The organism is Lichenibacterium minor (genome assembly GCF_004137685.1).
GTDB classification, from domain to species: Bacteria; Pseudomonadota; Alphaproteobacteria; order Rhizobiales; family Beijerinckiaceae; genus Lichenihabitans; species Lichenihabitans minor.
Genome location: NZ_QYBB01000008.1, coordinates 111,222 through 166,170, shown reverse-complemented (window position 1 = coordinate 166,170; position 54,949 = coordinate 111,222). Strand labels below are relative to the sequence as shown.

At 72.7% G+C, this 54,949-nt stretch carries 56 protein-coding genes (2 of these 56 only partly in view); 36 read left to right on the top strand and 20 right to left on the bottom strand.

Annotated features, from left to right (window positions below):
• The 4 genes from D3273_RS09770 to flhA all read right to left on the bottom strand — a co-directional run.
• On the bottom strand, positions 1-13 hold the 5' portion of the coding sequence (locus D3273_RS09770; protein WP_129225909.1) for a RusA family crossover junction endodeoxyribonuclease. The gene continues 431 nt to the left of window position 1, outside the view; 13 of the gene's 444 nt are visible here — the first part of the coding sequence; the start codon lies at positions 11-13; its stop codon lies beyond the left edge, outside the window.
• Positions 14-316: 303 nt separating this feature from the next.
• A complete protein-coding gene (locus D3273_RS09765) occupies positions 317-718 on the bottom strand; it encodes a hypothetical protein (protein WP_129225907.1) in 402 nt (133 codons plus the stop codon).
• Between the two features lie 10 nt (positions 719-728).
• The gene (locus D3273_RS09760) at positions 729-1,496 is read right to left on the bottom strand and encodes a flagellar biosynthetic protein FliR (RefSeq protein ID WP_129225905.1); all 768 of its coding nucleotides are present in this window, start codon (positions 1,494-1,496) and stop codon (positions 729-731) included.
• Positions 1,497-1,527: 31 nt separating this feature from the next.
• Positions 1,528-3,648: a flagellar biosynthesis protein FlhA gene (flhA, locus tag D3273_RS09755; protein ID WP_129225903.1), complete on the bottom strand. Its 2,121-nt coding sequence runs from the start codon at positions 3,646-3,648 to the stop codon at positions 1,528-1,530.
• 432 nt (positions 3,649-4,080) lie between these two features.
• On the opposite strand from flhA, the gene D3273_RS09750 reads away from it, so the two are divergent.
• From D3273_RS09750 to D3273_RS09740, 3 genes are all read left to right on the top strand, one after another.
• Complete coding sequence (locus D3273_RS09750; protein WP_165359445.1) at positions 4,081-4,533, top strand: YidB family protein; 453 nt, start codon at positions 4,081-4,083, stop codon at positions 4,531-4,533.
• A gap of 29 nt (positions 4,534-4,562) precedes the next feature.
• Positions 4,563-5,189, top strand: coding sequence for a PDZ domain-containing protein (locus D3273_RS09745; RefSeq protein ID WP_129225899.1), 627 nt, complete (start codon positions 4,563-4,565; stop codon positions 5,187-5,189).
• A 73-nt stretch (positions 5,190-5,262) separates the two neighbouring features.
• Positions 5,263-5,562, top strand: coding sequence for a hypothetical protein (locus D3273_RS09740; protein WP_129225897.1), 300 nt, complete (start codon positions 5,263-5,265; stop codon positions 5,560-5,562).
• A 120-nt stretch (positions 5,563-5,682) separates the two neighbouring features.
• On the opposite strand, the gene D3273_RS09735 is transcribed toward D3273_RS09740, so the two are convergent.
• The gene (locus D3273_RS09735) at positions 5,683-6,777 is read right to left on the bottom strand and encodes a catalase family protein (RefSeq protein WP_129225895.1); all 1,095 of its coding nucleotides are present in this window, start codon (positions 6,775-6,777) and stop codon (positions 5,683-5,685) included.
• A 119-nt stretch (positions 6,778-6,896) separates the two neighbouring features.
• On the bottom strand, positions 6,897-7,670 hold the full coding sequence (locus tag D3273_RS09730) for an HpcH/HpaI aldolase family protein (RefSeq protein WP_129225893.1): 774 nt from the start codon (positions 7,668-7,670) through the stop codon (positions 6,897-6,899).
• Positions 7,671-7,777: 107 nt separating this feature from the next.
• On the opposite strand from D3273_RS09730, the gene aroQ reads away from it, so the two are divergent.
• On the top strand, positions 7,778-8,251 hold the full coding sequence (gene aroQ, locus D3273_RS09725) for a type II 3-dehydroquinate dehydratase (protein ID WP_129225891.1): 474 nt from the start codon (positions 7,778-7,780) through the stop codon (positions 8,249-8,251).
• 34 nt (positions 8,252-8,285) lie between these two features.
• On the opposite strand, the gene D3273_RS09720 is transcribed toward aroQ, so the two are convergent.
• On the bottom strand, positions 8,286-8,744 hold the full coding sequence (locus tag D3273_RS09720; RefSeq protein WP_129225889.1) for a winged helix-turn-helix transcriptional regulator: 459 nt from the start codon (positions 8,742-8,744) through the stop codon (positions 8,286-8,288).
• 153 nt (positions 8,745-8,897) lie between these two features.
• On the opposite strand from D3273_RS09720, the gene D3273_RS09715 reads away from it, so the two are divergent.
• Positions 8,898-9,956, top strand: a complete 1,059-nt coding sequence (locus D3273_RS09715) for an SDR family oxidoreductase (RefSeq protein ID WP_129225887.1) — start codon at positions 8,898-8,900, stop codon at positions 9,954-9,956.
• A 120-nt stretch (positions 9,957-10,076) separates the two neighbouring features.
• Entirely contained in the window at positions 10,077-10,310 is a 234-nt protein-coding gene (locus tag D3273_RS09710) for a DUF6894 family protein (RefSeq protein ID WP_129225885.1), read from the top strand.
• Between the two features lie 105 nt (positions 10,311-10,415).
• On the opposite strand, the gene D3273_RS09705 is transcribed toward D3273_RS09710, so the two are convergent.
• Complete coding sequence (locus tag D3273_RS09705; protein ID WP_129225883.1) at positions 10,416-10,865, bottom strand: cupin domain-containing protein; 450 nt, start codon at positions 10,863-10,865, stop codon at positions 10,416-10,418.
• A 157-nt stretch (positions 10,866-11,022) separates the two neighbouring features.
• On the opposite strand from D3273_RS09705, the gene D3273_RS09700 reads away from it, so the two are divergent.
• From D3273_RS09700 to D3273_RS09665, 8 genes are all read left to right on the top strand, one after another.
• Positions 11,023-11,484 (top strand): hypothetical protein, encoded by a 462-nt coding sequence (locus tag D3273_RS09700; RefSeq protein ID WP_129225881.1) that lies wholly within the window; start codon positions 11,023-11,025, stop codon positions 11,482-11,484.
• Positions 11,472-11,756: a hypothetical protein gene (locus tag D3273_RS09695; protein ID WP_245501088.1), complete on the top strand. Its 285-nt coding sequence runs from the start codon at positions 11,472-11,474 to the stop codon at positions 11,754-11,756. The genes D3273_RS09700 and D3273_RS09695 overlap by 13 nt, the downstream gene beginning before the upstream one ends.
• Positions 11,753-12,037: a monovalent cation/H(+) antiporter subunit G gene (locus D3273_RS09690; RefSeq protein WP_129225879.1), complete on the top strand. Its 285-nt coding sequence runs from the start codon at positions 11,753-11,755 to the stop codon at positions 12,035-12,037. The genes D3273_RS09695 and D3273_RS09690 overlap by 4 nt, the downstream gene beginning before the upstream one ends.
• Positions 12,038-12,050: 13 nt before the next feature.
• On the top strand, positions 12,051-12,320 hold the full coding sequence (locus tag D3273_RS09685; RefSeq protein ID WP_129225877.1) for a hydrogenase subunit MbhD domain-containing protein: 270 nt from the start codon (positions 12,051-12,053) through the stop codon (positions 12,318-12,320).
• Positions 12,317-13,108, top strand: coding sequence for an MnhB domain-containing protein (locus D3273_RS09680; protein ID WP_129225875.1), 792 nt, complete (start codon positions 12,317-12,319; stop codon positions 13,106-13,108). The genes D3273_RS09685 and D3273_RS09680 overlap by 4 nt, the downstream gene beginning before the upstream one ends.
• A 25-nt stretch (positions 13,109-13,133) precedes the next feature.
• Positions 13,134-13,481, top strand: a complete 348-nt coding sequence (locus D3273_RS09675) for a sodium:proton antiporter (protein ID WP_129225873.1) — start codon at positions 13,134-13,136, stop codon at positions 13,479-13,481.
• 76 nt (positions 13,482-13,557) lie between these two features.
• A complete protein-coding gene (locus D3273_RS09670) occupies positions 13,558-15,321 on the top strand; it encodes a complex I subunit 5 family protein (protein ID WP_129225871.1) in 1,764 nt (587 codons plus the stop codon).
• 138 nt (positions 15,322-15,459) lie between these two features.
• Positions 15,460-16,311 carry a manganese catalase family protein gene (locus D3273_RS09665; protein WP_129225869.1) on the top strand — a complete coding sequence of 284 codons (852 nt, stop codon included), beginning with the start codon at positions 15,460-15,462 and terminating at the stop codon, positions 16,309-16,311.
• Positions 16,312-16,370: 59 nt separating this feature from the next.
• Here the strand turns inward: D3273_RS09665 and pdeM are convergent, their stop codons facing one another.
• The 3 genes from pdeM to D3273_RS09650 are packed head-to-tail and all read right to left on the bottom strand — an operon-like array spanning position 16,371 to position 20,559.
• On the bottom strand, positions 16,371-17,054 hold the full coding sequence (gene pdeM, locus D3273_RS09660) for a ligase-associated DNA damage response endonuclease PdeM (protein WP_245501087.1): 684 nt from the start codon (positions 17,052-17,054) through the stop codon (positions 16,371-16,373).
• Positions 17,047-19,647, bottom strand: coding sequence for a ligase-associated DNA damage response DEXH box helicase (locus tag D3273_RS09655; protein ID WP_129225865.1), 2,601 nt, complete (start codon positions 19,645-19,647; stop codon positions 17,047-17,049). The genes pdeM and D3273_RS09655 overlap by 8 nt, the downstream gene beginning before the upstream one ends.
• Before the next feature lie 9 nt (positions 19,648-19,656).
• The gene (locus D3273_RS09650; protein WP_129225864.1) at positions 19,657-20,559 is read right to left on the bottom strand and encodes a class I SAM-dependent DNA methyltransferase; all 903 of its coding nucleotides are present in this window, start codon (positions 20,557-20,559) and stop codon (positions 19,657-19,659) included.
• A gap of 93 nt (positions 20,560-20,652) precedes the next feature.
• On the opposite strand from D3273_RS09650, the gene D3273_RS09645 reads away from it, so the two are divergent.
• The 5 genes from D3273_RS09645 (at position 20,653) to D3273_RS09625 (ending at position 24,529) form a co-directional block, all read left to right on the top strand.
• Entirely contained in the window at positions 20,653-21,012 is a 360-nt protein-coding gene (locus D3273_RS09645) for a hypothetical protein (protein ID WP_129225862.1), read from the top strand.
• 241 nt (positions 21,013-21,253) lie between these two features.
• Positions 21,254-21,496, top strand: a complete 243-nt coding sequence (locus tag D3273_RS09640; RefSeq protein WP_129225860.1) for a hypothetical protein — start codon at positions 21,254-21,256, stop codon at positions 21,494-21,496.
• A gap of 63 nt (positions 21,497-21,559) precedes the next feature.
• Positions 21,560-21,817, top strand: a complete 258-nt coding sequence (locus tag D3273_RS09635) for a hypothetical protein (protein WP_129225858.1) — start codon at positions 21,560-21,562, stop codon at positions 21,815-21,817.
• 37 nt (positions 21,818-21,854) lie between these two features.
• Entirely contained in the window at positions 21,855-22,883 is a 1,029-nt protein-coding gene (locus tag D3273_RS09630) for a ligase-associated DNA damage response exonuclease (protein WP_129225856.1), read from the top strand.
• On the top strand, positions 22,880-24,529 hold the full coding sequence (locus D3273_RS09625; protein ID WP_129225854.1) for a cisplatin damage response ATP-dependent DNA ligase: 1,650 nt from the start codon (positions 22,880-22,882) through the stop codon (positions 24,527-24,529). Before D3273_RS09630 ends, D3273_RS09625 begins: the two co-directional genes overlap by 4 nt.
• A gap of 40 nt (positions 24,530-24,569) precedes the next feature.
• On the opposite strand, the gene ppdK is transcribed toward D3273_RS09625, so the two are convergent.
• Both ppdK and D3273_RS09615 read right to left on the bottom strand, forming a co-directional pair.
• Complete coding sequence (gene ppdK / locus D3273_RS09620; RefSeq protein ID WP_129225852.1) at positions 24,570-27,263, bottom strand: pyruvate, phosphate dikinase; 2,694 nt, start codon at positions 27,261-27,263, stop codon at positions 24,570-24,572.
• A gap of 152 nt (positions 27,264-27,415) precedes the next feature.
• Positions 27,416-27,994 carry an HdeD family acid-resistance protein gene (locus D3273_RS09615; RefSeq protein ID WP_165359444.1) on the bottom strand — a complete coding sequence of 193 codons (579 nt, stop codon included), beginning with the start codon at positions 27,992-27,994 and terminating at the stop codon, positions 27,416-27,418.
• Between the two features lie 202 nt (positions 27,995-28,196).
• Between D3273_RS09615 and dxs the strand changes: the two genes are divergently transcribed.
• From dxs to D3273_RS09600, 3 genes are all read left to right on the top strand, one after another.
• Positions 28,197-30,146, top strand: coding sequence for a 1-deoxy-D-xylulose-5-phosphate synthase (gene dxs, locus D3273_RS09610; protein ID WP_129225848.1), 1,950 nt, complete (start codon positions 28,197-28,199; stop codon positions 30,144-30,146).
• A gap of 76 nt (positions 30,147-30,222) precedes the next feature.
• A complete protein-coding gene (locus tag D3273_RS09605; RefSeq protein ID WP_129225846.1) occupies positions 30,223-30,975 on the top strand; it encodes a TlyA family RNA methyltransferase in 753 nt (250 codons plus the stop codon).
• Positions 30,965-32,242 carry a class I SAM-dependent RNA methyltransferase gene (locus D3273_RS09600; protein ID WP_129225844.1) on the top strand — a complete coding sequence of 426 codons (1,278 nt, stop codon included), beginning with the start codon at positions 30,965-30,967 and terminating at the stop codon, positions 32,240-32,242. Before D3273_RS09605 ends, D3273_RS09600 begins: the two co-directional genes overlap by 11 nt.
• Positions 32,243-32,254: 12 nt before the next feature.
• Here the strand turns inward: D3273_RS09600 and D3273_RS09595 are convergent, their stop codons facing one another.
• Positions 32,255-32,773 carry an RNA pyrophosphohydrolase gene (locus D3273_RS09595; protein ID WP_129225842.1) on the bottom strand — a complete coding sequence of 173 codons (519 nt, stop codon included), beginning with the start codon at positions 32,771-32,773 and terminating at the stop codon, positions 32,255-32,257.
• Positions 32,774-32,862: 89 nt separating this feature from the next.
• Between D3273_RS09595 and D3273_RS09590 the strand changes: the two genes are divergently transcribed.
• Positions 32,863-34,464, top strand: a complete 1,602-nt coding sequence (locus tag D3273_RS09590) for an AMP-binding protein (protein WP_129225840.1) — start codon at positions 32,863-32,865, stop codon at positions 34,462-34,464.
• Positions 34,465-34,480: 16 nt separating this feature from the next.
• On the opposite strand, the gene D3273_RS09585 is transcribed toward D3273_RS09590, so the two are convergent.
• Positions 34,481-36,487 carry a COG3904 family protein gene (locus D3273_RS09585; protein ID WP_129225838.1) on the bottom strand — a complete coding sequence of 669 codons (2,007 nt, stop codon included), beginning with the start codon at positions 36,485-36,487 and terminating at the stop codon, positions 34,481-34,483.
• A 194-nt stretch (positions 36,488-36,681) separates the two neighbouring features.
• Between D3273_RS09585 and D3273_RS09580 the strand changes: the two genes are divergently transcribed.
• Entirely contained in the window at positions 36,682-37,524 is an 843-nt protein-coding gene (locus D3273_RS09580; RefSeq protein ID WP_129225836.1) for a formate/nitrite transporter family protein, read from the top strand.
• 105 nt (positions 37,525-37,629) lie between these two features.
• Here the strand turns inward: D3273_RS09580 and D3273_RS09575 are convergent, their stop codons facing one another.
• Both D3273_RS09575 and D3273_RS09570 read right to left on the bottom strand, forming a co-directional pair.
• Positions 37,630-38,640 (bottom strand): DUF2891 domain-containing protein, encoded by a 1,011-nt coding sequence (locus D3273_RS09575; RefSeq protein WP_129225834.1) that lies wholly within the window; start codon positions 38,638-38,640, stop codon positions 37,630-37,632.
• 79 nt (positions 38,641-38,719) lie between these two features.
• Positions 38,720-39,010 (bottom strand): DUF1127 domain-containing protein, encoded by a 291-nt coding sequence (locus tag D3273_RS09570; protein ID WP_165359443.1) that lies wholly within the window; start codon positions 39,008-39,010, stop codon positions 38,720-38,722.
• A 107-nt stretch (positions 39,011-39,117) separates the two neighbouring features.
• Between D3273_RS09570 and D3273_RS09565 the strand changes: the two genes are divergently transcribed.
• From D3273_RS09565 to D3273_RS09550, 4 genes are all read left to right on the top strand, one after another.
• Positions 39,118-39,996 carry a LysR family transcriptional regulator gene (locus tag D3273_RS09565; protein ID WP_165359442.1) on the top strand — a complete coding sequence of 293 codons (879 nt, stop codon included), beginning with the start codon at positions 39,118-39,120 and terminating at the stop codon, positions 39,994-39,996.
• A gap of 199 nt (positions 39,997-40,195) precedes the next feature.
• Positions 40,196-40,768 carry a hypothetical protein gene (locus D3273_RS09560; protein WP_129225828.1) on the top strand — a complete coding sequence of 191 codons (573 nt, stop codon included), beginning with the start codon at positions 40,196-40,198 and terminating at the stop codon, positions 40,766-40,768.
• A 38-nt stretch (positions 40,769-40,806) separates the two neighbouring features.
• Positions 40,807-42,294 (top strand): hypothetical protein, encoded by a 1,488-nt coding sequence (locus D3273_RS09555; protein ID WP_129225826.1) that lies wholly within the window; start codon positions 40,807-40,809, stop codon positions 42,292-42,294.
• 29 nt (positions 42,295-42,323) lie between these two features.
• The gene (locus tag D3273_RS09550; RefSeq protein WP_129225824.1) at positions 42,324-42,752 is read left to right on the top strand and encodes a hypothetical protein; all 429 of its coding nucleotides are present in this window, start codon (positions 42,324-42,326) and stop codon (positions 42,750-42,752) included.
• Positions 42,753-42,941: 189 nt separating this feature from the next.
• On the opposite strand, the gene glcE is transcribed toward D3273_RS09550, so the two are convergent.
• Complete coding sequence (gene glcE, locus D3273_RS09545) at positions 42,942-44,123, bottom strand: glycolate oxidase subunit GlcE (protein WP_129225972.1); 1,182 nt, start codon at positions 44,121-44,123, stop codon at positions 42,942-42,944.
• Positions 44,124-44,262: 139 nt separating this feature from the next.
• Positions 44,263-45,732 (bottom strand): FAD-binding oxidoreductase, encoded by a 1,470-nt coding sequence (locus D3273_RS09540; RefSeq protein ID WP_129225822.1) that lies wholly within the window; start codon positions 45,730-45,732, stop codon positions 44,263-44,265.
• Positions 45,733-45,945: 213 nt separating this feature from the next.
• Here D3273_RS09540 and D3273_RS09535 point away from each other — a divergent pair, with 213 nt between their 5' ends.
• The 7 genes from D3273_RS09535 (at position 45,946) to D3273_RS09505 (ending at position 53,562) form a co-directional block, all read left to right on the top strand.
• Positions 45,946-46,638 carry a glutathione S-transferase family protein gene (locus D3273_RS09535; RefSeq protein WP_129225820.1) on the top strand — a complete coding sequence of 231 codons (693 nt, stop codon included), beginning with the start codon at positions 45,946-45,948 and terminating at the stop codon, positions 46,636-46,638.
• Between the two features lie 36 nt (positions 46,639-46,674).
• Positions 46,675-47,838, top strand: coding sequence for a tRNA epoxyqueuosine(34) reductase QueG (queG, locus tag D3273_RS09530; protein ID WP_129225818.1), 1,164 nt, complete (start codon positions 46,675-46,677; stop codon positions 47,836-47,838).
• The gene (locus D3273_RS09525) at positions 47,835-48,701 is read left to right on the top strand and encodes an SDR family oxidoreductase (protein WP_129225816.1); all 867 of its coding nucleotides are present in this window, start codon (positions 47,835-47,837) and stop codon (positions 48,699-48,701) included. The genes queG and D3273_RS09525 overlap by 4 nt, the downstream gene beginning before the upstream one ends.
• Before the next feature lie 106 nt (positions 48,702-48,807).
• Positions 48,808-49,716: a Tim44 domain-containing protein gene (locus D3273_RS09520; RefSeq protein WP_129225814.1), complete on the top strand. Its 909-nt coding sequence runs from the start codon at positions 48,808-48,810 to the stop codon at positions 49,714-49,716.
• A gap of 82 nt (positions 49,717-49,798) precedes the next feature.
• Complete coding sequence (locus D3273_RS09515) at positions 49,799-50,215, top strand: Hsp20/alpha crystallin family protein (RefSeq protein ID WP_129225812.1); 417 nt, start codon at positions 49,799-49,801, stop codon at positions 50,213-50,215.
• Between the two features lie 7 nt (positions 50,216-50,222).
• Positions 50,223-52,688, top strand: coding sequence for an endopeptidase La (lon, locus tag D3273_RS09510; protein WP_129225810.1), 2,466 nt, complete (start codon positions 50,223-50,225; stop codon positions 52,686-52,688).
• 346 nt (positions 52,689-53,034) lie between these two features.
• Positions 53,035-53,562, top strand: coding sequence for a hypothetical protein (locus D3273_RS09505; RefSeq protein WP_129225808.1), 528 nt, complete (start codon positions 53,035-53,037; stop codon positions 53,560-53,562).
• Positions 53,563-53,868: 306 nt separating this feature from the next.
• On the opposite strand, the gene D3273_RS09500 is transcribed toward D3273_RS09505, so the two are convergent.
• Positions 53,869-54,417: a TetR/AcrR family transcriptional regulator gene (locus tag D3273_RS09500; protein ID WP_129225806.1), complete on the bottom strand. Its 549-nt coding sequence runs from the start codon at positions 54,415-54,417 to the stop codon at positions 53,869-53,871.
• 83 nt (positions 54,418-54,500) lie between these two features.
• Between D3273_RS09500 and D3273_RS09495 the strand changes: the two genes are divergently transcribed.
• Positions 54,501-54,949, top strand: the 5' end (the start) of a protein-coding gene (locus D3273_RS09495; RefSeq protein WP_129225804.1) for an efflux RND transporter periplasmic adaptor subunit. 646 nt of this gene lie beyond the right edge of the window; the window shows 449 of its 1,095 coding nt (coding positions 1-449); its start codon is at positions 54,501-54,503; its stop codon lies off the right edge, out of view.

The following is a 54,949-nucleotide window of genomic DNA, read 5'->3' as shown; positions in this document are numbered from 1 at the left end:
CGGGCTTCCTCATCACGCGAGCCGGCTTGACCTGAAACGTCGGTCGACCCTAACCGATCACCGGCTCATCTTCCAACCGAAAGCCCGGGCCCCGGTGGGGAGCGCCCGCCCCGACACCGACGGCGCGTCGCGCGCCGACACCTTTCCGGCCCCTCGAACGGCGCGAACGTGCAGGGCAGCGTACCCGGCCCGGCCCATGCCCGACGTTTCCCACCTCGGATTTTGTCAATGTATCGGATTTGTGCCTGAAGGCCCTTTGAGAACATCGAGGACGTTGCCCTCGGTTTCGGCCAAGAGGGCATTCATTCACAAACTCTCAGCCGTCCCCGCCCACGGCCGCCGCCCGCGCCGCGAAGCCCTCGATCAGCCGCTCCAGGTCCTTGCGCTCGCGGGCCGCGGCTTCCTCGCGCGCCAGCGCGTCCACGCCCTTGGCGACGAGCTTCTGGCGCGCCGTGGCGTCCCGCATCGCTTCGGCTTCGGCGTCGACGGTCTTCGCGGCGGCGATGCCGCGTGCGGCGAGGCGCAGGGCCTGGGCCGCCGCGGCGCCGGCGATCGGGCCCGTCAGCAGTTCGCCGTCGCAGAAGCGGGCGAGTTCCTCCTTCGCGGCCTCGACCTCGGCGGCGGAGCGTTCGGCTTCGGCGAGGCGCCAGTCGGCGGAGCGCTTGAGCTGGTCCTGCACCTTCAGGACCCGCTTCATGGCCTTCAAGCGTTCGGTCACGGGCGCGCCCTCATCCGGTCACCAGGAAGCGCCCGAAGGCGTCGATGAAGATCAGCAGCATCGGCCTGATGACGATCGACAGCAGGATCAGCCCGCCGATCAGCAGGAAGGGCGTCGACAGGAAGAAGCTCTGGATGCCGGGCACGAGCCGCCCCACCAGCCCCAGGGCGACGTTGACGACCAGCGAGAAGATCAGGAACGGGCTGCCGATCCGCAGCGCCAGCAGGAAGGCCTCGTTGGCCTTGGACACGAGCTGGTCGAGCGCGAAGCGCGGCGCGAAGCCGTCGGCGATCGGCAGGCTGCCGTAGGAGGCTTCGAGCGCCCGGAAGACTTCGAGGTGGAGGTCGGTCAGGAACATCAGCGCCGTGGCGGCCAGCGTCAGCAGCGTGGTCAGCGCCGGCAGCGTTTCGTCGGCCTCGACGGGGACGCCGAGGTTGGCGCTGAGCCCCACCGACATGGCCACCGCCACGCCGATGAACTCCAGCGCGACGAAGAACACCCGGCCGAACAGCCCGATGGCGGCGCCGACGAACAGCTCCGAGCCCATGACGCGCAGGAGGTGCACCGGCTGCCCGTCGGCCACGAGGGGACGGATGGCGTCGATCTGCAGCGGCGTCAGCGCCAGCGCGACCGCGACCGCGATGAACAGCCGGACCTGCACGGGGATGCGGGGCGACGAGAACCCCGGCATGAGGAGCAGGCAGGCGCCGATGCGGCTGAACACCACGAAGGCCGCCAGCACCGACGCCGAAGCGCCGTCGTTCACGGTGCGCCGCAAGCCCGCGCGCGTCGGGGATCCCGTGCGGCGCTCACGACACCGTGCCCAGCGGCTTGATCTCCAGGCCGCGGGCGATCTCGAGGTGCGACAGCACCGGCAGGGTGGCGAACATGCGCTCCACGATCATGCGGACGTAGGTCCTGACTTCAGGCGCCGCGATGAGGACGAAACTGTGGCCCCCGTCCATGCGCTCGCGGATGGCCGCGGAGGCTTCCTGGCCGAACTGCTCGACGAGCCGCGGGTCGAGTTCGAACTCCGTCACCTCGCCCTTGGCGTCGCGCTTGACGCTCTGGTGGAAGGCGAGGTCCCAGCGGTTGCCGAGCCGCAGCACCTTCAGCACGCCGTTGTCGGCGAGGTCGCCGCAGATCTGCTGGCTCATCCGCACCCGCACGTGCTCGGCCACCTGTTCGGACCGGCGGACGTGCGGCACGATCTCGGCGATGGCTTCGAGGATCAGGTGGAGGTTGCGGATCGACACGCGCTCGCCGAGCAGCAGCTTCAGCACGGCCTGCAGCCCCGAATAGGAGATCTGGCCCGGGCACATGTCGTCGATCAGCTTCTTGTATTCCGGCTCCAGCCGGTCGAGCAGCGCGCGCATGTCCTTGTAGGACAGCAGCTGGCTCAGGTTGTTGCGGATGACCTCGCTGAGGTGGGTGAGCAGGATCGACAGGGTGTCGACCGTTTGGAAGTTCTGGCGCTTGGCTTCGGCCGCGTAGGCGTCCGACACCCAGAGGGCCTTCATGCCGAAGGCGGGCTCGCGGGTGTCGATGCCGGGCAGGTCGGGCCTGCGGCCGTCGCCGGTGATGATCAGCGACTCGCCGAGCCGCAGCTCCTGGGACACCACCACGGTGCCGTGGATGCGGATCTGGTAGGATTTCGGCGGCACGTCCATGCTGTCCGACACTTTGATCTCGGGCACCACGAAGCCGTATTGCTTGGCGAACTTGCGCCGCATCTTGGTGACGCGGTGGGCGAGTTCGGTCCCGGACGGCAGCAGGCGGGCCGCGAGCTGCTTGCCCATGGCGATCTCGATCTCGGCCGTGCGCAGGAACTCCTTCACCGAATCCTTGGTTTCCGCCACCGCGGCGGCGTCGGCCTTCTGGGCGGCGTCGCGGTCTTCCGCCGCCTTGGCGGCGGCGAGGCGGCGCGGCAGCACGGTGCCGGCCGCCACCATCAGGCCGCCGAGGAACGCGAAGGGGAAGAAGGGCAGGCCCGGCACCACCGCCAGCAGGAACATCATCAGGGCGGCGACCAGCAGCGCGCGCGGGAAATGCACGAGCTGGTTCATCACCGCCTTCTCGGTCGAGCCGCGCGTGCCGCCCTTGGACACGAGCAGCGCCGCGCCGAGCGACACGATGAGGGACGGGATCTGCGACACGAGGCCGTCGCCGACCGACAGCTTGGCGAACACGTCGGCCGCTTGGCCGAACGGCATGCCGTGGCGGGTGACGCCGATGACGATGCCGCCGAACACGTTGACGGCCAGGATAATGAGGCCCGCCACCGCGTCGCCGCGCACGAACTTGGACGCGCCGTCCATCGAGCCGAAGAAGGCGCTCTCCTCCTCGAGCTCGCGGCGGCGGCGCTGCGCTTCCTTGTCGTCGATGAGGCCGGCCGACAGGTCGGCGTCGATCGCCATCTGCTTGCCCGGGATGGCGTCGAGCGTGAAGCGGGCGCCCACCTCGGCGATGCGGGTCGCGCCCTTGGTGATGACCACGAAGTTGATGGTGAGCAGGATCGCGAAGACGATGAGGCCGATGACGAAGTCGCCGCCCATCACCAGCCGCGAAAAGCCGCCGATGATGAAGCCCGCCGCGTTGGACCCTTCCGAGCCGTTCGACAGGATGAGGCGCGTCGTGGCGATGTTGAGCGACAAGCGCAGCAACGTGGCGACGAGCAGCACGGTGGGGAAGGCGGAGAAGTCGAGCGGTCGCTCGATCCACAGCGCCACCATCAGGATCAGCACCGACAGCGCGATCGAGAAGGCCAGCCCCATGTCGATCATGAAGGACGGGATCGGCAGGAAGAAGATCGACAGGATCGCCACGATGCCGATGGCGAAGCCCACGTCGCGGCCGCCGCGGCGCGGCGCCCGGGCCGCGGCGGCCTTCGCCTGCTGTGCCCTCGCCGGAGTGATGGTCGCGATGCTCATGGGATCCTGCCGCCGCGGCCGGCCCCGCGCGGGGCCGGTCCAGTCCGGCCGGAAGGGTGGCGCCGCGAGCTTGCGCCGGGGTGGGCACCCGCAGCGGCGACCGGCCCGCGGGCGGCGGCGGCGCCGCGGGTTGGTCAGTGAGCTGAAACTCACTGTTGAGCGCGGGCGGGCCCGGCCGGGAACCAAGCTCCCCCGTGCCGGTTATCGGGGCTCATGGATCCCCGCGAGAGGACCGTCCGGGCCTCCGCGGGGCGCCCGGAAGGAAGCAGTCTCGGCCCGTCCAGGCCAAGTGGTGCCCTGAACCTCGTGCGTCGTCGGTGCCGGTCGCGCGCCCGAGGTCCATCCTTTTCAAGATCGGCGTGCCGCCCGCCTTCCCCCGCTCGTCCCGGAGCGGCGCGGGGCGCGGTGCGGGCCTCACAGGCGGAGTTCACCATGGGCATTCTCGATTCGATCATCGGCGGCCTGCTCGGCGGCCAGAACAACCAGGCCACCGGCGGCGGTTCGCCCCTCGGCGGCATCATTTCCAGCGTGCTCGGCGGCGGCGGCGCGGGCGGCGGCCAGTACGAGAACCAGGCTCCCGGCGGCGCGGCAGGCGGCATCGCCAGTGCGCTCGGCGGCGCGGGCGGCATCGGCGGGCTGGTGTCGCAGTTCCAGCAGGCCGGCCTCGGCCACATCGCGGAATCCTGGATCGGCAACGGCGCCAACCAGTCCGTCTCGCCCGACCAGCTCCAGAGCGTCTTCGGCCAGGGCCAGACCCAGCAGATGGCGGCCCAGGCCGGCATGGACCACGGCGACTTCCTCCAGCAGCTCAGCCAGGAACTGCCCCAGGCCGTCGACGGCGCCACGCAGGGCGGGGGAGCCGGCGACGGCTCGATGAACGTTTGACCTCCCGATCCCCTGACGGACCTCACCCCATGATCGGAAAACGCACCGTTTCGGCCCTGGTCCTGGCGTCCTTCCTCGGCCTGCAGCCGGGGATCGCCCCGGCCTATGCCGAGAACGCGATGAACTACCGGTTCCTGTCCGCGAACGACGCCGACGCGCTGCCCAAGGCCGGCGGCACGCTCGGCCTGAACGTCGGGCCGGGCGAGCAGATCACCAGCGGCGGGATGACGTTCCGCCTGCTGCGCGTCAACAGCGTCAAGGCCGGAGCCGCGGGCGCCCAGGCGGGCTTCCGCAAGGGCGACCAGATCGTGTCGGTCGACGGGCGCGTGTTCCCCACCGTGCCGGCCTTCGCCGACTACGTCGGCTCGGTCGCGCCGGGCCGGCAGATCGCGGTCGACTTCCTCCCCGCCGGCGGCGGCCCGCAGGATGCCCAGCGCTTGACCGCCACGCTCGGCGGCCCGTCCGCTGGCGGTGCGGCCCCGGCGGTCGCGACCGCGCCCCCGGCCGCCCAGCCCGGCGACGCGGCGCCGGCGGAAGGCGGCACGCTGTCGACCGGCACCAAGGTGGCGATCGGCGCCGCCGCGGTGGCGCTGTTCGGCTGCTACAAGCTCGGCTGCTTCAACCGCTTCAAGCGGCAGCCCGCCGCGGTGCGCTGAGCGCCTTCCACGACGGTCACGCGCGGTTCATCCGCGCGGGCCCATCGTCCCGCCACAACGAAAGGACATCACCATGCATATGTCTTGGAAGGGCATCGTCGTCGGCGCCCTCGCCCTGGCCGGCGCGACCGTCGCCGTGGCCGACGCGCAGGCCATGCCGGTCCAGCCGCTGAGCCCGGCCGCTTCCGCGGCCCCGCTCGAGCACGTCTATTATTACGGCTACGGTTATCGCCGCCCGTTCGTCCGGCCCTTCGTCCGCCCCTTCGTGCGCCGGCGGTTCTACGGCTATCGCCGTCCGTTCGTGCGCCCCTTCGTCCGCCCGTTCCTGGGCTATCGGCGGCCCTACGGCGGCTACGGCTACCGCCGGTTCTGACCGCGGACTCGCACGACGCGGGATCCAGGGCGGGCGGCCTCCGGGCCGCCCGCCCTTTTTCATGGTCCCGCCGCCGGGAACCCGGGGCCGCCTCGAACCCGGGCCCCCGTTCGCAAGCGCTCAGTCCGGGATCTGGTCGAGCGACGTGGGCTCGGCGGCTTCGGCGCCGTTCTGGTTGCGGCGATGGGCGGCGAGCGCCGGGTAGGTTTTCAGCCGCGCCCGCATCAGCGAGCCCAGGGGGCGATGCGCCGCGAGGCTGTGGGCCGGGCGGAACGACATGCGCTCCGTCATGAAGGCGCGCCGCGCTTCGCCGAGCGCGTCCTGCCGCGGCAGCACCAGCCGCGCGACCGCCTGATACGGGCTCTCGTCCTCGGGCCAGCGCACGGACGCGTCTTCGACCGGCATGGACGCGAGGTCGGTGCAGAGCTGCACGCGGAGCTCGAACTCGGCCCCCGCCTCGCCGAAATACGCCACCGTGGCGTCCCGAAAGGCGTCGGGGCGGCCCGACGTGTCCATCGGGCCGTCGCCGAGCGCGTCCTGCCCGGGAGACACCGGCACGAGGCAGATCTTGGCGACGTAGTCGCCGTAGCGCAGCGCCGCCTGGCTGTAATAGGTGTCCGTCAGCGGATGGCGCGGCGTGTGGCCGAAGAAGTCGAGCAGCGGGCTGTGGTCGCCCTTCACCGCCAACACCACCTTGTCGAGCTGGCGCGCGGCGTTGGACACCACCCCCTTCAGCGTTTCGCGCCCTCCTGCCGTGGCCTCGATGCCCTTCATGGCCCGCAGGAAGGCCGCGGCGTCAGGGTTCGGGAACACCGGGCCGGTGGCCAGGACGAAGTCCTGCGTGTCCTCGGCGTGGCCGTCGATCTTGGGTCCCGCGGCGTCCAGCACCTTGAACGCCAGGCCGCGGTGCGTCGACACGCTGTCGGGCAGGTGCTCGCCCGGCCCCTGCGCCATGCGCACCGCCACCGGAAAGGTCCTGGGCTCCGCGAACAGCCCCTGGCGCAGCTCCGGCGCAAGGCCGTCGAGCACGCGCAGCTCGCCCTTCAGGAAGGCGCTGGCCTTGGCGTGCGACGCCCGCACGGTGTGGCCCTCGCGCGCCGCGACCTTCCGGCTCTCGTGGGTCATCGCGGCGATGATGCCGGCGATGGCCTCGTCCTCGCCCGCCGGGAGCACCTCGATGTCGTCGCTGTAGCGGATGTAGTCTCGAGCCGGCATGGCGGTGTGGTCCCCGTCTGGCCCCTCGTCCGGCCCCTTCGGGTCGCCGCGACGGCGGGGCGGTCGAGAGCCAACGCCGAGCCACCCGTGGGGGATGCGCGGCGCCGGGCCCGCCGACGTCATCCGGGTCCGACCGGGAAGGCGGCCCGCAGCGCGTCGGCGCCGCCCGACAGGAGGCCGCCGTCGGTGCCGACCGCGGTGAAGACCGTGCCGAGGCCCATGCAGCGCTGCGCGAAGGCGCGGTCGAGCGTGAGGATCCCGGCGGGCAGCCCCGCCGCGCGGATGCGCCCGATCGCGGCCTCGATGGCGCCGACCACCGCGGGATGCATCGGGTTTCCGGGGTGGCCCATGCTGGCGGCCAGGTCGGCGGGGCCGATGAACAGGCCGTCGACGCCGTCCACCGCCGCGATGGCGTCGATCCGGTCCAGGGCTTCCGCGGTCTCGACCTGGACGATGAGGCACAGCTCGTCCGAAGCCCGGCGGGCATAGTCGGGGATGCGGCCGAAGCGGGTCGCGCGAGTCCAGCCCGACACGCCGCGCACCCCCGCCGGGGCGTAGCGCATGGCTTCCACGGCGGCGCGGGCCTCGTCGGCGTCCTGAACGTAGGGGATCAGCAGCGTTTGGGCGCCGACGTCGAGGTAGCGCTTGATCTCGGCGGCGTCGTTGGTCGTCGGCCGCACCACGGCCGACACCGGATAGGGGGCGGCGGCCTGGAGCTGCCCCAGGACGGAGGCGGGGTCGCCGGGCGAATGCTCCGTGTCGAAGACGATCCAGTCGTATCCGGCGCCGGCCAGCACCTCGGCGACCGTGCCGCCGGGGATCGAGCACCAGAGCCCGATCTGCTGGCGTCCGGCGCGGATGGCGCGCTTGAAGCGGTTGACCGGCAGGTCCATGGCCGTCTCCTCCTGATCGTGACATTCGGTCGTGATCCCGGACGCTTCGGGCGCCCGGGATCCGTTAGGATGGGGATTCTGATGCCGGAATCGGGGAAAATCAAACGATGAGCCGTCTCGTCTACGTCCTCAACGGGCCGAACCTCAACCTGCTCGGCAAGCGCCAGCCCCACATCTACGGCTCCGAAACGCTGGCGGACGTCGAGTCCGGCTGCCGCGCGCTCGCCGCCGAGCTGGGCCTCGCGCTGCGCTTCCTGCAAAGCAACCACGAGGGGCAGGTCGTGGACTGGATCCACGAGGCCCGCGAGGCGGCCGGCGGCATCGCCATCAACCCCGCCGCCCACACCCACACGTCCGTGGCGATCCTCGACGCGCTGAACGCCTTCGACGGCCCCGTGATCGAGGTCCACATCTCCAACGTCCACAAGCGCGAGCCCTTTCGCCACCATTCCTACGTGTCGCTGCGCGCCGATGGCGTCATCGCGGGGTTCGGCACGCAGGGCTACGGCCTGGCGCTGCGCCGGCTCGCCACCCTCATCGACGCGAAGGCCGAGGCGGAGGCCGGCGGCCCGCGGTCCTGACCGCCGGCCGCCGCTTCGACGCCGTCGGGTGGCCTCAGGCCTTGCGCCGCCGCGAAGGCGCGCGCAGCCCCAGGGCGGACAGCTCGGCCTCGTGGTCCCGCGCCCAGGCGTAGAGCATCTCGATCGGCTCGATCATGGTGCGGCCGAGCGGGGTGAGGCTGTAATCGACCCGCGGCGGCACGACGTGGTGGACTTCGCGGGCGACGAGGCCGTCGCGCTCGAGCTCGCGCAGCGTTTGGGTCAGCATCTTTTTCGACAGGCCGGGAAGGGCGCGCTGCAGCGCGCCGGGGCGGCACGTTCCACCGTACAGCGCCTGCATGGCGTGGAGCACGTGGCTGGTCCACTTGGCCGAGAACAGCTCCAGCACCCGGCGCGGCGCGCAATCCTCCGTGAAGGCCTCGCCCTTCGCCGCGAGGGCTTCGCGCTTCGCGGCAGGAACCCGGCCCTTCGCCGCGGGGGCGTCGCCGTCCGGGTCGGTCACGCGCGTGTCCATGGGCACCTCCTGGTGGCTATGACCCCTTCTGGTGCCGTCTCGCCGCCCCGGCAAGCCTCCCCCATCTCGAAGCCTCACACCGGCGGTCGGATGTCCCGACCGCCGGCCGGCATCGACGCCGCGACGTCGGCCGGCAACGCAGGAGACAGCGCCATGGCCCGCACGGCCCTCATCGCCGGCAGCACCGGCATCGTCGGCAACAACCTCGCCCGCCACCTCGTCGACGAAGGGTGGACGGTGCACGGCCTCGCCCGCAACCCGGGCTCCATGCCGGGCGTCGCGCCCGTGTCGGCGGACCTCACCGACCCCGCCTCGCTGGCGGCGGCGCTGGCCGACCTCCGCCCGAGCCACCTCTTCATCGCCACCTGGATGCGCCGCCCGACCGAGGCGGAAAACTGCGCCGTCAACGGCGCGACCGTGCGCAACCTGCTCGGCGCGCTGGACCACGCCCCCCTGGAGCACGTGGCGCTGGTGACGGGCCTCAAGCACTACCTCGGCCCCTTCGAGGCCTACGGGCACGGCACCCTGCCGGCGACGCCCTTCCGCGAGGAACAGGGGCGGCTGCCCGTCGAGAACTTCTACTACGTCCAGGAGGACGCGGTGTTCGACGCGGCGCGGGCCCGCGGGTTCGGCTGGAGCGTGCACCGGCCCCACACGATGATCGGCTTCGCGCTCGGCAACGCCATGAACATGGGCGTGACGCTCGCCGCCTACGCCAGCCTGTGCCGCGCGTCGGGCCGGCCCTTCCTGTTCCCCGGCTCGCCCCAGCAGTGGCACGGCCTGACCGACATGACCGACGCGCGCCTGCTCGCCCGCCACCTCTCCTGGGCGTCGACGGGCGAAGCCGGGCGCGACCAGGCCTTCAACGTGGTCAACGGCGACGTCTTCCGCTGGAGCTGGATGTGGGAGCGCATCGCCGGCTGGTTCGGCCTCGACCCCGCGCCCTATCCCGGGCACCCGACGCCGCTGGAAGGGCAGATGGCGGATGCCGGCCCGGCCTGGGCGGCGCTGGCCAGGGAGCACGGGCTCGTCGAGCCCGACCTCGCCCGCCTCGCATCGCCCTGGCACACGGACGCCGACCTCGGCCGGCCCATCGAGGTCGTCACCGACATGGGGAAGAGCCGCAAGGCCGGCTTCCTGGACTACCAGGCGACCGACGACAGCTTCTTCGACCTGTTCGCGCGGCTGCGGCACGAGCGCGTCGTCCCGTGAGGGACGGTGCCCGCCCGAAACGCGACAGGGCGCTCCAAAGCGAGGGGCGGGCACCGGCATCGCCTTGAACGGGCTAAAGCCGCGCTTTAGATGGCGTCGTCCGCAGGAGGCGCGATCGCGATGCTTTTCTTTTTCGACACCGACGACGGCGAGCACAGGGTCGCCGACAGTTCGGGCACCGAACTGCCGAACGAGACCGAGGCCGTGGAAGAGGCGGTGTCGCTGCTGCGCGACCTGTCCCACGCCGGCGTGGCGCCGGGCGCGGCCCGCGCCTTCGCGGTGCGGGTCCGAGGGCCGGGCGGCGAGGACCTCTATGCCGCGACGCTGCAGCTCAGGATCGAACGGCTGGGCTGAGCGCTCGTCGACGAAGAACCGTCGCACCGAAAGACGGACAGCGGCGCTCCGGCGGCCCGGGAAGGCGCTCGGGCGCGGTCCCGCCCCGTCCGCGGCCTCCGGACCCTACCGGAAGCGGCCCGGCTGGTTCACCGTGGGGGTGACGTCGAGCCCCGTGACGATCATGGTGCAGGGCTCGTCGCCCACGGTGCCGGACCTGTGTCCCTTGCGGCCGTCCCGCTCCACGGTGCCCTGGTCCTCGCCCATCATCAGCTCGCCGGGCCCCATCTCGACGCGATGGCCGTCCATGGTTTCGACGAACCAGCGGCCGGTGAGGATCGCGATCCACTGCGGCTTCGGGTTCTCGTGCCAGTCGCCGACCCAGCCGACGGGCAGCACCGTGAAGGTGACCCCGGCCTTCGAAGGGTCCATCTTGTCGTTCCATTGGGGCGACACGTCGGGGTTCACGCCCTTCAGCTCGAAGGCGGTCAGCGAGAACTTCTCCTGGCGGCTCACGCCGTCGGCGTCCGTGTAGACGTGCCAATAGGGCATCGTGGGCTTGTCGGGCTGGCTCATGATGTCGTTTCCTCGAGCGACGGCGCGGGGCGGCGTCGCGCGGAGAAGGCGCTGGACCGGCGATTGTTCCTGGGCCGGCCTTGCCGGCTTGGCACGGCCTCGCCTCGCCGTGTAATCTCGCCGCGAACGCCCCGCAGGGGCCGGCAGGGGGCCAAGCTTGACGGCATTCTGGGTGTGGCTCGGCGGGGCTGCCGCGTATCTGGTCCTGGCCGGGCAGCTTTCCCCCGACGAGATCGCCGCGGCCGTGCTGCTCGGCGGCCTCGGAGCCGGATGGCACTTCGCCGTGATGCACGACGGCGCGAGGACCTTCCGGTTCGAACGGCCCGCGCTCCGGACGGTGGGCACGTCCTTCGCCGGCCTGCCCGGTGCCACGCTTCGCGTCGGGGCGCGGCTCGCCGCGGCGCTGGTGCGTCCCGTCGCCGGGCGCCGGGTCGAGCACGACTTCCACCGCGGCACGGCCGACGATCCGCGCGACCGGGGCCGCCGCGCCGTCGTGGTGCTGGCGACCTCGCTGGCGCCGGACAGCTACGCCCTGGACCTGCCGTTGGACGAGGAAACGATCGTGTTCCACGCCCTGACGGCGTCGGGCCCGAGCCGCGACCCGCGGTGGCCGTCGTGACCGGCCTGCCGCCCGGCGGCTCCTTCGCCTGGACGCTCGCCCTGCTGCTGCTGGTGCCGCCGCTCGTGGCGGCCCTGGCGATGAGCTGGCGCGGGCCGGTGGGGACGCGCTTCGTCGCCGTGCAGCTCGCCGGCTCCGTCGGCATCGTCGCCATGGCGGCGATGACCTTCGCCTTCGACCAGCCCTCGTCGGTCGACCTCGCCGTCACCTTCGGGGTGCTGAGCGTGACGGCGTCGTTGCTCTACGCCGTCTTCGCGGAGCGCTGGGTGTGAGCCTCCCCGTCGACCTCTGCCTCGCCGGCGCGGTGCTGTCCGCCTGGATCGGCTGTTTCGGGGCGCTGCGGCTCGGCTCGGCGCTGGACCGGCTGCACGCCGTCGCCTTCACCAACGCCGCCGCCGGCGTCCTAGTGGCGGTCGCGGCCTTTCTGGCCGACGGGATCTCGCCGCGATCGGTGAAGCTCGCCTGCCTGGTCGCCTTCGTGCTGGTGACGGGCTCCGCCGTCAGCCACGCCGCCGGCCGGGCGCTGGCGCTGCGCGACGGGCCGCAGGCGTGAGGGCCGCATCGTGATGGCGTTCCTGCTCGCCGCGATGCTCCTGCTCGCGGCCGCATCCGGCCTCGCCGTGGTGCTGACGCGCGATCCCCGCCGGCAGGTCTTCGCCCTGGCGGGGAACGGCCTCGTGCTCACCCTGCTGTTCCTGGTGCTGCAGGCGCCCGACGTCGCCCTGTCCGAACTGGCGGTCGGCACGGCGGCGACGCCGCTGCTGTTCCTGGCCGCCCTGGCCGCGGTGCGGATCAACAGGAAGCGCGACGCCGCCGACACGGGCGGCCCCGAATGAGCCCGAAGCTGCGCCCGGCCCTGCTCGCCCTGGCGGCGCTCGCCATCCTGCCGGGCTTCTGGCGCGTGGCTTGCGCGCTGCCGGGCTTCGGCAGCCCCGTGTCGCCCTACGGGCAGGCCGTCAACGCCCTGCTGCCGGAGATGCGCCGCGTGTCCAACATGGTCAGCGCCATCAACTTCGACGTGCGCGGCTTCGACACGATCGGCGAGGAGTTCATGCTGCTCGCCGCCGTGGCCGGCACGGTGCTGCTGCTGCGCGGCGGCCGCGGCGAGGACCGGGCCGATGCCGGCGGGCGGATCGGCGGCCGGGCGATCGTGCCGCGCGCCGACGCCGTGGTGCTGATCTGCCGGATCTGCGGCCCGTTCACCTTCATCTTCGGCGTCTACGTGGCGCTGCACGCCATGGCGACGCCCGGCGGCGGCTTCCAGGGCGGCGTCGTCATCGCGTCGAGCCTGCTGCTGATCTACCTCGGCGAGGGCTACGGGCGCTGGCGGCAGCTGGTGCGCGAGCCGGTGCTCGACGCCGTCGAAGGCGCGGGCGCGCTGCTGTTCGTCGCCGCGGGGCTGCTGCCCGTGTTCCTGGGCCTGCGCTTCCTCACCAACGTGCTGCCCTTCGGGACGGCCAAGGACATGCTGTCGGGCGGGCTGATGATCGTCGAGAACGCCGGCGTGACCCTCGCGGTGGCGGGCGGCTTCGGCACGGTGCTGCTGGAGTTCATGGAAGAAACGCGCGCCACCACGTCCGAGGTCGCCGACCCGGACGACGGCCGGACGGGGGACCGCGCATGAGCCTGCCGCCCATGAGCCCGTGCCCATGAGCGTGCTGCCCTGGGTGGTCGCCGCCTGGCTCTTCGGCGTCGGGGTCTACGGCATCGCGACCAGCCGCAACTACATCCACCTCATCGGCTGCCTTTCGGTGTGCCAGTCGGCCACCTACGTGCTGCTGCTCGGCATCGGCTACGATTGGGGCGCGGGCCCGCCGATCTTCTACGACCACCCGCCCGGCACGCCCGCCGTGGATCCGATCGTGCAGGCGCTGGTGCTCACCGACATCGTGGTCGGCGCCACGGTGTCGGCGCTCCTGCTCGCCATGGCGCTGCAGGTGCACAAGCGCGAGGGCACGCTCGACCCGCAGGAGATCAAACCCTTGAAGGGGCAGTGATGTCGGCGCCCGACCGCGCGCCTCCCCTCCGCCCGGGCACGGGCGGCCATCGCCGGGCCGATCGATCGGGGCATCCGTGACGCTCCTCGACGTCCTCGTCCCATTCCCGGTCGTCCTGCCCTTGGCGGTCGGCGCGATCGTGCTGGCGCTGGGCGAGCGCCTGCCGAAACACGCGCCCGAGGCGCTCGGCATCGCGGCGGCCCTGGCGGTAGCGGGCCTGTCCGCCGTGCTGTCGCGGGGGGCGCTCGACGCCGGCACGCCGGTCTACTGGTTCGGCGGCTGGGAGCCGCGGCCCGGCGTGACGCTCGGCATCGCCTTCGCGCCCGACCCCGCCAGCGCCGGCATCGCGGCCTTCATCGGCCTGCTCTTCGCCGCCGCGCTCGTCTTCGCCTGGGGCTTCTTCGACGAGGTGCGCTCCACCTTCAACGTGCTGATGCTGCTGTTCCTCGCCGCCATGCAGGGCTTCTGCCTGACGCGCGACCTGTTCAACCTGTTCGTGTGGTTCGAGGTCATGTCGGTGGCCGCCTACGCGCTGACCGGCTTCTCGCTGAAACGCGCCTCGCTGGCCGGCGCGCTGAACTTCACCGTGGTCAACAGCCTCGGCTCCATGCTGATGCTGGCCGGCATCGGCCTCGTCTACGCCCGCGCCGGCGCGCTCGACTTCGAGGCCGTGCGGGAGGCCGTGGGGCGCGCGGGGCACGATCCCGTGATCGTCGGCGGCTTCTGCCTCGTGTCGGTGGCGCTGCTCACCAAGGCCGCCATCCTCCCCTTCCAGTTCTGGCTGGCGGACGCCCACGCGGTGGCGCCGAGCCCGGTGTCGGTGATCTTTTCGGGCAGCATGGTGCCGATCGGCCTGTTTGGCTTCGCCAAGATCGCCGTGCAGGTGTTCCCCGGCTCGCCCGACGCGGGCTCGATCCTGCACGGCCTGCTGTTCGGGGTGGGCTGCGCCACCGCGGTCGTGGGGGGCCTGCTCGCCTGGTCGCAGCGGCACCTGAAGCGCCTGCTGGCCTTCTCGACCATCGGCCACATCGGCATCATGCTGACCGGCGTGGCGGCGCTGTCGCCGGTCGGGCTCGCGGGCGCCCTGGCCTACCTGGTCGGCCACGGGCTGGTGAAGGGGACGCTGTTCATGCTCGTCGGCGTGCTGCTGGCCGAGAAGGCCGGGGTCGACGAGCTGAACCTGCGCGGCCTCGGGCGGGACATCTGGCCCGCCGGCGTGCTGACGGGACTCGCGGCGCTGCTGCTCGGCGGCGCGCCGCTGGGCCTGCTCCACGGCGGCGCCGACCTCGTGAGCGCGGCGGCGCCGGACGGCCTCGCCGGCTGGGCGATGCACCTGTCGGTCCTGGTCGGGACGGCCTTGACGGGGGGCGCGGTGCTGCGCTTCGCCGGCCGCGTCTACCTCGGGCTCGGCCCGGACCCCGGCGACGAGGCCGAAGCGCCGACCGACGAGGAACAGGAGAAGGCCGACCGCCCGCTGTGGCTGATGCTCGCGCCCTGCATCCTCCTGCTCGGCATCGACGTCCTGGTGCCGGCGGATCTCGCCGAGCACATGGCGGCTCGGGTCCTGCCGCAGTTCGCCCACCTCGCCGCGGGATCGGTGGCGGTGCCGCCCCCGACGGGCTGGACCGCCGTCGAGCCGTGGCTGGCGCTCCTCGGCGCGGTCGCCGTGGCGGGCGTCGCGCTGTTCCGCGACCGCGTGCCCCGGATCCTCCCGGCCGCCGGGGGGATGTTCAAGCCCGTCGTCGCGGGGTTGAACCGGCTCCACACCGGCGTGATCAACGACTACGTGGTGTGGATGGCCCTCGGCGTGGCGATGTTCGCCGCCTGGGCGACCTTCTGAACCCGTCCCCGGCTGGCCGGGCCGGCGACGTCGACCGAGGCCCGTTTTGGGAACCTTTCTCTCGATCGCGCGGCTTCTTCAGCCCGAGCGGGAGCCGCCGCGATGCGGCGCTCGCGGTGTCCTTCCGAGGGAAACACGATGTACTATTTCGACAAGCGCCTTCAGTGGCCCGTCAAGGTCGAGAAGCCCGACCCGCTGTTCGCCCGCATGCTCCAGCAGGCCATCGGCGGCGTGGAGGGCGAGATCCGCGTCTGCATGCAGTATTTCTTCCAGGCCTGGGGCGCCCGCGGCCCCTCGACCAAATACCGTGACATGCTGCTCCACACTGCCACGGAGGAGATCGGCCACATCGAGATGCTGGCGACCGCGGTGGCGCTGAACCTCGACAAGGCCCCCGTGTCCGAGCAGGAAGCCGGCGCGGCCGACGGGCTCGTCGGCTCCATCATGGGCGGCGGCGACACCAAGGGCGTCATCAACGGCATGCTGCACCGGCACATCCTGTCGACCGGCCTCGCCGCCTATCCGGCGGACGCCGACGGCGTGCCCTTCAACATGTCGCACATCTACGCCAGCGGAAACCTCGCCGCCGACATGTACTGCAACGTCGCGGCGGAAGCGACTGGCCGCGTGCTGGCCTGCCGCCTGTACGACGCCACCAACGACACCGGCATGAAGGAGATGCTGGCCTTCAACGTGGCACGCGACACGATGCACCAGCAGCAGTGGCTGGCGGTGATCGAGGAACTCGGCGAGAAGGCCCACCTGCCGATGCCGAACAGCTTCGACCAGTCGAAGGAAACGCAGAAATACTCCTACGCCTTCTTCGGCTCCGCCGCGGACGGCACCCCGCCCATGGCGGGCCGGTGGACGGAAGGCCCGAGCCTCGACGGCAAGGGCGAGTTCTCCGTCATGCAGAACGTGCCGATGGGCCAGGAGCCGATCCTCGGCCCGGCCCGCAAGGACAGCTACGCCCAGAAGGAGCAGATGTAGGCTCCACCGCCGCCCGTTTCCCGCCGATGCGGGAAGCGGGCGCTCGGGCGCCGCGCGCGTCACGCGCCGGCGAGGCACCGGCTTTCGGGGATCGCGTAGACGCGGTCCCGCCCCAGGGCGTGGGCGATCCTGCGCCCGTCCTTCAGCAGCCCCGCGAAGGCGGGATGCCGGAAGTTGAGCCCGCCCGCATAGGCGCCGAAGGCCGGCATGATGCAGCGCGCCCCGTCCGACACGAAGCAGCGCCGCCGGACCGCGCTGCCCGCCCCCGCCACGATGGCGACGGGGTGGAGGTGCCCGGCGATCTCGCCCGGGCTCGCGCCCGGGGCCGGCTCGTGGCGCAGCGTCAGCGGCCCGAGGTGCCAATCTTCCGCCGTGTCGCCGGCGAGCCCCGCCGGGGGCGCGGGATCGTGGTTGCCGGCGAGCCACAGCCAGTCGCGGCCGGCCTGCAGGCCGTGCAGCGCGGCCCGGTCGGCTTCGCCCATGCGGGTCGCGCCCGCGCGGTCGTGGAACGAGTCGCCCAGCGCCACGACGAGCCGCGGCCGCGTCCGCATCACCACGGCGGCGAGCTTCGCCAGGGTCGCGGCCGTGTCGTAGGGCGGCAGCATCAGGCCCCGCCGCGCGAAGGACGACCCCTTCTCCAGGTGGAGGTCGGCGACCAGCAGCACGCGGTCCGCCTCGTGGAACAGCGCCCCGCAGAAATCCGCCAGGAGGTCGACCCCCGCGACCGTGACGTGGCTATGCATGCGTCCGATGTCGCCGGGTCTGGCCTCGACCGGCGCCTTCCGTTTGACCGCTGTCATCGTCCCCGTAAGCTTCCTCGAGCAGGACGTCCGCGGCGTCGGCCAGGACCGCATCCTCGGCCTCGCCGTAGACGGGCTCGCGGCCGATCTCCAGCATGATCGGCACCGCGAGCGGTGAAATCTTCCGGAGCGGCTTGTGCAGGATCCGGCCCCGGATCCGCGACAATAGCTCGCCCAGGCGCTTCAGATCGAGGAGCCCCGTCGCCGCATCGTCGCGCGCCGCCTTGAGCAGCAGGTGGTCGGGCTCGTGGCGGCGCAGCACGTCGTAGACGAGGTTGGTCGACACGGTCATCTGCCGCCCGGTCTTCTCGCGGCCCGGGTGGCGGCGCTCGATCAGCCCCGAGATGGTGGCGCAGATCCGGAAGGTGCGCTTCATCATCGAGGACTCGTCGAGCCAGGATTCGAGGTCGTCGCCGAGCATGTCCTCGTCGAACAGTTCTTCCAGCGTGACCAGCCCCTTGGCGATGCGCGCGCCGACGTCGCCGTGCGACCAGACCGCGATGGCGTAGTCGTTGGCCACGAAGCCCATCGGCCGGAGCTTCGCCCGCTCCATGCGGCGGCTGAGCAGCATGCCGAGGGTCTGGTGCGCCAGCCGCCCCTCGAACGCGTAGGCGATGAGGTAGTGCCGCCCGCCGCGCGGAAAGGTTTCCACCAGCATGGCGTCCTTGGGCGGCAGCGCCGACTTCAGCTTCTGCAGGTCCAGCCAGTCCTCGACCTGATCGGGCAGGTCGAAGCTGTGCGGGTCCGACGTCATGGCCCGCACCTGGTCGGCGAGGTAGGTGGTGAGGGGAAACTTCGAGCCCGCGTAGGAGGGGATCTTGGGTTCGGTGCCGGACACGCGGGCGCAGAGCGCCTCGTCGTCGACGATGGCCTGCAGGGCCAGGATCTCGCCGCCGAACAGGAAGGTGTCGCCTGGCAGCAGCGTTTCGAGGAACCCGTCCTCGACCTGCCCCAGCACCCGCCCGCCGCGGCCGATGGGGCCGGTCGCCATGGGGACCCCGGCCGCCGTCGTGCCGGCGGTGCGGCCGCGCACTAGGCGCACCTTCAGCATGGCGGCCGCCACGATGGTGCCGACGTTCATGCGGTACTGCTGCGCGACTTTGCCGTTGGAAACGCGCCACAGCCCTTCCTTCGTTTGCCGGATCTTGGCGAAGCGCTCGTAGGCCTGCAGCGCGTAGCCGCCGTGGGCGACGAACTGCACGGCGCGGTCGAAGTCCTCGCGCGGCAGGTCCGCGTAGGGGGCGGCGTCGGTCACCTCGCCGAAGAAGGCGTCGGCGTCGAAGGGCTCCGCGCAGGCCATGCCGAGCACGTGCTGGGCCAGGACGTCGAGGGCGCCGGAGCGCGGCGCCGCCGTGTCCTGCGCGCCCTGGGCCGCGGCCGTGATGGCGGCGCGGCATTCCAGCACCTCGAAACGGTTGGCCGGCACCAGGATGGCGCGCGACGCCTCGTCGAGCCGGTGGTTGGCGCGGCCGATGCGCTGGATCAGCCGGCTCGCCCCCTTCGGCGCCCCGACGTTGACCACGAGGTCGACGTCGCCCCAGTCGATGCCGAGGTCGAGCGTCGCGGTGGCGACGACGGCCTTCAGGCGCCCTTCCGCCATGGCGTCCTCGACCTTGCGGCGCTGGCCGACGTCGAGCGAGCCGTGGTGGAGCGCGATCGGCAGGTTGTCGGCGTTGATGCGCCACAGGTCCCAGAACAGCTGCTCGGCCTGGAACCGCGTGTTGACGAAGAGCAGGGCCAGCTTCACCCGGCGGATCTCGTCGTAGATCTCCTTCAAGGCGTGCCGGGCCGAGTGGCCGGCCCAGGGCAGGCGCTCCTTGGTGTCCAGCATGGTGATGTGGGCGGCGGCGCCTTCGGGCGCCGTCACCACCGCCGGCAGGGCGTCGTCCCGGCCGTGCAGGTAGGCGACCAGCTCCCGGGGTTCGCGCACGGTGGCCGAAAGCCCCACGGTCTGCACGCCCGGGGCGAGGCGCCGCAGCCGCGCCAGGTCGAGCGCGAGGAGGTCGCCGCGCTTGGAGGTCACGAGGGCGTGGAGCTCGTCGAGCACGATGCGCTTCAGCCCCGCGAACATGTCGCGCGCCTTGGGGTTGGCGAGCAGCAGGGCGATCTGCTCGGGCGTGGTGAGCAGGATGTCGGGCGGGTCGCGGCGCTGGCGCTGGCGCTTCGACGCCGACGTGTCGCCCGTGCGGGTCTCGATCCGGATCGGCAGGCTCATCTCGGCCACGGGCGCGTCGAGGTTGCGGGCGACGTCGACCGACAGGGCCTTCAGCGGCGACACGTAGAGCGTGTGGAGGCCGGGCCGCCGCTTCGGGTCGGACGACAGCTCGACGAGGCTCGGCAGGAAGCCCGCCAGCGTCTTGCCGGCGCCGGTCGGGGCGATCAGCAGCGCGGAGCGGCCCGCCTCGGCATGGCCCAGCAGCGCCATCTGATGCGGCCGGGGCGCCCAGCCCCGCCCGGCGAACCAGGAAAGGAAGGCGGGCGGCAGGGCCGCGGGAGGGGCCTCGGGCGAGGCTGGGACGGGGGAGCGGTCGAGCACCTCCCTCAACTAGGCCTTGGACGCCACCGCGACGAGCCCCGGCACGGCCACGCCCTTCTCCCGCCGCGTCGACGCCGGCTCCAGCAGGACCGGGGCGAGCCCCGCGCCGCGCAGCGCGGCTTCGACGAAACCCGGCGCGTGGGAGAAGCGCATGTCGGGGCCGAGCGCGAAGCCGTCCCCCTCGCGAAGGGTCTGCACCGTGACGGCGAGCAGCCCGCCCGGCGCCAGCGCCCGCGCCGCGCCGGCGAAGACGGGCGCGAGGTCCCCGACGTAGACCAGCACGTCGACCGCCACCGCGAGGTCGAGCGACCCCGCGGCCGCGGCGGCGAGCGCCTCGTCGAGCGGGCCGGCCGCGACGGCCGCGTAGGCGCCCGTGGCGCGCGCCCGCTCCGCCATGGCGGGCGACAGGTCGACGCCGTCCACCCGGTCGGCCCGGCCGCGCAGGGCGAGGCCCATCAGCCCGGTGCCGCAGCCGAGGTCGAGCGCGGCGGCGAAGCGGCGCCCGGGCGCGGCGCGCTCCAGCGCATCCGCCAGCACGGCCGGCCCGCGGTAATCGAGGGCGTCGACGAGGTGGCGGTCGAAGCGCGGCGCGTAATCGTCGAACAGCGCCCGGACGTAGGAGGCCGGCAGGTTCTGCGGCGTGCGGCCGTCGAGGCGGGCGACGTGGGCGTCCGCGCCGAGCGTCCCCGCGGGGTCGAGCGCCGCCGCCTCGGCCCAGGCGCGCCGCGCCCCGGCGGGGTCGCCCGAGCGCTCGCGCGCTTCGCCCAGCGCCGCCCAGCCCGGCGCCCAGGCCGGGGCGCGCTCCACCACCTGGGCGAGGAGGTCGGCGGCGGCGGCATGGTCGCCGTCTTCCGCGTAGCCCCGGGCCCAGGCGAAGCGGCGGTCGGCGATGAGGTCTGACGAGGAGGACACGGGCGGCTCGCGATGCGGGGAGCTCCGCCTTAACACGGCCGAAGGGTGGCGCGCCCATCCTGCCGCCCGACTCCGACCCTGGACCCGATGCCGATGACGCGACCGATCCCGCCCCGCTTCCCCGCGCTGTTGCCCTTGTCCGCCCTGCCGCTCGCGTTGGCCTGGGCCGGCGTCGCGCCGGCGCGGGCCGCCGACCTGCCGTTCCTGTCCTCGCCCCCGCCCATCTACGGCGCGCAGAGCTTCACCGTGCCGGCCTTCGGCGGCGGGGGATTCCGGGTCGCCCGCGGGCCGGTGCGGCCCGCGCCGCTGCGCTACGACATCTACGGCTATCCGCTGCTCCCCGGCGTGCCGAGCCCGCTCGCGGTCGGCAACGGCTGCCCCGCGGCCGTCCAGCCCGAATACGATCCGGACGGCAACTTCGCCGGCTATGCGCCGATCCCCATGTGCCGGTGAAGCCCGCCGCGGCGGCGGCAAGAGGGCCTTAACCCCGCGGCGGAAAGGGCCGCCCCGACCGGCCGCCGGCGTGCCATCCTCCGGTCGCGGGTTCCGCACCGCGGCATGAAGGCCCGGCCGCGTTGCGCGACGGACCCACGATCTTATTTACGAATCATGAAAAAGCGGCGACGGGCGCCGCGACGCTGCAACCAAGCCCAAGCGGGGCCGTTGTCAAGCCGAGAACGGGGTGGACAGCATCATGAACTCTCTTCCGACACGGGCGATCCTGGTCGCCGGCACCGCCACCCTGGTGGCCGCCGTCGCGGCGCTCGGCTCCGTCCCCCTGGCGATCGGCATTCTGTCCGCGACCGTGTCGGCGGCGGTGGCCCATGTCGCCTTGGCGTCACAGTCGGAGCGTTTGCGCGACAGCGAGCGCCTCGTTTACCGGCCGGTCTACGTCCGGAGCCACGATGCCCGGCGTCGGGTCTCGTCGGACGACTGAACGTCCGGCGGACGGTCCGCCGTGGTCTCGATATCGCGGCGGTTTTAGCGGGGGTTGGTCATCATGGCTTCGAAGGCTTCCACCACACACATGCGCCGCCTGGGCCTCGTCGTGATGGCCTGCTTCGTCGGCGCTCCGCTCCTCGCCGTCCCCATGGCGGCCCAAGGGCAGGCCCTGCTGCGCCCCCTCACGGTCAACCGCGGCATCCACGTCGTCCAGGCCTTCGGGCCCGATGACGAGGATTGCGTGTTCGAGCTTCGCCGTGTTCCCCGTCCGGGCGGCCAGCTCCACACCGCCAAGAAGCTCGTCTGCAACGATTGACCGCGCATGCGAGCCCTTGAGCGCGGCTGAAGGGACCATGTCGGCCAGCCAGATCCTCACCCAGACGCCGCTCGGGCTTTATTGCGCGGGCGGCGATTTTCATCTGGACCCCATGCGCCCCGTGCCGCGGGCCCTCGTGACCCACGGGCATTCGGACCACGCGCGCTCGGGCCACGACGCCGTGATGGCGACCGCCCAAACGCTCGACATCATGGCCCTGCGCTACGGCGAGGATTTCACGCTGTCGCGGCAGGTCGCGGTGCTGGGCGAGTGGACCCGGGTCGGCGCTGTGCGGGTGCGCTTCCATCCCGCCGGCCACGTCCTGGGCTCGGCGCAGATCGAGATCGAGCAGGGCGGCTTCCACCTCGTGGTATCGGGCGACTACAAGCGCGCGATCGATCCCACCTGCCTGCCGTTCGAGCCCGTGCGCTGCCACGCCTTCATCACGGAGGCGACCTTCGGCCTGCCGGTGTTCCGCCACCCGGATGCGGCGGACGAGATCGGCAAGCTGCTGGCGTCGCGCGCGCTGTTCCCCGAACGCACCCACATCCTCGGCGCCTACGCGCTCGGCAAGGCGCAGCGGCTGATGGCGCTGCTGCGCGCCGCCGGCTACGACCGCCCCATCTACGTCCACGGGGCGTTGGAGAAGCTCACCGCCTATTACGGGCGGCAGGGCATCGCGCTCGGCGAAACCCCCAAGGTGGTGGCGGCGGAGCGCCCGAAGCTCGGGGGCGAGATCGTCATCTGCCCACCCGGCGCCATCAAGGACCTGTGGGCCCGCAAGTTCCCCGACCCCGTCACGGCGGCCGCGTCGGGCTGGATGCGGGTGCGCGCGCGCGCGCGCCAGAAGGGCGTCGAGCTGCCGCTGATCGTGTCCGACCACGCCGATTGGGAAGCGCTCTGCACCACCGTGGTCGAGACCGGCTGCGAGGAGCTGTGGGTCACCCACGGCGAAGCCGACGCGCTCGTGCATTGGGCCGGCACCCGGGGGCTCGACGCCAAGCCGCTGCACCTCATCGGTTACGGCGAGGAAACCGAGGACGAGATGCTCGACGCCGCCGCATGAGGGACTTCGCGCAGCTCCTGGACCGCCTCGCCTTCGAGCCGGGCCGCAACGGCAAGATCCGCATGATGGCGGCCTATTTCGCCGCCACCCCGGACCCCGAACGCGGCTACGCGCTGGCGGCCCTGACCGACTCGCTGAGCTTCGCCGACGCCAAGCCGGCCATGATCAGCGGGCTCGCGGCCGAGCGCACCGACCCCGTGCTGTTCGCGATGTCGTACCACTACGTGGGCGACCTCAGCGAGACCGTGGCCCTGATGTGGCCGGCGCGGCACGGCGAAGCGGAGCCGCCCCTGCTGTCCGAGGTCGTCGAAACCCTGTCGACCACCGGCAAGGCGACGCTGCCGCGCGTCATCGCGGGCTGGCTCGACGGGCTCGACGAGATCGGCCGCTGGGCGCTGTTGAAGCTGATCACGGGCTCGTTGCGCATCGGCGTCTCGGCCCGCCTCGCCAAGACGGCCGTGGCGGCGCTGGGGCCGCACGCGCCGGACGACATCGAGGAGGTGTGGCACGGGCTCGTGCCGCCCTACGCGGAACTGTTCGCCTACGCGGCCGGCACGGGCCCGAAGCCCGACACCGTCGACCCGACGCCGTTCCGCACCCCCATGCTGGCGCACGCGGTCGACGAGGCCAAGGATTTCGCCGCGCTGTCGCCCGCCGATTTCACGGCGGAATGGAAGTGGGACGGCATCCGCGTCCAGGCCATCACGGGCTTCGAAAAGGACGGCCGGCCGGCGCAGCGGCTGTATTCGCGCAGCGGCGACGATATTTCCGGCGCCTTCCCCGACCTGATGGACAGCCTGTCCAACGGTCGCTGGGGCGCGGCGGCGCTGGACGGCGAACTGCTGGTGGTGATCGACGGCCGCGTGCAGCCCTTCTCGAGCCTGCAGCAGCGGCTGAACCGCAAGACCGTGTCGCAGAAGACCATCGGGCAATACCCGATCCATTGCCGGGCCTACGACATCCTGCTGATGGACGGCGAGGACCTGCGCCCGCTGCCCTTCGCCGAGCGCCGCGAGCGCCTCGAAGCCTTCGTGGCGCGGATCGACGATCCCCGGGTCGACCTGTCGCCCATCGTGCCCTTCGCGAGCTGGGAAGCCCTGGGCGAGATCCGCTCCGACCCGGCGGCGCATCACGCGGGCGACGACGCCGACGCCATCGAGGGCCTGATGCTGAAGCGGCGCGACAGCGTCTACGTGCCGGGGCGCCCGAAGGGGCTCTGGTACAAGTGGAAGCGCCAACCCTTCAACGTCGACGCCGTGATGATGTACGCGCAGCGCGGCCACGGCAAGCGAGCCTCGTTCTACTCGGACTACACCTTCGGGGTGTGGAAGGATGGGCCGGAGGGCGACGTGCTGGTGCCCGTCGGCAAGGCCTATTCGGGCTTCACGGACCAGGAGCTGGTGAAGCTCGACCGCTTCGTGCGCAACAACACGACCAAGCGCTTCGGCCCGGTGCGCGAGGTGGTGCACACGCGCGAGGAAGGGCTGGTGCTGGAAATCCTGTTCGAGGGTCTGAACCGCTCGACGCGCCACAAGTCCGGCGTGGCGATGCGCTTTCCCCGTGTGGCGCGCATCCGCTGGGACAAGCCGACGGCGGAGGCGGACCGCTTCGACGTGCTGGAGAAGATGCTCGCCACCGAGGGGTAGGCCGCCCTTCTCCCGTGAACCGGGAGAAGGGCGAGATGCTTCACACCGTCCTGTGCTTCTCGCTCCCCGTGCCGTCCTTCTCGATGGCGGCCTGGGCCGCCGCGAGGCGCGCGATCGGCACGCGGAAGGGCGAGCAGCTCACGTAATCGAGCCCCAGGCTCTCGCAGAAGGCGATCGACGCCGGGTCGCCGCCGTGCTCGCCGCAGATGCCGAGCTTGATGTCCGGCCGGACGGCGCGACCTCGCGCCGTCGCCATGGCGACGAGTTCGCCCACGCCCTCCTGGTCCAGCGTCACGAAGGGGTCGGCGGCGAGGATGCCCTTGGCGGTGTACGGGCCCAAGAAAGACGCCGCGTCGTCGCGGCTGATGCCGAGCGTCGTCTGCGTCAGGTCGTTGGTGCCGAAGGAGAAGAACTCCGCCGCCCCGGCGATCTCGCCCGCCTTCAGCGCCGCGCGCGGCAGCTCGATCATGGTGCCGACCGTGTAGGGCACCGCGACCCCGGTCTCCTTCGCCACGGCTTCCGCCATGGCGACGATGCGGCCCTTGACGAGGTCGAGCTCGGGCAGCGCCATCACCAGCGGCACCATGATCTCGGCTTCGACGACCTCGCCCGAATCCTTGCCGGCCAGCACCGCGCCCTCGAAGATGGCGCGCGCCTGCATCTCGGCGATCTCGGGATAGGCGATGGCGAGGCGCACGCCGCGGAAGCCCAGCATGGGGTTGAACTCGTGCAGGTCCTGCGCCCGGCGCCGCACCTTGTCGGCCGACAAGCCCAGCGAAGCCGCGACCTCGTCCATCTCCTCGTCGGTGTGGGGCAGGAACTCGTGCAGCGGCGGGTCGAGCAGGCGGATCGTCACCGGCAGCCCCGACATGATGCCGAACAGCTGGCGGAAGTCCTCGCGCTGGATCGGCAGCAGCTTGTCGAGGGCGGCGCGGCGGCCGGCCTCGTCGTCGGCGAGGATCATCTCGCGCACCGACACGATGCGGTCGCCCTCGAAGAACATGTGCTCGGTGCGGCACAGCCCGATGCCTTCGGCGCCGAAGCGCCGCGCCGCCCTGGCGTCGGCGGGGGTTTCGGCGTTGGCGCGCACCTTCATGCGGCGCGACGCGTCGGCCCATTCCATCAGGGCGGAGAAGTCGCCCGACAGCTCCGGCTCCAGCATCGGCACGAGCCCGCGCAGAACCTGGCCGGTGGAACCGTCCACCGTGATGAGGTCGCCCTTCTTCAGCACGGCGCCGCCGCACGACATCGTGCCCTTGGCGGCGTCGACGCGGATCGTGCCGGCACCCGACACGCAGGGCTTGCCCATGCCGCGCGCCACCACGGCGGCGTGGCTGGTCATGCCGCCGCGGGTGGTGAGGATGCCCTCGGCGGCGTGCATGCCGTTGATGTCCTCCGGCGAGGTTTCGGCCCGCACCAGGATCGACCGGCGGCCGGCGACCTTGGCGGCCTCGGCCTCCTCCGAGGTGAAGACGATCTCGCCCTGCGCGGCGCCCGGCGAGGCGGGAAGGCCGGTGGCGATGAGGTCGCGCTTGGCGTTCGGGTCGAGGGTCGGGTGCAGGAGCTGGTCGAGCGAGGCCGGGTCGATGCGCCGGATCGCCTCTTCGCGGGTGATCAGCCCCTCGTTGGCCATGTCGATGGCGATCTTCAGCGCCGCCTTCGTGGTGCGCTTGCCGTTGCGGGTCTGCAGCATCCACAGCTTGCCGCGCTCGACCGTGAACTCCATGTCCTGCATGTCGCGGTAGTGGCGCTCGAGCAGCTCGGTCGTCTCGACGAAGCTCCTGAACACCTCCGGCATCACGGTTTCGAGCGACGGCTTGTCCGAGCCGGCGGCCTTTCGCGCCACCTCGGTGATGTTCTGCGGCGTGCGGATGCCCGCCACCACGTCCTCGCCCTGGGCGTTGACCAGGAACTCGCCGTAAAGCTCGTGGGTGCCGACGGACGGGTTGCGGGTGAAGGCGACGCCGGTGGCCGAAGTGTCGCCCATGTTGCCGAACACCATGGCCTGCACGGTCACGGCCGTGCCCCAGGATTCGGGGATGGCGTTGAGGCGCCGGTAGGTCTTGGCGCGGCTGTTCATCCAGGACGAGAACACGGCGCCGATGGCGCCCCAAAGCTGGACGGTCGGGTCCTGCGGGAAGGGCTGCCCGGTTTCGGACTGCACCTTCGCCTTGTAGCGCTCGATGATCGTCTTCCAGTCGGACGCGTCGAGGTCCGTGTCGAGGACGGCGCCGCGGCGCTCCTTGAACTCTTCGAGGATCTCCTCGAAACCGTGGCCGGGCAGGTCCAGGACCACGTTGCAGTACATCTGGATGAAGCGGCGGTAGCTGTCGTAGGCGAACCTTTCGTCCTTGGCGGATTCCGCCAGGGCCACGACCGTGCGGTCGTTGAGCCCGAGGTTCAGCACGGTGTCCATCATGCCCGGCATGGACGCCCGGGCGCCGGAGCGCACGGACACGAGCAGCGGCTGCGCTTCGTCGCCGAACACCCGGTCCGTCAGGCTGCCGATCTTCGCCAGCGCGGCGGCGACATCCGCCTGCAGCGTGTCCGGGTAGTGCCGGTCATGGGCGTAGAAGTAGGTACAGACTTCCGTCGTCACCGTGAAGCCGGGCGGCACCGGCAGGCCGAGATGGGCCATCTCGGCGAGGTTCGCGCCCTTGCCGCCGAGGAGGTCGCGCTGGCTGCCCGAACCTTCGGCCTGGCCGCCGCCGAAAGCGTAAACCCACTTCGTCATGCCGTCGCTCCAACCCTGCCTCGTTTCACGGCACAGGGCCGCCATTGCGGGCCTTAAAGCACGAAGCCCGGTGCGGAGCGAGGTCTTCGAGGCCGCCCGCCCGCGTCCCGGGCGGCATTTCGCCCGGCCGAAGGCGGGCGGCCCGGCCCGCCTCAGGCGTGGGAGCGCAGGCGCAGCGCGAAGACGATCCAGTTCACCCCCGTGAAGACCAGCTCGATGCCGAGCAGCAGGCCGATCACGGACAGGCTGTTCGACGGCCAGCCGACCACAATGACGAGCCCGAGCAGGCCGGTGACGAGGCCCGACAGGATCAGCGGCCCGCGCATGCGGTCGTGGTGGCCGAAGCCCGACACGACGCGCACCACGCCGGCGGCGAGAAGGCCCGCGCCGAGCAGCAGCGTGATCACCACGGAAGCCTTCACGGGCTCGGCCCAGGCGAAGATGCCGACCGCGAGGTAGAACAGGCCGCTGACCTCCCAGTAGAGCGCCTGCCCCCAGCCGCGCGCCCGGAAGCCCAGCACGATCTCGACGATGCCCACGATGCCGACCAGCACCCCGATCGTCACCACGGACACCAGCGTGGCGAAGCCCTCGATGGCGAGGGCGGCGAAGCCGGCCACCAGGGCGAGCGCGCCGAGCGCGAGGAACCAGCCCCAGTTGGCGCGGAGCTGATCCGTCGGCGGCATGCCACGCCGCCGCGTCGTGAAGCCGCCCGGCTGTTGCATCGTCATCGTCATACCTTGCTGTCGGGATTGGGAGGGCTGAACAAAGCGGTGATGTGTGACCGGTTTGTTCTGGAAATCTGTGGCGGGAAAGCCCACAACGCGGTCTTTGCGATCCGCGACGGGCAGGGAGGATTTGCGTCCGCGCGACCTTGCGCCTAAACGAAGGGAAAGCTCCTCAAAGCCAAGGTCTTCCATTCATGAGGCTGTCGTGACCGTTTCCACGCCCCTTCTCGACCAGATCGACACGCCGGACGCGCTGAAGCGCATGTCGGACGCCGACCTCCGCCAGGTGGCCGACGAGCTGCGCGCTGAAACGATCAGCGCCGTGTCGGTGACGGGCGGCCATCTGGGCTCGGCCCTGGGCGTCATCGAGCTGACGGTCGCGATCCATGCCGTGTTCAACACGCCGGCCGACCGCGTGATCTGGGATGTCGGTCATCAGGCCTATCCCCACAAGATCCTCACCGGCCGCCGCTCGCGCATCCGCACGCTCCGCCAGGCCGGGGGCCTGTCGGGATTCACGAAACGCTCCGAAAGCGAATACGATCCGTTCGGCGCCGCCCATTCCTCGACGTCGATCTCGGCCGGCCTCGGCATGGCGGCGGCGCGCGACCTCGCGGGCGGCAACAACAACGTCATCGCGGTGATCGGCGACGGGTCCATGTCGGCCGGCATGGCCTACGAGGCGATGAACAACGCCGGCGCGCTGAAGTCGCGCATGCTGGTCATCCTCAACGACAACGACATGTCGATCGCCCCCCCGGTGGGCGCCATGTCGGGCTACCTCGCCCGCCTGGTGTCGGGCGGCGCCTACCGCACGGTGCGCGAGTTCGGCAAGCAGCTCGCCAACCACCTGCCGAAGTTCTTCTACGACAAGGCCCGCCGCACCGAAGAATACGCCCGCGGCTTCTTCACCGGCGGCACGCTGTTCGAGGAACTCGGCTTCTACTACGTCGGCCCGATCGACGGCCACGACATGCACCAGCTGCTGCCCGTGCTGCGCAACGTGCGCGACGAGGCCAAGGGCCCGGTCCTGCTCCACGTCGTGACCCAGAAGGGCAAGGGCTACGGCCCGGCCGAAGCCGCCGCCGACAAGTACCACGGCGTTTCCACCTTCGACGTCATCACCGGCACCCAGGCCAAGGCCAAGGCCAACGCCCCCCAGTACCAGCGCGTCTTCGGAGAATCGCTGGTCAAGGAAGCGAACAAGGATTCGAAGGTCGTCGCCATCACGGCCGCCATGCCGTCGGGGACCGGCATCGACCTGTTCGGCCAGGCGCATCCCACCCGCACCTTCGACGTCGGCATCGCCGAGCAGCACGCCGTGACCTTTGCGGCCGGGCTGGCGACCGAGGGCTTCAAGCCCTTCGTGGCGATCTACTCGACCTTCCTGCAGCGCGGCTACGACCAGGTCGTCCACGACGTGGCGATCCAGAACCTGCCGGTGCGCTTCGCCATGGACCGCGCCGGCCTCGTCGGCGCCGACGGCCCCACCCACGCGGGCTCGTTCGACCTCGCGTTCCTGGGCTGCCTGCCCAACATGACCATCATGGCCGCCGCCGACGAGGCGGACCTCGTCCACATGGTCGCCACCCAGGTGGCCCACGATTCCGGCCCGTCGGCGCTGCGCTACCCGCGCGGCGAAGGCGTCGGCATGGAGATGCCCGAGGTCGGCGTGCCGCTGGAGATCGGCCGCGGCCGCATCATGCGCGACGGCAAGCAGGTCGCCATCCTGTCCCTCGGCACCCGCCTCGCCGAAGCCCTGAAGGCGGCCGACACGCTGGCCGGCATGGGGCTATCCACCACGGTGGCGGATGCCCGCTTCGCCAAGCCGCTCGACCGCGAGATGATCCGCGCGCTGGCGGAGAAGCACGAAGTGCTGATCACCATCGAGGAAGGCTCGGTGGGCGGCTTCGGCTCCTTCGTGCTGCAGTTCCTCAGCGAGGAAGGGCTGCTCGACGGCGGCCTCAAGGTCCGCGCCATGGTGCTGCCCGACACGTTCATCGACCACGACAAGCCCGAGAAGATGTACGCCCAGGCCGGCCTCGACGCCAAGGGCATCGTCGCCAAGGTGCAGGACGCGCTCGGCATGGGCGCCGAAAGCACCCAGCCGGCGGCGAAGCTCGCGCCCCGCGCCGTCCCCAAGGCGGCCGGCTGATCGAACGGCGCCGGGCCCCGCCTCCCGCCGGGGACGGCGGGGCCCGGCGCCGCGGGACGGATGGATCGTGAACGCCATGCCGACCGAGACTCCGAAGCGAGCCGCGGGGCCCCAAAGGGCCGACGTGGCGCTGGTCGAGGCCGGGCTCTTCGAAAGCCGCGCCCGCGCCGCCGAGGCGATCGCGGCGGGCCTCGTCACCGCCGACGGCGCCCCCGTGGCGAAGCCGGCGAGCCGCGTGCCGCCCGGCGCCGCGTTCCGGGCCACGGCGCCCCATCCCTACGTGTCGCGCGGCGGCGTCAAGCTTGCGGCCGGGCTCGACCTCTTCGCCCTCGACCCCGCCGGGCTGCGATGCCTCGACGTGGGATCGTCCACGGGCGGCTTCACCGACGTCCTGCTCCGGCGCGGCGCGGCCCACGTCACCGCCGTCGACGTCGGGCGCGACCAACTCCACCCTTCGCTGCGCGGGCATCCGCGGGTCGACTCCCGCGAGTCGACCGACATCCGCGCCCTCGCGCTCGGCGCCCCCGTCGACATGGTCGTCTGCGACGCGAGCTTCGTGTCGCTGCGCGTGGTGTTGCCGCCCGCCTTCGCGCTGGCGGCGCCCGGCGCCGTCCTCGTGGCGCTGGTCAAGCCCCAGTTCGAGGCCGGGCGCGCCGCGCTGAAGAAGGGCATCGTCCGCGACCCGGAGGTCCACGCCGCCGTGTGCCGCGACGCGGCGGGCTTCATCGACGCGGCCGGCTGGCGGGTCCTGGGGATCCACCCCTCGCCGATCGCCGGCGGCGACGGAAACCTCGAATTCCTGCTCGGAGCCCGCCGCCGTGACGTTTGACGCCGTCCGCCTCGCCATCGACCACCTCGGCCGTCGCGGCGAAGGCGTGGCTCACCGGGACGGCGACACCGTCTACGTGCCCTACGCGCTGCCGGGCGAAACCGTGCTGGCGGAGCGCGACGGCGAGCGCGCCCGCATCGTCGAGACCCTCGTGGCCCGGCCGGACCGCTTGGAGCCGGTCTGCCCCTATTACGGCACCTGCGGCGGCTGCGCGGTTCAAACGCTGCCGGCCCCCGATTACCTGGCCTGGAAGCGCGACCTCGTCGTCACCGCCCTGGCCAAGGCGGGGCTCGACGCGCCCGTCGCCCCGGCGCTGGACGCTCACGGCGCCGGCCGGCGGCGCGCCACCTTCCATTCGCGGCTGGACGCGCCGCGCTCCCCGCCCCGCGTCGGCTTCATGCAGGCGCGGGCCCATGCCATCGTCGACCTCGCCTTCTGCCCCATCCTGTCGTCCGGCATGGCGGGGGCGCTGCCGGCGGCGCGTCGCGTCGCCGCCATCCTGAGCCAGTCCGGCCGCCCGCTCGACATCGTCGTCACCGCCACCGACACGGGGCTCGACCTCGACCTGCGGGGGCTCGGCAAGGCCGACCACGCGCAGACCCGCGCGTTGATCTCCGCCGCGGCGGCGCTCGACCTCGCGCGCCTGTCGAACCACGGCGACGTGCTGGTGGAAGCGCGCGCCCCCACCCTGCGCATGGGCCGTGCCGCCCTGGCGATGCCGCCCGGCGCCTTCCTGCAGGCCACCGCGGCGGGGGAAGAAGCCCTCGTCGAGCGCGTGCGGGCCGGCATCGGCGGCGCGAAGCGGGTCGCGGACCTCTTCTGCGGCGTCGGCACCTTCGCGTTGCGCCTCGGCGAAACCGCCTCCGTCACCGCCGTGGACAGCGAGCGCGCCGCCCTGGCGGCCCTGGTCCGGGCCGCGGCGGGCGCCCCTGGGCTGCGCCAGCCGAAGACCGAACTGCGCGACCTGTTCAAGCGCCCGCTCGCCGAAGCCGAGCTCGCCGCCTTCGACGCCGTGGTGTTCGACCCGCCGCGGGCCGGGGCGGCCGCCCAGGCGGCCGAGATCGCCAGGTCCGGCGTGCCGCGCGTGGTCGCGGTGAGCTGCGACCCGGGCACCTTCGCGCGCGACGCCGCCACGCTGGTGGCGGGCGGCTACCGGATCGAGAGCGTCGAGCCCGTGGACCAGTTCCGCTATTCGGCGCACGTCGAGCTCGTCGCCCTGTTCACGCGTCCGGCCGCGCCGCCCAAGAAGCGCAAGCTCCTGTCGTGACGCGCCGGCCCGTCACGCGGCGGCGAACCGGCCGAAGGCTTCCACCACCTTCTCGTAGTTCGCCCGCTTGTGCGGCATCACCCGCGCGGGCAGGGACGCCAGCGGCACCCAGGCCCAGGAGGTGAACTCCACCACGCAGCCCGGCGGCGGGCGGGTGAGGTCGATCGCCGCCTCGTCGCCCTCGAAGCGCAGCGCCGCCCAGCGCTGGGTCTGCCCGCGGAAGGCGCTGAGCTTGTGCCGGCGCCCGCCGTAGGGCGGGAACTCGTAGGGCCACCAGTCCGCGGTGACGGCCAGCAGCGACACGTCGGCGATCCCGGTTTCCTCCCACAACTCGCGCCGCGCCGCGGCCTCGATGTCCTCGTCGGCGTCGATGCCGCCCTGCGGCATCTGCCATTCGTGCCCCGCCACCACGACCTCGGGGCCGGCGTTCACCGCCGTGCCGGCGAAGACCAGCCCCGCGGCGTTGAACAGGGCGATGCCGACGTTGGGCCGGTAGGGCAGGGGGGCCTCGGGCGGGGGCGCGTCGGTCATCGGGTCGTCATCCTCGTGCTGCGCTGCAGTGGTGGGTGCCGCTGCGATGCAATATAGGGAGTGCAGCCCGTCATATGGACGATCCCGCCATGCTGCACCAACCGCTGCGTCACCGCCGCCCGGCACAGGACGCGGCGCCGGCGCGCTTCAACATCGGCACGGCCGTGCTCGACCGCTGGGCCGCGCGCGACCCGGACCGCCCCGCCGTCCTCGACCTCAACGGGCCGCGCCCCGTCGTCGACAGCTTCGGCGCCCTGAAGGCGCGGTCGGACCGGCTCGCCCTGGCGCTGCGGCGCCTGGGCGTCGCGCCCGGCGACCGGGTGGCGGTGTTCCTGCCGCAGGGCGCGCCGGCCCTCGTGGCGCAATGCGCCGCCTACAAGCTCGGCGCGATCGTGCTGCCGCTGGCGGCCGTCTTCGGCGCCGAAGCGCTGGCCTATCGCTTCGCCGACGCCGGGGTCAGCCTGGCGATCACCGACGCGGGCGGTGCGGCGAAGATCGCCGGGATCGCGCCGGCGCCGGCAGCCCTGCGCACGATCGTGTCGATCGACGGGCGCGACGGCGCCGTGCTGGGCCTCGACGAGATCGTGGCGCGCGAAACGGGCGCCTTCGTCCCCCTCGACACGGGGATCGAGGACCCCGCCCTGATGATCTACACGTCGGGCACGACCGGCCAGCCGAAGGGCGCGCTGCACGCCCACCGCGTGCTGGCCGGCCACGTGCCGGGCCTGCGCTTCTCCCACGCCGGCTTCCCGGCGGGCGGGGAGCTGATGTGGACGCCGGCCGACTGGGCCTGGGCGGGCGGCCTCCTCAACGCGGTGCTGCCCGCGCTGCACGAGGGCGTTCCCGTGGTGGCGATGCGGGGCCGGGGCTTCGACGCCGAAGCGGTGTTCCGCCTGCTCGCCGACCATCCGGTGACGCGCGCCTTCGTGCCCCCGACGGCGCTGCGCATGCTGCGCGCCGCCGCTCCCGAGCGTGTCGCGCCGTCGCGGCTGCGCAGCGTCACCTCGGCTGGCGAAGCTTTGGGCGAGGAAACCCAGGCCTGGGGGCGGCGCGCCTTCGGCTGCCCGGTCGACGACGTCTACGGGCAGACCGAGTGCAACTACGTGCTGGGCTCTTCCGCGGCGCGCGGGGTGGCGCGGGCGGGCGCCATCGGCGGGGCCACGCCGGGCCACGACGTCGCGGTGCTGCGCCCGGACGGCACGCCCTGTCGGCCGGGCGAGCCCGGGACGATCGCGGTGCGGCGGCCGGATCCCACCCTGTTCCTCGGCTACTGGAACAGGCCCGACGCCACGGCGGCGAAGTTCGCCGGCGACTGGATGACGACGGGCGACGGCGGCACGATGGACGGGGACGGCTACGTGACGTTTCTCGGCCGCGACGACGACATCATCACCTCGTCGGGCTTCCGCATCGGCCCGGTCGAGATCGAGGACAGCCTGATCCGCCATCCGGCCGTGGCGGCGGCCGCGGCCGTGGGCAAGCCCGACCCGCTGCGCACCGAGATCGTCAAGGCCTGGATCGTGCCGCGCGACGGCATCGCGCCCACCGCCGCGCTGGCCGAGGAGATCCAGCATTTCGTCCGCACGCGCCTGTCGGCCCACGAATACCCGCGCGAGGTGGCCTTCGTGGCGGAGCTGCCGATGACGGCCACCGGCAAGGTGATGCGCCGGGTGCTGCGCGAGCGGGGGTGAGCCGGCCCGCCGCCGCTCAGCCCGTCGCCGGGCCGCGGGCCTTGCGGGCGAGCCGGAGCAGCGTGCCGAGCGGGCCGTCGAGCGGGAGCCGGATGTCGAGGCGGCCCGCCGGGTCCGTCAGTTCGAGCACGAGGTCGGCGCCGGGCGGCACCTCGGCCCCGCTGGACAGCACCGTGCGGAAGCCGCCGCCGTAGGCCAGGGGGACGACCTTCTCGGCCAGGGCCGCCACGTGCCCGTCCGCCGTCCACACCGGCGGGACCGCCAGCGCCAGGGTCGGGCCGAAGATCGCCGGGCTTCCGACGAGGCTCACGTCGAGTTCGACGTCGCCGCCGGCCGCCGGCCCGACCTCCAGGCTGACGCGCAGCCCGGCGTCGGGGATCGGCAGTTCGCCGAGCAGCGCGGTGCTGCCCGGCGCGCCGAACCGGTCGAGCGGCGCGATCAGCGTCCAGGTGAGGGCCGCCCCGCCGTCCTTCCGTGCGGCCGCCGAGGTCGGGCGCAGCAGGGAGAACCCGGCCCGCGCGGTGGCGACCGTGGGCGCGGCACGGGCCGCCACCGCGGGCGCGGGCGGGAGGGCGGGTGCCGGGGCCGCCGGGGCAGGCGCCGCGGCGGCCTGCACCGCGGGGGGAGGCGGCGCCGACGGGAGCGCCAGCCCGCAGCAGCGGCGCTCCCAGTCCGCCACCGGTCCGCGCGCGCCGTCCTTGATGGACAGCGACACCCAGCCCTTCCTGCCGTCGTCGGACGACAGCCCGAGCGTGATCCAGTCGCGGTTCCGGAGGGCCGACAGGAGGGTGTCGCCCCAGGCCGGGATCACGCCGAAATCCCGCCGGCCCGGCCCATCGTCGTGCCGGGGCGCGGGCGCGAAGGGCATGTCGCAGATCCGGGCGTCGCAGATGCGCGGCGCTTCCAAGCTCCACGCCCGGCCGGGTTCGATGGCTCCCGCCGGGCCGAAGTCGGCCGAAGCCGTGAAGCCCGTCGTCGCGCCCGGCGCCGTGTCCCGCCGGATCGTGAGCGTGCCGTGCAGGTGCCCCGCGGGCAGGTCGACCTCGCCGACCAGCGCCGGCGCGGCGGCGCTTCCCGCGATCTGCCAGGTGACGATGCCCACCATCCGCGCCCCGTCGCCCAGCGCGGCGCCCGCGAGCGCCAACGTGCCCGGCGCTTCCGGGCTCGCCGGCTTCGCATCCGCGATCCGCCCGACGAGCGTGCGGGCATCGGTGGTGTCCGTCGCGATCCGCGTCGACGCCAGCTCGGCGGGCGTCATCCAATGGATGCCGCTCGGCGGGGCCGAACGCATCAGCGGCATGATGGATTCGGCGATGCCGAGGCCGAGCAGGTAGCGGTCGACCTCGGAATACATGGTTTCCGGGGCGGCCTTCTGCACTTGGCGCGAGGAGATCGGCCGCGTCTCGATCAGCGTGCGGCTGACCTCGACGGGGCGGCCGTTCACCATGCGGCGCATGATGCGGAAATAGTTCATCACCCGCGTCAGCGTCTGATGCACGACCATCTGGTGCACGCCGACGTAGCTGTGATCGCCGACGGACCGCTCGGTCCCGGCCGCCAGGATCAGCACGCAGGCGGAAGCGCAGGCGGCGACGCCGCCGGCGACGAAGCCCGGCCGCTCCCCGGCCCGCCGCCGCGCCGCGCAGGCGCTGTCCGTCGCCGCGCAGTCGTCGAGCGCCGTTCCCGCCACCGCCACCGTCAACCCGCGCGACCGGATGGCGCGGCCCATCGCCATGGCGGCCTGCACGGCGCCGCCGGGCGAGTCGACGAGGACCGGCACGGATTTCCGCCCGAGCCGGGCCAGGGCCGCGGAGAACAGGGCCGGCGTGCCCGGACCGATCACCCCGGTCAGCGCCAGCCATTCGGCGCAGCCGTCCCCGCAGCCCGGGGCGTCGCTCCGCACCAGCGTCACCGTCATCGGCATCTTGCCCTCGGCGGGCGTGAAGGCCGCGGCGGGCCCGGCGAGGCCGGCGACGACGGGGAGCGCCGAAAGCATCGGCAGGATCGGCGACGGACGGGGCATGACGCGGGACCGGCAAGCGGGAGATGCCGGGTGACATCGTCCCCGGCTTGCAACTTTCAATGGTCGACCGTCCGGCGGCCGCGGTGCCGGAAGGAGACAGGCCCCCGCGATGCCGCACGGACGGCCCCGGGGCCGCGATCTTTGGCACGGGGAATGCTGTCGCGGGGGCGACCACACGCAAAGGAACCCCGAGTATGTCCTATCTCGTGCCCGCAGACTTCGTGAAGAAGGCGATCGACGCCGGCGAGGCCAAAGTCTTCATGGCCACCCGCGACACCTTCATCCGTGCCTATATGGCGGGCGCCATCCTGGCGCTGGCTGCCGCTTTTGCGGTCACCATCAATCAGACCACCGGGCAGCCGCTGGTGGGGGCGCTGTTGTTCCCGGTCGGCTTCGTGATGCTGTACCTGCTCGGCTACGACCTGCTGACGGGCGTGGTGGTGCTGACCCCGCTCGCGCTGATCGACGGGCGCCCCGGCGTCAACGCCGGCAACGTGCTGCGCAACTGGGTGCTCGTGTTCCTGGGCAATTTCGCCGGCGCCCTGACGGTCGCCGTGATGATGTCGATCGTGTTCACCTTCGGCTTCGCGACGGCGCCGAACCCCGTCGGCACGCTGATCGCCGGCATCGGCGAGGCCCGCACGCTCGGCTATTCGAAGTACGGCGCGTCCGGCATGCTGACGCTCTTCGTCCGCGCCATGATGTGCAACTGGATGGTGTCGACCGGCGTCATCGGCGCCATGATCTCCACCTCCGTGCCCGGCAAGGTCATCGCCATGTGGATGCCCATCACGGTGTTCTTCTTCATGACCTTCGAGCATTCGGTGGTGAACATGTTCCTGTTCCCCTCGGCGCTGATCATGGGCGGCCATTTCTCGGTGCTGGACTATCTCGTCTGGAACGAGATCCCGACGCTGCTCGGCAACATCGTGGGCGGCCTCGCCTTCACGGGCCTGATGCTCTACTCGACCCACGTCCGCACGGGCGCCCCCCGCGTCGCCCGCCTGTCGGCGCCGGCGGTCAGCCCCGCCGAGTGATGCCGGGCCCGGTCGGCGAAGCCGGGCCCGATATCGCGCTCGGGCACTCCCCATCGGTCGAAACCTTCGACCGCCGGCGTCGCGAAACGGCGCGCCGCTCCGGGATCACGCTTCCAGCGCCAGGACGGCGAAGCTGGCGAGCCAGTGTTCGCCCATATAGTCGCCCCGCACCGTGCCGAGCCCCGCTTCCAGGTGGCGCTCGGCCGCGTCCTCCAGGAGGGCGCGGCGCGGGTCCGACGCCGGCAGGGCCGAGGCCAGGCCGCGCCAGCACCAGGCGCGGCTGAGGTTCAGCCCGTCGAGATGGGCGATCTTGCCGTCCGAGCGGTCGCTGACGGATGCGGGGCGGAACAGCGCTTCGGGATGCCCGCCGGCGAGGCCGGGCAGGAAGCCGTCGAACCAGGGCCGCCATTCGCCGGGCGGCAGCAGGCGGCGCATGCATTCCGCTTCCATGAGCGCCGGGGACAGGAAGTCGTCGCCACCCGGCTCCCAGGCCTGGCAGCCGCGGTCGCGCCCGAACCAATCGACCGCCTTCTCCCACAGCAGGCCGAGGAGCGCGTCGTCCTCCGTCGCCACGGCGTAGTCGCGGGCCAGCGCCAGCGCGAAGGCGCCGTTGAAATGCGTGCCGGTGCGGACCGGATAGGCGGCCTTGGGCAGGAAGGCGAGGAAGCGGTCCGCGAAGGCGTCGGCGAGCGGCGCCAGCGTCACCCCCCAGGCGGCCTGGCCGGGGCCGTCGAGCCCGCGCAGCTCCGCGGCGAGCTTCAACAGCCACGCCCAGCCGTAGGGTCGCTCGAAGCCGCGCGACGACGGCCGGGACAGATAGGCGATCTCGCCCGCGACGGCGTCCGGGGTCAGCCGACGGTCGAACAGGTCCCGCACCGCGCCGGCCGGCTCCATGGCGGGGAAGCGGCGGAGCAGGCGGGCCAGCATCCAATGGCCGTGGACGCAGCTGTGCCAGTCGAAGGAGCCGAAGAACACCGGGTGCAGCGCCCGCGGCACCGCGGCGTCGGCCGGCCCGTCCATGACGTGGTCGAGCTTGTTGGGATAGTCGCGCTCGACGTGGCCGAGCGCGATGCGGGCGAAACCCGCCGCGCGCTCTTCGGTGAGGATGGTCCGCATCGCGCCTCACGCCTTCCGCGCGGGGCCCGGAGGGGGCCCCGGCCCGGCAGGACGACGCGCTCCGGGCGCGGGAGTTCCATCAGCGCCGGGCGCGGCGCCAACCCCGCCGCCCGTCGAGGAACAGGCCCAGGTCGCGCCCGGCCGGCAGCGCCGTGGCGTCGCGGAGGTCGCCGCGGTCGAGGCCGATGTCGCGGAGCTCGTGGTCGCTCATCGCCGCCAGGGTGTCGAGGGTGTGCCGGGCTTCGGCGGCGCGGAACGGCCCCATCACGATCCAGTCGAGGATGGCCGGCATGGCGCGGAAGGCGCGCGACAGGGTGCGGAACCCGCGCTCGGCGGGGGTGGGGCGGGGCTTCTCGATCATCAGCAGCATGGCGTGACCTCCGGGGCCTGAGCGGCCTTGACGCCAAGGTGGGGCGGGGCCATTCATGGGTCCAACGAATGCTTTTCATGCGTTCGATCACGATTTGGCATCGTTCCATGCTCGACACCGATCAGCTCCGGTCCTTCCTGGCCATCGTCGACACGGGCAGCTTCACGCGCGCGGCCGACCGGGTGAACAAGACGCAGAGCGCCGTGTCGATGCACGTGCGGCGGCTGGAGGAGCGGCTCGACCGCGCCCTGTTCGTGAAGCAGGGGCGGGGCACGCGGCTGTCGCCGGACGGCGAGCGGCTGGTGGAGCACGCGCGCCGCATCCTGCAGGTGGAAGCCGCGGCGCTGGCCGACCTCGCCGCCGAGGGCCTGACGGGCCGCGTGACGCTCGGCATCCCGGACGACTACGCCGAGCTGTTCCTCGGCGACATCGTCGGCCGCTTCGCCCTGCGCCACCCCGGCGTGGAGCTGTCGGTGCTGTGCCACCCCAGCATCGAGGTGGCCGATCGCATCCGCAGCGGCGAGGTCGACGTCGGCATCGTCACGGCGTCGGACGACATCCCCGGCAGCGAAGTGCTGCGCGAGGAGCCCCTGGTCTGGGTGGCGGGGCTCAGGGCCGGGCCGATCGAGGCGCAGCGGCCGCTGCCCCTCGCCCTGTCGACGCCCAGCTGCGCGTGGCGGCAGGTCGCCATCGCGGCCCTGGCCGAAGCCGGCGTGGCGACGCGCATGTTCATGACCTCGACCCATTATTCCGCCATCGCGCCCGTGGTGCGGGCCGGCCAAGCCGTGACGGTGCTGCCCCTGGCCGTGGTGGACGCGGCGAGCCAGCGGCTGGTCGGCGCCGAGGCGGGCCTGCCGGCGCTGCCCTCGGTGCGGCTCGGCCTGTTGCGCCGGCCGGGCGCGCGCTCGCCCGTCGTGGCGGCGCTGGCCGACGAGGTGCGGGCGAGCCTCGGCGCGGGCGCGGCGGCGATGCGCGACGCGGCGTGACGCGGCGCCGGCCGGGCCGCTCGATGCTGTCGCGGGGGCCCGCCGTTCCATTCCGCTGTGCATCGACGCGGTCGCGGCGGCGGTGCATCGTCGGATGCGATTGCGCGTGATGTTGAATCCTGCAACAGTCCGCGACAGGTCGCAATGACGATGACATCCCAGGTTGTCGTCCGATGCCGTGCCCGACGGGAGTTTCGCCTTGAGCCTTGTCCAGCCCGTATCGAAGGCGATGCCGCTGCGCCCCGACCGGGGCATCATCTCCATCATCGAGGGCGGCGCGTCCGAGGCGGCGGTGGCCGGACGGGGGCGGCTCGACCTGATGCCGACGCAGGACGCGGCCGAGCCGGCGGCGCTGACGCCGCGCAACTACCAGACGGCCCTGAGCCTGCTCGAATGCGCCGCCAAGGCGCTCGAAATCCTGTATGACCGGCGCGACCAGCTCGAAGCCTCGCTCGAGGACGTGTCGATGCGGGCCGAAGGCGCCGTGGTGGCGGCGCAGGCCAAGGTCCTCGACTGGCAAAGGCTCGCGGCCGGCCTGAAGAGCGACGCGCAGGAGCTGGAGCGCCGCCTCGCCGCCGCCCAGCAGCGCGCCGAGCTCGCCGAAACCCAGCTCGAAGCCGAGCGCGCCCGCGCCGACGCGGCGGAGCGCCAGGCCGCCGAAGCCCTGGGCCTGTCCCACGGGCTCCATTCCAAGATCGTGTCGGCCTTCGGCCGGGGGTCGACCGCCCACAAAGCGCTGCTGGTGGCGGTGGACGAGGCTCCGGCCGGCTGACGGTCCGGTCGGCGCGCGATGGGGAGTGCGGGAATCCGATGTTCGAAGGCTGGTCCCTGTTGAAGCGGCGCGAGCCCCCCGCGGAGGTGGCCGCGACCCGGCCCGCACCCGTGTCGGCCCCCGCCCCGCGCCCGGCGCAGCTCGCCGGCGGCGGGCCGCTCGACGCGCTCGGCCAGCAGAGCGAAAGCGTGCGCGACCGGGTGAACCGCATGGCGGAGCGCCTCGACGAGGTGCGCTCGCTGTCGGCCGAGTTCGGCCTCATCGTCGGCCCGCTCAACGACTTCGTCGACCAGCACGCGGCGTCCCGCGCGCGGCTGATGGAGGTGGAAGCCCTGCTGGCGCGCGAGCGCGACCTCGCCGCCACCGCGCGGGCGGAGCTCGGCGCGCTGCAGGTGGTGAGCGCCAAGACCTTCGGCGACTTCCAGGACGCGCTGGCGGCCCTGACCGACCGCGAAGAAACCATCCGCCGCCAGGACGTTCAGGTGACGGAGCTGCGCATCCGCACGTCCGACCTGAAGAGCCACGGCGACAGCCTGGAATCTCGCCTCTTCGCCGAGGCCGACCGCGCGAAATCGCTGGCGGACGACAACGCCGCGCTGCGGGGTGAGCTGGCGGTCGCCGAGGAAGCGCGCGTGGCGACCGAGCGCGCCCTCGCCGAAGCGCGCGAAACCCTGGGGCTGTCGGACGCGGAAACGTCGCGCCTGGGGGCCTTGACCGAAACGCTGTCGCTGAAGATCGCCGGGCTCAACCGCATCGTGGCGGACCTCGAGCCGCAGCTCCAGATGGCGCGCAGCACCACGGCGCTGGTGCAGGGCAAGTTCGCCGTCGAACAATCGGCCCGGCAGAAGAGCGAGGCGGCGCGGGACGCCGAGCGCGCCGCGCACGAGATGGAACTGGCGTCCCGGTCGATGAAGATCGACGGTCTCACGGCCCATGTCGCCAACACCGACAAGCTGATCGCCCACCTGCGCGACCAGCTCCACGACAAATCCGAAGCCTTCCGGGTGGCCGAGAAGGGCCTGCGCGACGCCACCGCCGAGCGGCTGTCGCTGGAGCGCCGGCTAGAATCCGCCCTGGAAGCCTCGGCCCGCACCGGCGCCCAGCTCGGCGACATGCAGCGCTCCAACATCGAGCTCGGCAACCGCGCCGACATGCTCGCCAAGGCGGTGGCGGCCAAGGACGGCGCGCTCGACGCCGCCAACCGCAAGAGCGCGACGCTGCTCGACCGCATCGAAAGCCTCAACGCCCGCTTCGCGTTGGAGCGCTCGGAGTTCGAGGCGACGCACCGGCGCATGATCGAGGAGCTGCAGAGCGAGCGGGCCGAGCGCTCGCTGGCCCACGGCGCGCTCGACATCGCGCGCAAGAGCCGCTCGTCGCTGCTCGCCCAATACACGGCGCTGAAGCGCCGCACCGGCGCCGCCCCCGAGGGACGCGCGCTCGACGACCTCGCCGAGCTCGACGCCGAAGCGCCGCGCCCGGCCGACAGCAACGTCATGGCCTTCGCGCCGCCCGAGCCGGGCGCGTGACGGCCCCTTACCCCGAAGAGGATGCCAGCATGGACGCTGCACTGCAGAGCCGGACCGAGGATTCCGAGCCGACCGCCCTGGCGGTCGTCCCCCCTGCGCCGTCGTCGGACCGCGTGGTGGAGTTCTCGTCCTCGATGAAGGACAAGCTGCTCCAAACCGCCGCCGAGGGCGGGAGCAAGCGCGACTGGTCGTCGGCGCTCGACCTCGTCAGCGAGGCCTTCGAGGCCATCCGCATGGCCGACGAGCGCGCCGCGGCGTCCGAAGAATACCAGGCCGAGCTGGTGCAGCGCCACGCCGACCACGTGAAGGTGCTGGAAACTCGCATCGCCGCCGCCGACAAGCGGGCCGACGCGGCCGAGAACCGCGCCAAGACGGCGGAAGGCTGGCTGTCGAAGTTCCACGACACGATCATCGACGAGTTCCAGCGGACCTTCGCGTCGCGCGGCGGGGCGCGGTAGGCCCCGCCCGCTCGGGTCCCGCCCTCGCCCGCGACGGGCTTCGGGCCCGCCCCGATCCAGTCGGGGGGAGGGGCGGCGCCGCAGTCGCCGATGATGCGGCATGGATGCCGCCGGCCGCGACGGCCGCCGCGAGGCGCGTGGTCCTTCGCTGCCCGGAGGCGGTGCCGGGCCGACCCCGCCGCGGCTGCCTCACACCCCGCCGTACATGCGCCCCGGGTTGAACAGCCGGTCGGGGTCGAAGCTCGCCTTGATGGCCGCCGTCACGGCCCCCAGCGGCGGCGCCAGCGGCTCGAACACGTCGACGGCGGCCCGCACGGCGTCGGGTGCCCGCACCAGCGTGGCGTGCCCGCCCACCTCCGCCACCGCGGCACGGATCGAGGACGCGCCCGCGTCGCCGGACGGGTCCGTCGTCACCCAGATCAGGCCGCCGCCCCAGTCGAAGCTGTGGCGCAGCGCCACCCCGGCGAGCCGCGCCGCCACGGCGGGCCCGCGCGTCGGCGCCACCGACACGCGCCACACCGCCTCGTCGCGCCCGGCGCCGAGCGCCACGCCATCGCGGATGTCGTCCCACAGGGGGGCCGCGACGCCCTCGGCCAGCCGCTCGGGGGCGCCGAACTCGGCCAGGAGGGCGGACAGCCTCGTCGCCCGGTCGGCGACCGAGGACGCGAAGCCGTCGAGCCGCAGCAGGGTGCGCGCCGGCGCGCCGCCGGCGCCGGGCAGGTGGGCGGCGCCCGTGACCTCGAAGGGCGTGCCAATGGACCGCGTCAGCGCCGCGACCGCGCGGGCATCGTCGAGGCCGGAGAACAGCAGCGTCAGCGCGGTTTCGGGCCGCGGCACCACCTTGAACGTGACCTCGGTGAGGAAGCCCAGCGTGCCGTGGGCGCCGCATTCGAGCTTCACGAGGTCGAGCCCCGTGACGTTCTTCATCACCCGGCCGCCGGACTTCACCGCGTCCCCGAAGCCGTTGACCACCCGCACGCCGATGAGGTGGTCGCGCACGGCGCCGGCCGCGAAGCGCCGGGGGCCCGACGCGTTGGTGGCGACGAGCCCGCCGACCGTCGGCTCGCCCTGCCGCCCATAGAGCCGTCGATGGTCCGCCGGCTCCACGGGCAGCATCTGGCCGCGCTCGGCCAGCGTCGCTTCCAGCACCCGCACCGGCGTGCCGGCCCGCGCCCCGATGACGAGCTCGGACGGCTCGTAGAGGGTGATTCCGGTGAGGCCCGCCGAGGACAGGACGTCGACGGCGTTGCTGGGGCGGCCCAGCCCGGCGCGCGTGCCGCCGCCCTGGAGGGACAGCGGTCGGCGGGCGGCGCGGGCCGCCGCGACGGCGTCGCAGGCTTCGGCTTCGGTGGCAGGCGTGTGGAGGCTCATGCGGGTCTCGGACATGCGTCCCTCCTCCCCCCAGGGGAGAAGGTGGCCCGGAGGGCCGGATGAGGTGCTCTCGGGCACGAGCGGGCTTCCCCGCCGCCCCGCCGTGCGTCCCTCCTCCCCGCCGGGGAGGAGGGGCGCGTCACTCCGCGGCTTGGGGCAGCGGCGCCCGCGGGGTCGCCGGCACGCGCCCGTCGAGCGGGAACACCTTGGCGGGGTTCAGGAGCCAGTCCGGATCGAAGGCGGCGCGGACGCGCATCTGCTGGTCGAGGTCGACCTTGTCGAACTGGTAGCGCATCAGGTCGCGCTTCTCGATGCCGACGCCGTGTTCGCCCGTGAGGCAGCCGCCCACCTCCACGCAGAGCTTGAGGATGTCGTTGCCGGCTTCCTCGGCCTTCTCCTGCTCGGCGGGATCGTTGATGTCGTAGAGCACCAGCGGGTGGAGGTTGCCGTCCCCGGCGTGGAACACGTTGGCGGCCTTCAGCCCGTAGCCGTCGGTGATCTGCCGGATGCGGCGCAGCACCTCGGGCAGGCGGCCGGTGGGGATGGTGCCGTCCATGCAGATGTAGTCGGCGACGCGGCCCGTGGCCCCGAAGGCGGACTTGCGCCCCTTCCAGATCGCCGCGGTTTCGGCCGCCGAGCGGCTCTCCTTGATGGTCTTGACGCCGTGCTGGCGCGCGATGGCGATGATCTTGCGCAGCTGCTCGGTCATGTCGTCCGGCGAGCCCTCGACCTCGATGATCAGCATGGCCTCGACGTCGAGCGGGTAGCCGGCGTGGGCGAAGGCTTCGCAGATCTCGATCGCCACCTTGTCCATGTATTCCATCGCCACCGGCACGATGCCGGCCCCGATGATGGCCGACACGGTGTCGCCGGCCTCCTCGACGGAATCGAAGCCGAACAGCACCGGCTGGGCGCCTTCGGCGGCGCGCAGGATGCGGACGGTGGCTTCCGTGACGACGCCGAGCTGCCCTTCCGACCCCACCACGAGGCCGAGCAGGTCGAGCCCGCCGGCGTCCATGTGCTGGCCGCCGATGTCCACCACGGTGCCGTCCACCATCACCATGCGGACGCCGAGCACGTTGTTGGTGGTGACGCCGTATTTCAGGCAGTGCGCCCCGCCCGAGTTCATGGCGATGTTGCCCGCGATGGTGCAGGCGAGCTGCGACGACGGGTCGGGCGCGTAGAAGAAGCCCTCGTGCGACACCGCGCCCGTGATGGCGAGGTTGGTCACGCCCGCTTCCACCCGCGCGGTGCGGTTGGGGTAGTCGATCTCCAGCACCTTGTTGAGCTTGCCCACTCCCACCACCACGGCGTCCGGCTGCGGGATGGCGCCGCCGCACAGCGACGTGCCGGCGCCGCGCGGCACCACCTTGATGCCTTCCCGGTGCAGGTAGCGCATCACCGCCGACACTTCCTCGGTGGTGCGGGGCAGCACGACGGCGAGCGGCACCTGCCGGTAGGCGGTGAGCCCGTCCGTTTCGAAGGCGCGGCGCTCGTCCTCGCTGTCGACGAGGCATTCGGGGGGGACGAGGGCGGCCAGCCCGGCCACGATGGAGGCGCGCCGCGCCACGACGGACGGATCGGGGGCGGGGAAGGCGATGGCCGACATGCTGGGTCCTCCCGGGGACGCGGTCTTGACGTCAATATAGGGCCGGGCGCCGCGGTTGTGAACGGCGACGCGGCGGCGTCGCGCGGATCCCTCCGGCCGGCCGAAACCGGTTGTCGCACCCGGCGGCCCGGCCTATAGCGAAGGGCGCCCCCGATCCCGCGATCGGCCGGGGGCCGGGGCCGGGACGCGGGCCCCCCTGCCAGCACGGGCGAGATGACGGACCTCTACCACCACCCTCTCTGCCCCCATTCCCGCTTCATCCGCCTGATCCTCGGCGAAATGGGGATCGAGCCCGACCTCGTCGAGGAACGCGTCTTCGACCGCCGCCGCGACTTCCTGATCATGAACCCCGCCGGCACCACGCCGGTGCTGGTGGAGGAGCCCGTCGGCGCCGTGCCAGGGCCCGGGCCCATCTCCGAATACCTCGACGAGACGCGCGGCCCCGCCCTGGGCGACCGCCGCCTGATGCCGGACGACGCCGCCGGCCGCGTCGAGGTGCGCCGCCTGCTCGACTGGTGGAACGGCAAGTTCTTCGCCGAAGTGTCGAGCCACCTCATCACCGAGAAGGTGTACAAGCGCTTCATGACCGCCGACCAGGGCGGCGGCGCGCCGGACATGGACGCCGTGCGGGTGGCGCGGGCCAACATCCGCTACCACATGCGCTACATCGGCTTCCTGATCCGGGGCCGCAACTGGCTCGCCGGCGACCGCCTCACCTACGCGGACCTCGCCGCCGCAGCCCACCTGTCCGCCATCGATTTCCTGGGCGACGTGCCATGGGCCGAGGACGAGACCGCGAAGAGCTGGTACGTGCGGGTGAAGTCGCGCCCGTCCTTTCGCGCCCTGCTGGCCGACCGCGTGCCCGGCATCGTGCCGAGCCCCGTCTACGCCGACCTGGATTTTTGACGGGGGCCGTCCCTCGCACCCGGCGCGGGACGAGGGATGGCCGCGGCCCGCGGTCCGCCTGACGTGGACGCCGACATCAAGGCCCGCATCGCCGCCCGCGCGGCCGCGCTGGGCTTCGACGGCTGCCGCGTGGCCTCGCCCGACGCCGTGCCGGAAGCCGCGGCGCGCCTGCGCGCCTGGCTCGCCGCCGGCCGCCACGGCACCATGGACTGGATGAGCGACACGGCGGAGCGCCGCGGCAGCCCGGCGGCGCTGTGGCCCGAGGTCCGCTCGGTGATCATGCTGGGGCTGAACTACGGCCCCGAGGACGACCCCCGCGCCGTGCTCGACCGGCGCCACGCCGGCGCCGTCTCGGTCTACGCCCGCCACCGCGACTACCACGACGTGGTGAAGGGCAAGCTGAAGGATCTCGCCGGCTTCGTGGCGCGCCAGGGCGGCGTGGACGCGCGGGGCGCCGCCACGGAGGTGAAGGTCTTCGTCGACACCGCCCCCGTGATGGAGAAGCCGCTGGCGGAAGCCGCCGGGCTCGGCTGGGCCGGCAAGCACACCAACCTCGTGTCGCGCGACTTCGGCTCGTGGCTGTTCCTGGGCTCGATCTTCACCACGCTGCCGCTCGCGCCCGACCCGCCGGGCGGGGATGCGTGCGGCTCCTGCCGGGCCTGCCTCGACGCCTGCCCGACGGGCGCCTTCCCGGCGCCGCGCCAGCTCGACGCGCGGCGCTGCATCTCTTACCTCACCATCGAGCACAAAGGCGCCATCGACCCCGAACTCCGGCCGCTGATGGGCAACCGCATCTACGGCTGCGACGACTGCCTCGCCGCCTGCCCGTGGAACAAGTTCGCGCAGGCCGGGCGGGACGCGAAGCTGCGCGCGCGGGACGACCTCGCCGCGCCCTCGCTCGACGCCTTGTCGCGGCTCGACGACGCGGGGTTCCGGGCCCTGTTCTCGGGCAGCCCCATCAAGCGCATCGGGGTCGACCGCTTCCTGCGCAACGTGGCGATCGCCATCGGCAATTCGGGTGACGCCGCGTTGGCGCCCCGCGCCGTGGCGCTTCTCGCCCATCCGTCGCCGCTCGTGCGCGCCATGGCGGTCTGGGCGGGGCGGCGGCTCCTCGGAACCGAAGGGCTGGCCCTGGCGTCCCCCTCGTGCCGCGCCGCCGAGGCGGACGCGGACGTGCTGGCCGAATGGGAGCGACCGTGAACCTCTTCGTCTTCGGCATCGGCTACACGGCCGGCCACTACCTGCGCCACCACGCCGGGCATTTCGACCGGATCGACGGGACGGTGCGATCGGACGACAAGGTCGCGGCGCTCGCGGCCGACCGCATCCGCGCGCTCCGGTTCGACCCGCCCGAAGCGGATCCCGCCATCGAAGGGGCGCTGGCGGACGCCGACGCGCTGCTGGTGTCGGTGCAGCCCGGCCCCGAGGGCGACCCGGTGCTGGAACGCTTCGGCGCGGTGATCGCGGAAGCGCCGCGGCTGAAGCGCATCGCCTACCTGTCCACCATCGGGGTCTACGGCGACCACGGCGGGGCCTGGATCGACGAGGACGTGCGCCCCGTGCCCGAAAGCGAGCGGGGCCGCGCCCGCCTCGCCGTCGAGGAGCGTTGGCTGGCGCTGGACTCGCGCGCCGGCAAGCAGGTGGCGGTGCTGCGGCTCGCCGGCATCTACGGGCCGGGCCGCAACGCGATCGAGGACCTGCGCGACGGCTCCGCCCGGCGCATCGACAAGCCCGGCCAGGTGTTCAACCGCATCCACGTCGACGACATCGGCCGGGCCATCTCGGCGGCGCTGCTGCACGACGGCATGGGCGGGGCCTGGAACATCGCCGACGACGAGCCGGCCCCCGCGCCCGACGTGGTGGCCTATGCGGCGAAGCTGCTCGGCGTGGCGCCGCCGCCGCTGATCCCCTTCGCCGGGGCCGAGCTGTCGCCCATGGCGCGCTCCTTCTACGGCGCCAACCGCCGCGTCGCGAACCTGCGCATGAAGGACGACCTCGGCGTCCGCCTGGGCTACCCCACCTACCGCGACGGCTTGGCGGCGCTGATGGCCGGGGAAGGCTAGCGGCGCCCCCCGCGGTCCGCCCGGATTGGGGCGGCCTTGCGGCGGGGCGTCGCGCATCACCATATCGGGTCCGACGGGGAATCCGCCCCGCCGCCGCAGGTCCCCCATGTCCCCCTCGCTCCGCCGCTCCTTCCATGCCGCCGCGCTCGCCCTGTCGCTGGCCGCGCTGGCGCCGCTCGGCTCCACCGCGGTCGACGCCAAGGCCGGCGGCGGCTTCTCCTTCGGGTCGCGGGGCGCCCGCACCTTCTCGTCGCCGGGCTTCACCCGCACGGCGCCGGGCGGCGCGGCGCCCATCCAGCGCAGCGAAACGCCCCAGGGCGGCTTCGGCGGTGCACCGGGCGTCGCCCTGTCGCGCGGCTTCGGCTTCGGCTCGGGTCTGGCCGCGGGCCTGCTCGGCGCCGGGCTGTTCGGCCTGCTCGGCGGCCACGGCTTCGGGCTGTTTCCCCTGCTGCTGATCGGCGGGCTGGTCTGGTTCGCGCTGCGCGCCTTCCGGGGCCGTGCCGCGGGCCTCGCGGGCGGCCCGATGTTCCGCACCGCCGCGGCGGGGCCCGCCGGCCCGGCCCCGGGCTTCGGCTCGGGCGGGGGTGGCCCGCGCCCCGGCACGGTGCCGCTCGCCGTGACGCCGGCCGACTTCGACGCCTTCGAGGCGGCGCTGGTCGACATCCAGACCGCCTACGGCCGCGAGGATGCGCCGGCGCTGGGCCGCCTCACCACGCCGGAAGTGTTCCGCACCTTCGACACGGACCTGCGCGCCAACGCGACCCGGGGCGTCCACAACGAGGTGACGGAGCCGCGCCTGCTCCAGGGCGACCTCGCCGAAGCGTGGCGCGAAGGCGTGACCGACTATGCCACGGTAGCGATGCGCTTCTCGCTGCGCGACGTCACGGTGGAGCGCGGCAGCGGTCGCGTGGTCGGCGGCGACCCGTCGCGCCCGACCGAGAGCACCGAGCTGTGGACCTTCCGGCGCGACCGCGGCGGCCCGTGGCTGCTGTCGGCGATCCAGCAGGGGCGCTGAACCCCGCCGCGGGGCGCCACCTCCCGCGGCAACCCGCGACGGCACCGCCGCATTGGTCTTCATCGAGACGGATGCGAGAGCGATGCCGAGACAGGATCCCCACGACTGGATGTGGGCCGAGGCGGTGGCGATGCTGGCCCGCGCCGAGCGCGGCCAGCGCGCCGAGCGGCCGTCGGGCCAGGCGCCACCCCGCCGGGTGCCGCGGCCGGCGGCCTGGACGCCCGCCGTCGACGTCATCGAGACCGAAGCGGCGGTGTTGATCCTCGTGTCGCTGCCCGGCGTCGCCGCCGAGGCCGTCGAGGCGGCGCTGGAAGGCGACAGCGTTGTGGTGTCGGGCCGCCGCACGCTGCCCCCCGAACTGCAGACCGCCGTGATCCACCGTCTGGAGCTGCCCATGGGGCGCTTCGAGCGCCGCATCGCCATCCCGCCCGGGCGCTACGACGGCGTGCGCCGCGACACGCGCGACGGCTGCCTGCTGATCAGCCTGCACAAGGCTTGAGACCGCCATGAACGACATCGATCCCCCCGTCGCCACCCCCGGCGAAGCGTCCGCCGACGCGCGGCAGCCCGCCGTCTTCGAGGTCTCAGCCCCCGCCGGGGCGCCGGACGAGGGCGGCCGCCCGGCCGCCGCGCCGGACGCCGACACGCTGATCATCCTGCCCGTGCGCGACACGGTGCTGTTTCCCGGCACGGTGTTCCCCATCGCGCTGGGCCGCTCGGCCTCCATCGCGGCGGCCCAGCAGGCCGTGCGCGAGGAACGGCAGATCGGCGTCCTGATGCAGCGGGACAGCACCAAGGCGGAGCCCTCGGCCGGCGACTTCCACTCGTTCGGCACCGTCGCCAACGTGCTGCGCTACATCTCGACGCCGGACGGCCAGCACCACGTCGTGGTGCAGGGCGAGTCGCGCTTCCAGGTGGAGGAGTTCCTGCACGAGCAGCCCTTCTTCCGGGCGCGGGTGCGCCTCGTCGTCGAGCCCGAGCAGCGCTCGCCCGACATCGAGGCGCGCTTCGCCAACCTGAGGCGCATGGCGCTCGAAGCCCTGCAGCTCCTGCCGCAGGCGCCGTCCGACCTCGTGGGCGCCGTGCAGACCGCGTCGAGCCCGTCGCAGCTGACCGACCTCGTGGCCGCCTACCTCGACTTCCCGGCCGAGCAGAAGCAGGAGCTGATCGAAACGATCGACCCCGTGGCGCGCATCGACAAGGTGGTGGCCCTGCTGGCCCACCGCCTGGAGGTGCTGCGCTTGACCGCCGAGATCGGGCGGCAAACCAAGGCCACCTTCGACGAGCGCCAGAAGGAAGCGGTGCTGCGCGAGCAGATGGCCGCGATCCAGCGCCAGCTCGGCGAGGGCGACGCCGGCCGCGCCCAGGAGGTGACGGACCTGTCGGCCGCCATCGACAAGGCGGGGATGCCGCCCGACGCCGAAGCCGCCGCCCGCAAGGAGCTGCGCCGCTACGAGCGCTCCTCCGACGCGTCGCCCGAGTCGGGCATGATCCGCAACCACCTCGACTGGATGGTGGAACTGCCCTGGGCGCTCCCCGACGAGGCGCCGATCGACATCGCGCAGGCGCGCCGCGTGCTCGACGCGGACCATTTCGGGCTCGGCAAGATCAAGGACCGCATCGTCGAATATCTCGCGGTGCGCAAGCTCGCCCCCAACGGCAAGGCGCCGATCCTGTGCTTCGCCGGCCCCCCCGGCGTCGGCAAGACGTCGCTCGGCCAGTCGATCGCCCGCGCCATGGGGCGCCCCTTCGTGCGCGTCAGCCTGGGCGGCGTCCACGACGAGGCGGAGATCCGCGGCCACCGCTCGACCTACATCGGCGCGCTGCCCGGCACCATCGTGCAGGGCCTGCGCAAGGCCGGCGCCCGCGACTGCGTGATGATGCTCGACGAGATCGACAAGATGGGGCGCGGCATGGGGGGCGACCCTTCGGCCGCCATGCTGGAGGTGCTCGACCCCGAGCAGAACGCCACCTTCCGCGACAACTACATCGGCACGCCCTTCGACCTGTCGCGCGTGGTGTTCATCGCCACCGCCAACATGCTGGATTCGATCCCCGGGCCGCTGCGCGACCGCATGGAGATCATCACCCTCGCCGGCTACACGCGGGCCGAGAAGCTGGAGATCGCGAAGCGGTACCTCGTGCGGCGGCAGACCGAGGCCAACGGGCTGAAGCCCGGCCAGGTGGACCTCGGCGACGACGCCCTCGGCGCGATCATCGGCGGCTACACGCGGGAATCCGGCGTGCGCAACCTCGAGCGCGAGGTGGGGGCGGTGATGCGCCACGCGGCGGTGAAGATCGCCAGCGGCGAGGCCGAGAGCGTCGTCGTGACGCCGGACGACCTGCCCGCCATCCTGGGGGCCACGCGGTTCGAAAGCGAGGCCGGGATGCGCGCCGGGCTCGCCGGCGTCGCCACCGGCCTCGCCTGGACGCCGGTGGGCGGCGAGATCCTGTTCATCGAGGCCGCGCGCTCGGCGGGGCGCGGCGGCCTGCTGCTGACGGGCCAGCTCGGCGACGTGATGAAGGAATCGGCGCAGATCGCCCTATCCCTCGTCAAGGGCCGCGCGCTCTCGCTCGGCATCGACCCGAAGGCGCTCGACGGCGCCGACATCCACATCCACGTGCCGGCCGGCGCCACGCCCAAGGACGGCCCGAGCGCCGGCGTCGCCATGACGATGGCGCTGGTGTCGCTGCTGGGCGGCCGCCCCGTGCGCCCCGACACCGCCATGACGGGCGAGGTCAGCCTGCGCGGGCTGGTGATGCCGGTGGGCGGCATCAAGGAGAAGGTGCTGGCGGCGGCGGCGGCCGGCATCACCCGCGTGATGCTGCCCGCCCGCAACCGCCGCGACTACGACGACATCCCCGAGGACGTGCGGGACGCGCTGGAGTTCGTGTGGCTGGAGCGGGTCGAGGACGCGGTGGCGGCGGGGCTGGAGCCCGCGCCGGCGGTGGAAGCCGCACCGGGTTCGTGACGCATCGGCTCGCGACAGTTCGAGGTCGCGACCCATGATGCCGTCCTCCGGGGCCGGCCTTCGGCCCGCTCCGAAGCGGTCACACGCGTCCCGGTCGACGGTTTCGCCACGCGGAAAGCGGCCTCGATCGCGGGCCGCTGGATCCGTGGCCCGCGCGCCCGCCACGGTCCGACCGGTCCTTCCGCGGGATCAGCTCAAGCTAAGCCATTGCACTTTGTGGTTGCATACGGTGCCGCTCTATGGTGAACAACGCCGGCGGGGATGCGGGACCCGCCGACGGGCGGCCGAAGCGTCGTTCCAGGCTCGCAACGCCCCTTCCCGCTTTGATTCTCGAGGGTTGATCGTCATGGCGCTTCCGAAGTTCCTGCAGTTCGGCAAAAGCTACTCCAACACCACGATAGACCTGTCGTCGCACACCGCATCGGAGGTGGTCGAGGCGAGCCAGACGTCGGGATCCACCATCGAACTCGGATCGGGAGCCACGACCCTCACGTCCGGCGATTCCGACACCGTTTACGCGGGAACGGGCACCGATTTCGTGTACAGCGCGAAGGGAACGTCTCTCGTGACCGGTGCCGGATCGGACACGTTCGTCTACGGCGTCGGCTCGAAGGCACAAACGTTTGGCATGATCGGCGCCTGCGTGGTGGACGACAGCGGCAACAACAGCGAGACGATCGAGATCTCCAAGGCCTTCTTCGGATCGACGGCTGCACAGCAGAATGCCAATCTGGCCGCCGCCATCAAGCAGGCCAACTCCAAAGCCGGGGTCCAGACGGACGGCAGCCGTCTTTTGACGATCGACAAGGCCGGCGACAGCATCCAGTTCCTGTCTGGGGCGAAGCTCGACATCAACCACTTCAAACTCGTCTGACCGGGGCCGGAGCGCAGGTCTGGCCCCATGCGGACGGCGGTCGACCGACCGCCGCGTCGCATGCGGCCGGTCGGGCGAAGGCTCGGCGCCGGGACGACGGTGCCCTTCCCCGCTCGGCGATCCGTGCCGGGTCCAGCGTCATGACGCGTCCCGCATCCGCCGGACCCGTGGCGGCGTCGGCCCTGCGGGCCTCGGACCCGCCCGTCCGCTTCGCCGCCCCACCCTGCGGTGCGGGGCGGACGCCGTCGTCCGCCGAAGCACGCTCGCCCCCGTGAAGGGGGCACGGCGGCTCCGCACCCGTCGCCGTCATTCGCGTTCCGCCATCCCCTCCAGCGCGTCGAGCAGCGCCCCCACCTTCGTGTCCTCGTATTCGAAGAACCCCAGGCTTTCCGTCAGCAGCAGGCCCAGCGCGGCGAAGAACAGCACCGAGGGTGCGCCCGGCGCGCCGGCGCCGTCGATCTTGCCCAGCGTTTCGGCGATCTTGTCCCGAAAGCCCTCCAGCGCCTTCGGGTTCTCGGCCGAGGCCACCAGCAGCGCCTTGGGAAACCCGTCCTCGCGGCCGTAATGGGCGCGGGCGTGGCGGATCATCGCCAGGAGCGGCGCGATCCGCGAGGGCGGCAGGCCGGCCTCGATCTCGCGCATCTCGGCGTCCATGCGGCCGAACTGGTGGCGCACCATCGCGGCGATCAGGGCGTCCTTGCTGGCGAAGTGGTGCATCACCCCGCCCTTGGACAGCCCCGCCTCCGCCGCCACGGCGTCGATGGTCAGCCGCGCCGCGCCTTCGCGCCGGATCAAGGCTTCGGCGGCCTCCAGGATCACCTCCGGCGTCTGCGCCGACCTCCGCCTCACCGCCACGCCGCGACCTCCGAACAAACCGACTGGACGGTCTGTATCGTGCGTGCTATCCCGCTCGGCGTCAATCCCGAGTTCGGCCCCCCATGCCCGGCATCCCCCGTCTCATCCCCGCCGCCGTCGCGGCTGCCGCCCTCGCGGCGGCCTTCGCGGCCCCCTCCTGCCAGGCCGCCGAGGACGCGCCGGCGAAGCCGCGGCTGCGCGTGATGGTCGCCACCGCGCTGCAGCGCGACCTCGCCCCCGCCATCACGCTGACGGGCGACGTCGAGCCGCGCTATACCAGCGACCTGTCGTTCCGGGCCGGCGGCAAGATCGCCACCCGCGCCGTTGAGGTCGGCCAGCACGTCGCGGCCGACCAGGTGCTGGCGACGATAGACCCCGCCGAACAGACCGCCAACCTGCAGAACGCCCGCGCGGCGCTGGCTTCCGCGCAGGCGCTGCTCACCCAGGCGCAGCTCGGCTTCGCCCGTCAGAAGAGCCTGATGGGCTCCGGCTACACGACGCGCAGCGCCTTCGACAACGCCGAGCAGAGCCT

Excerpts from the sequence above, each read along its gene's own strand:
- flhA (WP_129225903.1), bottom strand. The coding sequence starts at position 3,648 with ATGAGCATCGCGACCATCACTCCGGCGAGGGCACAGCAGGCGAAGGCC.
- D3273_RS09750 (WP_165359445.1), top strand. The coding sequence starts at position 4,081 with ATGGGCATTCTCGATTCGATCATCGGCGGCCTGCTCGGCGGCCAGAAC.
- D3273_RS09745 (WP_129225899.1), top strand. The coding sequence starts at position 4,563 with ATGATCGGAAAACGCACCGTTTCGGCCCTGGTCCTGGCGTCCTTCCTC.
- D3273_RS09740 (WP_129225897.1), top strand. The coding sequence starts at position 5,263 with ATGCATATGTCTTGGAAGGGCATCGTCGTCGGCGCCCTCGCCCTGGCC.
- D3273_RS09735 (WP_129225895.1), bottom strand. The coding sequence starts at position 6,777 with ATGCCGGCTCGAGACTACATCCGCTACAGCGACGACATCGAGGTGCTC.
- D3273_RS09730 (WP_129225893.1), bottom strand. The coding sequence starts at position 7,670 with ATGGACCTGCCGGTCAACCGCTTCAAGCGCGCCATCCGCGCCGGACGC.
- aroQ (WP_129225891.1), top strand. The coding sequence starts at position 7,778 with ATGAGCCGTCTCGTCTACGTCCTCAACGGGCCGAACCTCAACCTGCTC.
- D3273_RS09720 (WP_129225889.1), bottom strand. The coding sequence starts at position 8,744 with ATGGACACGCGCGTGACCGACCCGGACGGCGACGCCCCCGCGGCGAAG.
- D3273_RS09715 (WP_129225887.1), top strand. The coding sequence starts at position 8,898 with ATGGCCCGCACGGCCCTCATCGCCGGCAGCACCGGCATCGTCGGCAAC.
- D3273_RS09710 (WP_129225885.1), top strand. The coding sequence starts at position 10,077 with ATGCTTTTCTTTTTCGACACCGACGACGGCGAGCACAGGGTCGCCGAC.
- D3273_RS09705 (WP_129225883.1), bottom strand. The coding sequence starts at position 10,865 with ATGAGCCAGCCCGACAAGCCCACGATGCCCTATTGGCACGTCTACACG.
- D3273_RS09685 (WP_129225877.1), top strand. The coding sequence starts at position 12,051 with ATGGCGTTCCTGCTCGCCGCGATGCTCCTGCTCGCGGCCGCATCCGGC.
- D3273_RS09680 (WP_129225875.1), top strand. The coding sequence starts at position 12,317 with ATGAGCCCGAAGCTGCGCCCGGCCCTGCTCGCCCTGGCGGCGCTCGCC.
- D3273_RS09675 (WP_129225873.1), top strand. The coding sequence starts at position 13,134 with ATGAGCGTGCTGCCCTGGGTGGTCGCCGCCTGGCTCTTCGGCGTCGGG.
- D3273_RS09665 (WP_129225869.1), top strand. The coding sequence starts at position 15,460 with ATGTACTATTTCGACAAGCGCCTTCAGTGGCCCGTCAAGGTCGAGAAG.
- pdeM (WP_245501087.1), bottom strand. The coding sequence starts at position 17,054 with ATGCATAGCCACGTCACGGTCGCGGGGGTCGACCTCCTGGCGGATTTC.
- D3273_RS09645 (WP_129225862.1), top strand. The coding sequence starts at position 20,653 with ATGACGCGACCGATCCCGCCCCGCTTCCCCGCGCTGTTGCCCTTGTCC.
- D3273_RS09640 (WP_129225860.1), top strand. The coding sequence starts at position 21,254 with ATGAACTCTCTTCCGACACGGGCGATCCTGGTCGCCGGCACCGCCACC.
- D3273_RS09635 (WP_129225858.1), top strand. The coding sequence starts at position 21,560 with ATGGCTTCGAAGGCTTCCACCACACACATGCGCCGCCTGGGCCTCGTC.
- D3273_RS09630 (WP_129225856.1), top strand. The coding sequence starts at position 21,855 with ATGTCGGCCAGCCAGATCCTCACCCAGACGCCGCTCGGGCTTTATTGC.
- D3273_RS09625 (WP_129225854.1), top strand. The coding sequence starts at position 22,880 with ATGAGGGACTTCGCGCAGCTCCTGGACCGCCTCGCCTTCGAGCCGGGC.
- ppdK (WP_129225852.1), bottom strand. The coding sequence starts at position 27,263 with ATGACGAAGTGGGTTTACGCTTTCGGCGGCGGCCAGGCCGAAGGTTCG.
- D3273_RS09615 (WP_165359444.1), bottom strand. The coding sequence starts at position 27,994 with ATGACGATGCAACAGCCGGGCGGCTTCACGACGCGGCGGCGTGGCATG.
- D3273_RS09605 (WP_129225846.1), top strand. The coding sequence starts at position 30,223 with ATGCCGACCGAGACTCCGAAGCGAGCCGCGGGGCCCCAAAGGGCCGAC.
- D3273_RS09595 (WP_129225842.1), bottom strand. The coding sequence starts at position 32,773 with ATGACCGACGCGCCCCCGCCCGAGGCCCCCCTGCCCTACCGGCCCAAC.
- D3273_RS09590 (WP_129225840.1), top strand. The coding sequence starts at position 32,863 with ATGCTGCACCAACCGCTGCGTCACCGCCGCCCGGCACAGGACGCGGCG.
- D3273_RS09585 (WP_129225838.1), bottom strand. The coding sequence starts at position 36,487 with ATGCCCCGTCCGTCGCCGATCCTGCCGATGCTTTCGGCGCTCCCCGTC.
- D3273_RS09580 (WP_129225836.1), top strand. The coding sequence starts at position 36,682 with ATGTCCTATCTCGTGCCCGCAGACTTCGTGAAGAAGGCGATCGACGCC.
- D3273_RS09575 (WP_129225834.1), bottom strand. The coding sequence starts at position 38,640 with ATGCGGACCATCCTCACCGAAGAGCGCGCGGCGGGTTTCGCCCGCATC.
- D3273_RS09570 (WP_165359443.1), bottom strand. The coding sequence starts at position 39,010 with ATGCTGCTGATGATCGAGAAGCCCCGCCCCACCCCCGCCGAGCGCGGG.
- D3273_RS09565 (WP_165359442.1), top strand. The coding sequence starts at position 39,118 with ATGCTCGACACCGATCAGCTCCGGTCCTTCCTGGCCATCGTCGACACG.
- D3273_RS09555 (WP_129225826.1), top strand. The coding sequence starts at position 40,807 with ATGTTCGAAGGCTGGTCCCTGTTGAAGCGGCGCGAGCCCCCCGCGGAG.
- D3273_RS09550 (WP_129225824.1), top strand. The coding sequence starts at position 42,324 with ATGGACGCTGCACTGCAGAGCCGGACCGAGGATTCCGAGCCGACCGCC.
- glcE (WP_129225972.1), bottom strand. The coding sequence starts at position 44,123 with ATGAGCCTCCACACGCCTGCCACCGAAGCCGAAGCCTGCGACGCCGTC.
- D3273_RS09540 (WP_129225822.1), bottom strand. The coding sequence starts at position 45,732 with ATGTCGGCCATCGCCTTCCCCGCCCCCGATCCGTCCGTCGTGGCGCGG.
- D3273_RS09535 (WP_129225820.1), top strand. The coding sequence starts at position 45,946 with ATGACGGACCTCTACCACCACCCTCTCTGCCCCCATTCCCGCTTCATC.
- queG (WP_129225818.1), top strand. The coding sequence starts at position 46,675 with ATGGCCGCGGCCCGCGGTCCGCCTGACGTGGACGCCGACATCAAGGCC.
- D3273_RS09520 (WP_129225814.1), top strand. The coding sequence starts at position 48,808 with ATGTCCCCCTCGCTCCGCCGCTCCTTCCATGCCGCCGCGCTCGCCCTG.
- D3273_RS09515 (WP_129225812.1), top strand. The coding sequence starts at position 49,799 with ATGCCGAGACAGGATCCCCACGACTGGATGTGGGCCGAGGCGGTGGCG.
- lon (WP_129225810.1), top strand. The coding sequence starts at position 50,223 with ATGAACGACATCGATCCCCCCGTCGCCACCCCCGGCGAAGCGTCCGCC.
- D3273_RS09505 (WP_129225808.1), top strand. The coding sequence starts at position 53,035 with ATGGCGCTTCCGAAGTTCCTGCAGTTCGGCAAAAGCTACTCCAACACC.